Source organism: Gordonia asplenii (assembly GCF_012933505.1).
In the GTDB taxonomy this organism is placed as follows: Bacteria; Actinomycetota; Actinomycetes; order Mycobacteriales; family Mycobacteriaceae; genus Gordonia; species Gordonia asplenii.
On record NZ_JABBNB010000015.1, the window covers coordinates 57,672 to 115,342 of the forward strand.

Below are 57,671 nucleotides of genomic sequence, written 5' to 3' on the forward strand. Positions count from 1 at the left end.
CTCGTGCAAGGTACGGCCGGTACGCCCGAGGAGGCGATCCGGTACGGCTGGAACTATGCCCGCCTCATCGCCGAAGGGCCCAGCGAGGCCGCGCTGGTCTCCTCGCCGATCATGACCGCGATGCGTGAGGGCAAGATCGCCCGGCTCGAGGAGCTGACCCGCATTCCGTCCGACGTCCAGGACGCCCTCATCACCGTGCTGTCCGAGAAGACCCTGCCGATTCCCGAATTGGGCACCGAAATCCAGGCGACCCGCGGATTCAATCTCATCGCGACCGCCAACGACCGGGACCGCGGCGTCAACGATCTCTCGTCGGCGTTGCGCAGGCGTTTCAACACGGTGGTGCTTCCGCTCCCGGCGTCGGCCGACGAAGAGGTGGCGATCGTGACCCAGCGGGTCGCCGACCTCGGCGCGGCACTCGAACTTCCCGAACTGCCGTCGCCCGCCGACGAGATCCGGCGGGTGGTCACCGTGTTCCGCGAGCTGCGCTCCGGTCTCACCGAGGACGGCCGCACCAAGGTGAAACAGCCCAGTGGCACACTGTCGACCGCTGAGGCGATTTCCGTTGTGACGCAGGGGATTGCGATGTCCGCGCATTTCGGTGACGGCGTGCTGCGGCCCGCCGACGTCGCCGCGGGTATCCATGGTGCGGTGATCAAGGACCCGTCGTCGGACGCGGTCATCTGGACCGAGTATCTGGAGTCGGTGGTCCGCGACCGCGACGACTGGGCCGACTTCTATCGAGCCGCCCGCGGCGCGCTGAGCTGAGCTCGTGGTGTCCGGCTCCGACGTCGTGACGACGCACATCCTCGGGATCCGCCACCACGGTCCCGGGTCGGCGCGCGCCGTTCGTGCCGAACTCGACCGACTCGCCCCCGACGCCGTGCTCATCGAGGGGCCGGCCGACGCGTCGGCGCACATTCCGATGAGCGTCGCCGACGGGATGGCGCCGCCGGTCGCACTGCTCGGCTACGTCGCGGCCGATCCCCGCCGCGCGGCGTTCTGGCCGTTCGGAGTCTTCTCCCCGGAATGGCAGGCCATGACGTGGGCGGTGAAACATGGTGTGCACGTGGAATTCTGCGATCTCCCGACCACGATGAGCCTCGCACCGGAACCGGCCGAGGAAACCGTCGGCGCCGACGATGACGCACCTGACACCGATCCCAGCGGCCCGGGCGACTATCTCCGCCGCGACCCCATCGCCTTGCTGGCCCGCGCCGCCGACTACGACGATCCCGAACGCTGGTGGGACGACGTCGTCGAAACACGTTCCGGCGGTGGGGGATTCGATGCGATCACGGAGGCCATGACGATGCTGCGCGAGCGGGTCGGCGACACCATCGGTGACGCCGCCCGAGACGAGCGGCGAGAAGCCTATATGCGCCAGTGTCTGCGTAAGGCGATGAAACGGGAAGGCGTACAACGTATTGCGGTCGTGTGCGGAGCCTGGCACGCGCCGGCACTCGTCGGCAGACTGGGGCCGGCGGCCGCCGATGCGCGGCTGCTGACCGGAACGCCGAAGGTCAAGACCAGCGTCGCATGGGTCCCCTGGACGCATTCGCGTCTGGCCGTGTCATCCGGTTATGGTGCGGGCGTCGTCTCCCCGGGCTGGTATCACCATCTCTTCGTCACCACCGACGACGTCGTGATCCGGTGGCTCACCGATGTAGCAAATCTATTGCGCGCCAACGATATCTCGGTATCGTCGGCGCACATCATCGAAACGGCACGCCTCGCGTCGACACTCGCGGTGCTGCGCCGCCGTCCGTTGGCCGGACTCGAGGAGATCCGTGAGGCAACGCTCGCGGTGCTGTGCGACGGCCGCCCGGAGCTGCTCGCACTCGTCGAACGCGACGCGGTGGTGGGGGAGAAGCTCGGCAGCGTCCCCGACGACGCGCCGATCGTGCCGCTGCAAGCGGACCTCACCGCCACCGCGCGCAGTGTGCGACTGAAGTTCGACCCGGCGTCGAAGGAATTGGTACTCGACCTGCGCCGCCCCGCCGACATCGGCAAGTCGCACCTCCTGCATCGGCTCCGCGTACTGGGAATCGACTGGGGCACAACGCAAGCGGTCCGCGGGACCGGAACGTTCAAAGAAGGCTGGGTGATTTCCTGGCAGCCCGACTTCGCCGTCGACGTCGTCCTCGCATCGGTGTGGGGCACCACCGTAGAACAGGCCACCGTGGCCAAGCTCGTCGACGCGGCGGCCACGGCGTCGACGCTGGCCGACATCACCACCGCTCTGGAGAGGGCGCTGCTGGCGGCCGCGTCGGGAGCGGTGAACGACATCATCTCCGCCCTGCACGACCGAGCAGCGCTCGACCGTGACGTCGCACATCTCATGGAAGCCTTGCCCGCGCTCGGTCGGGCCCGGCGCTACGGCGATGTCCGTGGCACCGACACCGCCGCCCTGGCCACCGTCGCGAGTGGCCTGCTGGTACGTGTCTGCGTCGGATTGCCTTCTGCGGTAACGAGTCTCGACGAGACCGCGGCGAGTGAGCTGAAACTCCTCGTCGACGGCGTGCAGGACACGGTCGGGTTGCTCGACGCCGAAGATCGCGATCGCTGGTACGCGGCGCTGTCGTCGGTGTCGCGGCGCAGCGACGTGAACGGCATCCTCCTCGGCCGGATCGTGCGACTGCTGCTCGATGCCGGCGTGATCACCAGCGACGACGCGGCGCTGCGTCTGACGCGGGCACTGTCCGCAGGGGCGACACCCATGGAGAAGGCCCGCTGGGTCGAGGGCTTTCTCGGCGACAGCGGGATTCTCCTCGTCCACGACCGGGCGCTGCTGGGCGTCGTCGACGAGTGGCTGAGCGGATTGCGGGAACAAGACTTCACCGACGTTCTGCCGTTGCTGCGCAGAACATTCGGCTTGTTCGACGCCGGGGTGCGGCGCAACATCGCCGATCGACTGCGCTCCGGTGCCGAAGGCCGCGCACCGCAGCGAACATCGATGTTCGACGCCGAGCTGGTCGCCCCGGCGTTGGCCACGATGGCCCGGATCCTGGAGTTGCCCCATGTCGGATGACATCGAACGCAATCGACGTTGGCGGCTGGTCCTGGGTGACGCGGCCGACGACCGGCTCGGTGCGGTGTCGGTCGGTGGCGCGGGCCTGAGCGGCGCCGATCTCGGCATGGACGGTGCGCTGAGCAAGTTGTACAACGCCGAGAATCGAGATCGTCGGGGCGGACTCGGATCGTCGGCACCGTCGGTCGCCCGATGGCTCGGCGACATCCGCAAGTACTTCCCGTCGACCGTCGTGCAGGTGATGCAGCACGACGCCGTCGAGCGCCTCAACCTGCACAGTCTGCTCGCCGAACCGGAGCTCATCGACTCGGTAGAACCGAACATCGACATGGTCACGACGCTGATCGCGCTCGGGAAGGCGATTCCGGAGACGTCGAAGTCGTCGGCCCGGATTCTGGTGCGGCGAGTCGTCGACGAGGTGGAAAAGCGAATCGCGCAGCGCACCCGCGCCGCGGTGACCGGAGCCTTGAACAGAGCTACCCGGGTACACCGCCCGCGGCCGGGCGACATCGACTGGAACGCGACCATCGGCCACAATCTTGCGAACTACCTGCCGGAACAGAAGACGATCGTCCCGCAACGGCTCGTCGGATACGGCCGGCGAAAGTCCGCGGTGGGCAAGCACGTGGTGCTCGCGATCGATCAATCAGGATCGATGGCCGAGTCGATCGTGTACTCGTCGATCTTCGGTGCGGTGCTCGCGTCGATGCGCTCGATTCGGACGTCGCTGGTGGTCTTCGATACCGACGTGGTGGACCTCTCCGACCAACTCGACGATCCGGTGGACGTGCTGTTCGGAACCACCCTCGGCGGCGGCACCGATATCAATCGGGCCATTGCCTATTGCCAGGGATTGATAACTCGTCCGAACGACTCGATTTTCGTTCTGATATCCGATCTTTACGAAGGCGGAGTTCGCGAGGAAATGCTCAAGCGTGTCGTTGCGATGGCGGCCGCCGGAATACAGGTGCTGGTTTTGCTGGCGCTGTCCGACGAAGGTGCCCCGGCGTTCGATCGCGAGATCGCAACCGCGTTGTCGGGCATGGGAATTCCGGCATTCGCGTGCACCCCCGATGCGTTTCCAGAGTTGCTGGCGGTGGCCATCGAGCGCGGTGACATCGTCGGCTGGGCCGATCGGAATGAGTTGGCGAAGCGCGGAATGGCCGACGAGAGTTAGACGGTAGTTAGCCTGCATAAATGCTGTGCGATGACAACCCTGAGAACTTCCCCCAAATCAACCCGGACTTTGATGGCGGATATCCGGGTGCGGCGTGTGATCAGATAGTCTTGGGCACATGTTTGTCGCTCGGCGCCACAACGATGGCCGCCGCCGGTCAGTCGTGGCCGCCGAATGGTTGAGTGTCGCAATAGTAGCGACGGTGTCTGCTGCGCTGTGCCTGATCGCGGCACCGGTCGCTTCCGCGGCGCCGGTGAGCGCGACCAAGGAAATAGCGGTGGGTAATGCCCTGTGGCATTCCGAGCGCATTCCCAGTACCGGCGGGGTGACCCTCTACGCCGATGTCCTGCGTCCGCGGAATCTCCCGGCGGGCGCCCGGACGCCCGTCATCATGGCGATCGGACCCTACTTCAATCACTACGCGGCCAAGGGGCAGCAACCCGTCCTGCGTGACAGCATCGGGCAGGGGCTGGTTCCCGCCGGCCGATACGACGACCTGATCGACGGAGCCAGACTTCTCGAACGCGGCTACACCATGGTGATGGTCGACCTGCGCGGATTCGGCGGCAGTTCCGGATGCCCCGATGCGAGCGGTCCCGGCGAACAGTCGGATGTGGCCGCGGCGGTGCGCTGGGCGGCCTCGCAGTCGTGGTCGACGGGCAAAGTCGGGCTGTACGGCAAGTCCTACGACGCGGTCACCGCGCTCATCGGTGCGGGTCAGCAGGTACGCGGATTGTCGGCGGTCGTCGCCCAGGAGCCGGTCTACGACTGGTATCGCTACCTCTACGGAAACGGCGTGCCGCGGGTCAATCGGCTCGGTACCCCGCTGTCGTTCATCTACCAGTCGTCGAACCCGGGATTCAAGCCGACGCCCGGCATGGATCCGGCTGCTTATGCCGACCGCACCTTCGCCAACGTCGTCAATCCGCTCTGCCAGGGATACAGCGTGCTCTCCCAGCTCAACGGGCAGAAATCCGATGCCTTCTGGCGTGCGCGCAACCTGATTCCCCGGCTGCAGGGCTCGCGGGTTCCGCTATTTCTCAGCCAGGGCTTCATCGATCAGAACACCTCGGCTGACGGACTTCAGCAAGTGCTGTCGGGAATGCGTGGTCCGGTCCACGCGTGGCTCGGCATGTGGGACCACGTGCGCGGCAACGACACCGACATGACGGCTCCGCTCAACTCCAACACACCCAAGCGCCTGTCCACGGGACGCGCCGGCTACCTGGACGAGGTCGGGCGGTTCTTCGACCAGTACCTCATGGGCAAGCCGCCCGCGGTCAAGGATCCGGCGATCGTGATCCAGGACAACACCGGCCGCTGGCGCGCACAGCCGGTCTGGCCGCAAGACATCGCCACCAGGCGCGTCGCCTTGCGCAGCGGGGCGTACACGTTCGACGGTCGGCAGACCGCGACGAAGATCTTCTATCAGGGTCAGTACTACGGAACGCAGATCGACTCGGTGGCGCCCGGCGGAACCAATTTCCAGGTCGCCAAGACCACGGATTCCGCGTCCAACGCCGTCTGGACGGTGCTGCCCGTCGAGAAGTCGGCGGTGCGGATCTCGGGAACGGTCGAGGTATCGCTGACATCGCGTGACCCCGATTCGACGCCGGTCGCGGTCGATGTCTACGACGTCGACGAGACGGGCATGGGAACCCTGATCACCCAGAACGCCGCACGACTGACCGCGGGTGTGACCACACTCGAACTGTTCAGCACCGACTGGCTGGTCGCGCAGGGGCATCGGATCGCCGTGCGGGTCACCGATTCCAACAACGGCCGTTGGGCGTATGACCATCCCACCGGCCGGCGGGTCGTCGTCGACGGCGGCACCGTCGTGTTGCCGATGGCGGCGGCCGACGCCGGGACGCCCACGTCCGGCGGTTCCAACTCGAATCTCGAGGGATATCTCGGGTCGTACCGATATCCGGTGCCCAAGCAGTCCTGACCCGGGGCGCCGGACCAGGTGCGGTTGGTCAGGCGATCATCAGGTAGACGATGATGCCGGTGATGGTGGCCGCGGCGTACAGGTAGCCGATCCACAGCGCGGCGCTCGCGTAGGCACCGCCCAGCTCCCCGGTGCGCGCGATCTTCGATCGCGCGATGTGCGCACAGATGATGCCGACGAGCCAGGTGATGCCCAGGAACGACAGCACCAGGGAAATGACCGCTAGGCGGTTTGTGGACGGCACCGATGTCTCCTGAGGCATGGGTCGGCTGGGTGAGGACGGCGTGGCTCGCGGCGCGGCCGGTGCCGGATTGTCGACCCGAGAGTAGGCAAGCGCCGCCGGGTTAGCCGAATTAGATTGTGGTGCAGTACTTTTCGCCGGAGAGGGAGCGACAGGTGTTGCGCCCGGGCGTGGTTGCGGGGCCGGCCGGACACCTGAGTTGCCGGGTCCCGGACCAGCGGCCGGACGCGGTGGCCCGTCGGGTCGAGCGTTGACGGGTGGGCGATTGCCGCCGATTCCGGGTTGCGGACCGCTGCGGGGGCCGGGAGCGAAACCGGGGCCGGTCACCTGACCGGGTCGCGGACCGGGTGCGTTCTGCGGCCGCGGAGCAGGACCCGACTGCGGCCCGGCCGGAGGCGGGCCGGGCGTCGGTGGTCCGCCCTGCGGTGGCCCGGGCGGCGTCGGAGCGGGGCCGCGGCGCGGAACCGCCTGGGGGCCGGTCACCGGGCGGCCGGTGGGCCCGCGTTGGCCCGCGGATTGGCTGGGGCGGTCCCACGGAGCAGGCGGGTTCGGTTGGGATCGCACGCCGGGCCCGTTCACGGCGTCAGCTGCCCCGTTGTCGGTTGTCATCGGTACTAAATTACCTTCTCGTCGACGTCGCGGGTGCCACGTCGTCGATGCGCGGCGGTGCCGGTGCGACCGGTGGGAGCTCGACCCGGCTGCGTCGGGTCAGGGAGAAGGCCGCGGCGCCGACGGCCAACAGGGCGGCGACGACAGCGGCGATGACGAATTTCGAGTGCATCCCTATAGCGTGCCAAAATGATCCCCCAGTCGCCATTTCGTGACCTGATCCCGGGTCCGACGAACGCGGGTCGCGCCAGGTGGTTGGATAGAGGACATGAGTGATAACCAAACTGCGACCATCCGTACCAACCGTGGTGACATCGTCGTCGAACTGTTCGGAAACCATGCACCCAAGACCGTTGCGAACTTCGTCGGTCTGGCCGACGGCACCAAGGAGTACTCCACCAAGAATGCCGCGGGCGGCGACTCGGGACCGTTCTACGACGGCTCGGTGTTCCACCGGGTGATCGACGGTTTCATGATCCAGGGCGGCGATCCGACGGGCACCGGCCGCGGCGGCCCGGGCTACCAGTTCGCCGACGAGTTCCACCCGGAGCTGCAGTTCAACAAGCCCTACCTGCTCGCCATGGCCAACGCCGGACCGGGCACCAACGGGTCGCAGTTCTTCATCACCGTCGGGCCCACCCCGCACCTGAACCGGCGCCACACCATCTTCGGTGAGGTCACCGACTCCGCGTCGCAGGCCGTCATCGACGCCATCGCCACCACCGCGACCGACCGTCAGGACCGCCCGCGCGACGCCGTCGTCATCGAAAAGATCGAGATCAGCTGACCGCGCCGATGGGCCGGGCATCGACCACCACGGTGGCCGGTGCCCGGCCGTTGGTCACCTACACACTCATCGCGATCAATGTCGCGATCTACGGGATCTGCGCGGTGCAGGCGAAGTCGACGGATATCGCCGCCACACTGCCACCCCTGTTCGACCGATGGGCGCTGTCGGGTCTCGACCTCGCCAACGGAGAGTATTGGCGCCTACTGACCTCCGGATTCTTACATCTCTCGCTGATCCACATCGGCGTCAACATGTTCTCGCTCTACGTGCTGGGCCGCTCACTCGAGCCGGCGCTGGGGTCGTCGCAGTTCACCATGGTCTATCTGACCGCATTGTTCGGTGGTAGCGCCGCCGTCGGGTTGTTCGCCTCGCCGCTGGTATTGACGGCGGGAGCGTCGGGCGCGATCTACGGCCTGATGGGTGCGTTGCTGGTCCTCGTCCTGCGTGCGCGCGCCTCAGTTGGGCCGGTGCTCGGGATCATCGCCGTCAACATCGTGCTGTCGATCACCCTGCCTGGAATCTCCATCCTGGCTCATCTCGGCGGCCTCGCGTTCGGGGTGGTCAGCGCCGCGGTGTTCGTCTTCGTTCCGGGGTTGATGCTGCGCGACCCGACGTCGAGGACCGTCGCGGGTGTCACGTCGGCGACACGCGTCGCCTGGGCGGTCGCCGGTGTGGTCTTGGTGATCGCCGTCGTCGCCGGAGTCTATGCGGGCCGTTTGCCGCTGATCGAGTCTCCGCTCACCTGATTTCGAATCGACGCAGCGGTCAACGTTCCACGTGAAACCCTGCGGCGTCGAGTGCATCGGCGACGTCGTGTACGTCGACGCCGAGCTCCCAGCGGCCCATGACGACGATCCGTGAGTCGTCGACGTCGGATTCCGACGCTTGCGTCTCCTGTGGATCGAACTCGAATTCGAGGTGCCCGATCTGACGGCCCATCCGGCGGAATTCGAGGATGCGAATCCGCTGAACGTCGGTCGCCGCGTAGGTCTGGGCGCCGAAAATGGTGCGTACGGTCACCGTCGGCGACGCCCCGGTCGATACCAGGCGGAGTCGGGGCCGGATGATCGCCGCCACGACTCCGAAGCTGAACATCAGGAACGCGGCGATGATCATCAACACCGCCCCCGCGATGTCGTCTCGAGTTATTCCAGCACCTATCAACAGGGCGAGGCCACCTATCACCAGTCCGAAGGCGAATGGTTTAGGGGATGACCAGGACTGTACATGCAGGTCAGACATACTTATCCAGAACTTATCCACAAACATTGTCCACAATGTGGATTACTTACACACATGTAATTTCCACAGTGTGGATAACTTGTCAACAAAACTGTGGGTATCTCGCTGCTCAGCGCCACCGCATGGTCATCAGCAGGCCAACCACCATCGCGGCGAACCCGATCAAGAAGTTCCATGAGCCCAGGTCAGCCATCCACTGCAGCCAGGAGACCACCGGGCTGCCGCCGTTGGCGCCGATCGTCAGGTAGTACACGACCAACCAGGCCAGGCCCACGATCATCAGACCGAACATGATCGCCAGATACCAGACCCCGGACGGACCGGCCTTGACCTTCACGGGTACCCGGCTGGCCGGATTGATGGTGTAATCAGTCTTCTTGCGGACTTTTGACTTCGGCATAACTTCCTCGGTTATCGGGACGCCAGGTGCTCTGGGCACGTCTGAGCGCAGGTAGGTCTTTGTCCCATGGTAGTCAGTCGACGACAGCGGACCGTCGCCACGTCGTGGATTGGCAGTATCGTTATGCGGGTGACCGCCACGCCCAAGATCCTCGTCATCGACAACTACGACAGCTTTGTCTACAACTTGGTCCAGTATTTGGGTCAGCTCGGTGTCGTGGCAGAAGTCTGGCGTAACGACGATGCGCGCTTGCCCGCCGATCCCGCCGAGCTGGCCGACGTGGTCGGCGGATTCGACGGCGTGCTGCTGAGCCCGGGTCCAGGAACACCGCAACGCGCGGGGGCGTCGATGCCGATCGTCGAGGCCGTGCGGACCACGCGCACACCGTTGTTGGGTGTCTGCCTGGGCCACCAGGCCATCGGCGCAGTGTTCGGCGGGACCGTCGACCGCGCTCCCGAACTGCTGCACGGTAAGACGTCGCTCGTCACCCACACCGACCAGGGCGTGCTCAAGGGGCTCCCCGATCCGTTCACCGCCACCCGCTACCACTCGCTGACGGTGCTCCCGGAGACGATCCCCGACGAACTGATCGTCACCGGCCGCACCCACAACGGCATCGTGATGGCGATGATGCACCGCGACCTGCCCATTCACGGCGTGCAGTTCCACCCGGAGAGCGTTCTCACCCAGGGCGGTCACCGCATGCTGGCGAACTGGCTCAACGCCTGCGGCGTCGACGTCGACGAGGCGCTGGTCGCCACCCTCGAGGCCGAAATGGCCGCGGTGATCTGAGGCCTGCTGCTGGTCTAGTCGAGCGCCACCTCGCTGGTTGAGTGGAGCGTTCCCTCTCGTTGGTTGAGTGGAGCGTTCCCTCTCGCTGGTTGAGCGAGCGCAGCGAGTCGAAACCCCGCGCGGTGGTTTCGACTCGGCCTCGGCTAGCGCCTCGCCCGGCTCAACCAGCGAAAGGCGACGCCACCCCTGCTGGTTGAGCGAACGCCACCCACCGCTGGTTGAGCGAGCGCCACCCCCGCTGGTTGAGCGAGCGCAGCGAGTCGAAACCCCCCCGCCGAACGGACCCTAGCCCGGAAGCAGGCTCATCTGGCCGACGCCGATCGTCATCGCGTCGTCCTTGTTCGCCCTGGCACCCGGTGCCGGACTCTGGGATACCACCTTGCCGCTGTCAGGGCTGCCGATCGGCACGCCGCGCGGTGTCTGCGTCAGAGTCGTGTTGTTCCACCCGGCCCGGGTCAACGCCGCCTGCGCCTGCGCAGGCGTCTTTCCGCGCAGGTCAGGCATGATGAACATGTTTCCGCGGGATACCACGACGGTCACCGTCGAGTCGCCGTCGACGGTGGTGCCGATCGCCGGCGTGGTCCGCACGATCTGCCCTTCGGGTAGCTCGGAATCGCCGTCGATGGTCGCCATCTTCAAGCCGGCCTGGGTCAGGATGGAACGGGCCTGATCGACGGTGTCGCCGGTGACGTCGGGAATGGTGACCTGCTTGGGGCCGTCGCCGATGTGAATCACCACCGCGGCGTTGACCGGCGTCGACGTTCCGACGGGCGGCGTCGTGTTGATCGCCTTGCCCTTCATGTCCACCGTCGAATCGACCTTGTCCGACTTCACGTTCGTGAAACCGAGTTTGGCCAAGACGTCCTTGGCCTCGGCCTCGGTCTTGCCCTTCAGATCAGGGATGCCGTAGCGCGGCGGACCGATCGAGATGTAGAGCGTGACCTCAGAACCCTCGTCGGCGCGGACGTTGCCGCCGGGCGCGGTTCGCGTGGCACTGCCCACGGCGACGTCGACACTGTTCTCGTCGAGCTGTTTGATCTGGAAACCGGCGTGCTGCAGCGCATCGCGTGCCTGCGTGGAGGTCATTCCGGTGACCGCGGGCACGGCGACCTGCTGGGCCGGCTCCGACGACCACGGATGGAACACCACGAGGGTGCCGAGCAGCAGGATCAACACGGCCGCGATGGCCATCACCGAACGGCGTCGATACCAGCGCGGACCCGACGGCGGCACCTCGTCGTCGTCGGTGTCCCGGCGTCGAACGCGCGGCGTCTTCGGGTCGGTGCGCGACAGTGCACGCGGACCCGTGTCGATCAATCCGGTGCGCTCGGCGTCGGACATGATCATCGGCGCCGACGGTTTGCCGCCGGTGAGGACCTTGATGCAGTCGCTGCGGAAATCGGCCGCCGACTGGTACCGGTTGGCCGGATTCTTGCTCATCGCCTTGAGGATCACCGAGTCGATCTCGGGTGACAGGTCGCCCCGCAGCGACGACGGCAGCGGCGGATCCTCGTGGACATGCTGGTGCGCGACGGCGACCGGCGAGTCGCCAGTGAAAGGCGGCTGGCCGGTGAGCAGCTCGAACAGCACGCAACCCATCGAGTAAATGTCGCTGCGCGGGTCGACCTTGATGCCCCGGGCCTGCTCGGGCGACAGATATTGGGCGGTGCCCATCACCGCGGACGTCTGCGTCATGGTCGACGTCGAGTCGTTCATCGCGCGGGCGATGCCGAAGTCCATCACCTTGACCGCGCCGGACTTGTCGATCATGACGTTCGCGGGTTTCATGTCGCGGTGCACGATGCCGTTGCGATGTGAGAAGTCCATCGCGGCCGCGACGTCGGCCATCCAGGTCAGTGCCTGCCGCGGAACCAGCGGACCGTCGGCGCGCAGAATGTCGCGCAGCGTGTCGCCGTCGACGTACTCCATCACGATGAACGGCAGCGGGCCGTCGTCGGTCTCGGCTTCGCCGGTGTCGAAGACCTGCACGATCGTCGGATGATTCAGCTTGGCCGCGTTCTGCGCTTCGCGGCGAAACCGCAGGTAGAACGATGGATCGCGGGCCAGATCAGCGCGCAACACCTTGATCGCGACGTCGCGGTGCAGCCGCAGATCGCGTGCGAAATGCACTTCGGACATGCCGCCGAAGCCGAGGGTCTCGCCGAGCTCGTATCGTCCGGACAGATGGTGTGGCGTCGACATCGCTCAGCCCACTCCGGGAACCGGAATGCCGGGGATGAGCGGCGGAATGGTCTTCGCGCCCGGATCGACCGGCAGATCTTCGGGATTGGTGCTCTTGGTCGTGGTGGTCGGCGACGGCGTCGTCGTGGTGGAGTCGTCGGTCGTCGTGTCGTCGGTGCTGGTGGTCGACGTCGAGGTACGCGTGTGCCGGGTCGTCGTCGACGTCGGGGTATCCGAGGTGGTCGTCATCGTCGTCGGGATCACCGAGGTGCCGATCGTGGTGGTGGTCGACGGCCCGGCCGGCGTGGACGAGTCCTGATTGGCGAGCCAATAGCCGATGAGGCCGAGTGCGGCGAGCAGCAGCAGCACCGCGACCGCGGCGAGAGCCTTCTGGCCGCCGGTCCAGCCGCTGTTGGGCGCCGGCGTCGGCTTCGACGGCGGACGCGGCGTCGTCGGCGGCCGAGTGGGAGGAGGTGTGGACGTCCCGGTCATCGCCCGCGTGGCCGACCGTGGGGCGACCGCAGCCGCGCCGGCCACGACGGCGGTGGTACCTGCGCCGCCGCCCGCTGTGACGGGACGTGGTGGGCGTCGACCGGCACGCACCGCTGCGACGGCGTTCGCGAACTCGCCGCCGTCGGCGTAGCGCTGCTTGGGCTCCTTGGCCAGGGTGATCTCGATGAGTTCACGCACCCCCGACGGCAGGTTCGCCGGCAGCGGCGGCGGTGTCTCCCGGATGTGCTTCATCGCGACGGTGATCGCGCCGTCGCCGAGGAACGGTCGACGACCCGTCAGCGCCTCGTACCCGACGACGCCGAGCGAGTACACGTCCGATGCCGCGGTGGCTTCGTCGCCGGAGGCCTGCTCGGGCGAGATGTACTGGGCGGTGCCCATCACCATGCCGGTCTGGGTGACCGGCGCGGCGTCGACCGCCTTGGCGATGCCGAAGTCGGTGATCTTGACCTGGCCGGTCGGGGTGATCAGGATGTTTCCGGGTTTGACGTCGCGGTGCACGTAGCCCTGCTCGTGTGCGGCCTGCAGGGCACGGCCGGTCTGCTCGAGCATGTCGAGGGTGTTGTTCAGCGACAGGCGGCCCATGCGGGAGATCACCGAGTTCAACGGCTCGCCGTCGACGAGTTCCATCACCAGGTAGGCCAGTGCGTCGCCGCCGCCGCGGTCGGGCGTTTCGCCGTAGTCGAAGACGCCCGCGATGCCCGGGTTGTTGAGGCTCGCGGTCGTCTGAGCCTCGGTTCGGAACCGCGCGGTGAACTCCGGGTCGTTGGAGTACTCGGCCTTGAGAACCTTCACCGCCACCCGGCGATTGAGCCGGGTGTCCAGCCCTTCCCACACCTGACCCATGCCGCCCGTTGCGATCAAGCGCATCAGTCGGTAGCGGTCGGCGATTATCGTGCCACTCTGAAGCGTCATCCGTTACCTCCTCCGACTAGTGCGTTTATGACTGCTCGCCCGATGGGCGCTGCGATGGCGCCGCCGGTCGAGGCGTTGCCGAGTTGCCCGTTCTCCACTATCACTGCCACCGCGATTTTCGCATTAGCCGACGGTCCGAATGCGATGTACCACGAATAGGGCGTCTGACCAGCGCACGACGCCGCCTCGCAGTGTTCGGCGGTGCCCGTCTTGGATGCGATCGGAATCGATCCGCCGGAGCCGGCCGTGTGCTGTTCGGAGTCGATCATCAACTGCGTCAGCGTGGCCGCCTCGGTGGACGTAATGGGTTCGTTGATGGTCGTCGGCTGTGTGGTGTAAAGCGTCCGCAAGTCCGGTGCCTGCAGTTTCTCCACCAGATAGGGCTGCATCCGCACGCCGCCGTTGGCGACGGTCGCGGCGATGATCGCATTCTGCAGAGGGCTCATCACCACGCTTGCCTGCCCGATCGACGCCTGACCGAGAGTCGCGAGTCCGGGGATGTCGCCGGTCTGCGACGTTGCGCGGACCGGAATCGGGATTCCCGGCTGCGACTGGTTCATGCCGAATTTGGTCGCCATGTCGATCAGCGCGGACGTCGCATTGCTCATCTTGTGGATCGTGAGATCCGCGAACGCCGTATTGCACGAATACTGGAACGCCTGAGTCAGCGAGACGGTTCCGCCCGACGAGTCGGGGCACGTCTCCCCGGCGTAGTTGGTCATCGGTTCGGGCGAGTCGGGCAGCTGCAGCGTCGGCGACGCGGTGAGCCGGATGTCGGTGTGGATGCCCGCACGCAGTGCTGCCGCCGTCGTCACCACCTTGAACGTCGAGCCCGGCGGATACCGCTGATCGATCGCCCGATTCAGCATCGGTTGGTCGTTGGAGTTGTTCCACCGGGTCCATGCGCTTTCGCGGACGTTCTGATCGTGGCTGGCGAGCATGTTCGGGTCGTAGCTCGGCGCCGACGCCAACGCCAAGATGCGGCCGGTCGACGGCTCGATCGCCACCACCGACCCGCGGCATCCGCCGTCGCAGCCGTTGCGCAACGCGTTGTAGGCGACTTGCTGCAACTTGGGGTTGATGGTGGTCACGACGTTTCCGCCGCGCGGATCGCGGCCGGAGAACATGTCGAGGAAGCGCTGGCCGAATAGTCGGTCATCGCTGCCGTTGAGGATCGGGTCCTGGTTCTTCTCAATGCGTTCGCTGGCGAACTGATACGAGAAATAGCCGGTGACCGGCGCGAATGCGGCTGCGCTGCGGTTGGGGTAGACCCGCAGGAACTTGAACCGGTCGTTGGTGGCGACGGAGTTGGCGATCACCATGCTGCCCGCCGTGATCAGGCCGCGCTGGCGAGAGTATTCGTCGATCAGCACGCGGCTGTTGCGGCTGTCGTTCTTGAGCGTGTCGGCCTTGAACACCTGAACGTAGGTCGCGTTGCCGATGAGGATGACCGCCATCACGACGACGACCATCGCGAGCCGTTGGATCTGCTTGTTCATCGGCCCCGCCTCGGCGCCTGGTTGACGACCCGGGTGGGCAGGTCGTCGACCGCTGGGGTGGGCTTGCGTTTGACCGGATCGGGTTCGCGGGCCGCATTCGATATCCGGACGAGCAGCGCGACGAGGATGTAGTTCGCCAACAGCGACGATCCGCCGTAGGACATGAACGGTGTGGTGATGCCGGTCAGCGGAATCAGCTTGGTGACGCCGCCGACGACGACGAAGACCTGCATCGCCATGCTGAAAGCGAGCCCGGTGGCGAGGAGCTTGCCGAAGCTGTCGCGAACGGTGAGTCCGACGCGCAGACTGCGCACCACGAAGACCAGGTACAGGCAGATCACGGCGGCCAAGCCGAACAGTCCGAGTTCCTCGCCGATCGACGCGACGATGAAGTCGGTGTTGGCGAACGGGACGAGATTGGGGCGCCCGGATCCCAGTCCGGTCCCGAACAGACCGCCGGTGGCCAGGCCGAAGAGACTCTGGGCCACCTGATAGCCGGTATTGGCGTAGTCGGCGAACGGGTCCTGCCACACGTGCACGCGCACCTGCAGGTGGGGGAACAACTGGTAGGCGGCGGTGGCGCCGACGACGAACAGCGTCAGGCCGATGATCACCCAGCCTATTCGGCCGGTCGCCGCGTACAGCAGCGCCAGGATGGTGCCGAAGATCAGCAGCGGTTCACCGAGGTCGTTCTGCACGGCGAAGATGGCCAGGGTGACACCCCAGGCGACCAGCAGCGGCCCCAGATCGCGTAGCCGCGGCAGGTCGACGCCCATGAAGTGTTTGCCCGCGGTAGTGAACAGATCGCGTTTCTTCACCAGCAGCGCGGCGGTGAAGATGACCAGCAGGATCTTTGCGAATTCACCGGGCTGGATATTGAAGAACGGGGTCCGGATCCAGTTCTTCGAGCCGTTGATCTCCGACATCGACGCCGGCAGCAGTGCCGGAATGGCGAGGAAGACCACACCGACGAGACCGAGGGTGTAGCCGTAGCGCGACAATGTCCGATGATCGCGGATGAAGATCAGGACCGCGGCGAATACGACGATGCCCAGGCCCGCCCACAGCAGCTGCTGGTCGGCGTTGTGGGTCGCCTCGCTCGCGGCGTCCATCGACTCGTCGGTACGTGCGGTACCGAGGTCGAGTCGGTGGACGATCACCAGACCCAGCCCGTTGAGCACCGCGATCAGCGGCAGCAACAGCGGATCCGCATACGGCGCATAGCGTCGAATCACGAAATGCGCGCACCCGAACAGCGCGACGTAACCGGCAACGTACTTCGCGAGATCCCAGGTGATGGTCTGTTCCTGGGCGGCTTCGACGATCAGCAATGCGACGGTGACCAGGCCGATCGCGAAACCCAGCAACACCAGTTCGGTACGACGTTCAGTGCGTTTGGGTTCGGTGCGGGGCGCTGCCGTCGGACCGGAGGTCGGGGCCGAGGGAGCTTGAGTCATGACGACGACTTTCGGCAGCCACGGTTCTCGCCGGTGGGCGACGTTTCCGGAGCGCGCGTCGGAGCGGCCGTGAGGGTCGACGTCGGGGCCGGCGCGGGTGCCGGGTTACCCGTCGGTGCCGGTCCGGGCGCGATCGTCTGCCCGGGCTGGGTCTGGCCGGGCGCGGGAACCGGAGCGGTCGTCGTCTGCTCGGCGCACAGTGGCAGCAGCGTCAGGTCGCGTACTTTCTGCTGGGCGTCGGGCAGCGAGAAGTTCTTGATGGCCCCGGATTGGATGGCGCCGCGACTGACCTCGTCGAGGACGCTCACCGGCAGTCCGGTGCACGGTCCTTCCGAGTTCACGTCGACGAACGACAGCTTGGGCGTGTCGTCGGTGAGGTCGCTGGCGCAGACGCGCTGGTAGGGCGAGCCGAGCGACACGAAGAGAATGCTGTCCGGAGTGCCCTGGAAGAGCACGACGTCGCCGTTCTGCTCGCCGACGTAGTAGTTGCTGTTGATCTTCGACCGGGTGATCAGCAGCGCGGCCACGATCACGGCGATCACCGCGACGACCGCGCCCACGATCAGCCAGATCCGCCACGGGGAACGCGTCGGAGTCTCCGGTTCGGGTTCGGTGATGGTCGGACGTTGCGGAGGCGCCGCCGGCGGGCGTAGCGCAGCGGCGCGCCCGGCCGCCGTCGACGGATTGGGGACGTAGCCTTCCTGATCGTCGCCGCCTGCGGCACCCCCGACGATGGGTCGGGAGTCGCCGAGCTCGTCGGCGACGACGTCGGCGACGACGACGGTGACGTTGTCGGGTCCACCGCCGCGCAGGGCCAGCTCGATGAGCCGGTCCGCGCAGGCGCGATGGTCGGAGATGGAGCCGATGGTCTCCGACAGCGTCTCTTCGCTGACGACGTCGGACAGTCCGTCGCTGCACAGCACGTATCGATCGCCGACGCGGGCCTCACGCATCGTCAGCGTCGGCTCGACTTCGGTGCCGGTCAGAGCGCGCATGATCAGCGATCGCTGGGGGTGGGTGTGCGCCTGCTCGGGGGTGATGCGGCCCTCGTCGACGAGGGTCTGCACAAAGGTGTCGTCGCGGGTGATCTGGGTGAGTTGACCATCTCGGTATAGGTAGCCGCGGGAGTCGCCGACGTGGCACAGGCCGATTCGCGGCCCGGCGAAGAGGATCGCGGTGAGGGTGGTGCCCATTCCGTCGAGCTCGGGTGAGCGCTCCACCTGAGCGGCGATCGCGGCGTTGCCTTCGGCGGTGGCGCGGGACAGCTTGTCGAGGAGGTTGCCGCCGGGTTCGTCGTCGTCGAGGGTGCGCAGCGCACCGATGACGAGCTGACTCGCGACTTCACCGGCGGCGTGACCGCCCATGCCGTCGGCGATGGCGAGCAGGCGGGCGCCCGCATACACCGAGTCTTCGTTGTTGGATCGCACCAAGCCGCGATCACTGCGCGCGATGTAGCGCAGAACGAGGGTCACGGGCGTAACTCAATCACGGTCTTGCCGATGCGGACCGGGGTATTGATCGGAACGCGTACAGCTGTGGTCACTTTGGCACGGTCGAGGTAGGTGCCGTTGGTGGAGCCGAGGTCTTCGACGTACCAGTCGTCGCCGCGGCGGGACAGCCGCGCATGACGCTCGGAGGCGTAGTCGTCGGTCAGAACCAGCGTCGAATCGTCGGCGCGGCCGAGAAGTACCGGTTGCTCGCCCAGGGTGATCCGCGTGTTTGCCAACGCACCGTGGGTCACCACGAGATAACGGGCCGAACCCTTCCCGGAGCTCTTGCGATCGCGACGTGCAGCGCTGGTCAGCCCGGACAGGCGGCCGCCCAGGCCGATGTCGGAGCGGACGGCGCGAATCACTGCGAACACGAACAGCCACAGGAGCACGAGGAACCCGATTCGGGTCAACTGCAGCACAATGCCCTGCATGACTGGCGTTCACCTCCCGCCGCTTATCGGCTAACTCAGCGTCGGACCCCTTCGGGGCGACGGTCACAGGAAAAGATGGAGGCCGCGGCAGCGCGGTCTCGAATGAATCCTATTGGGAAAGAATCTGATCCCATCGGAGCGCCATGTGACAGTTCGGTATCGACTTGCTGGGAGTCAGTCGAATCGCCGACGACGCATGGAGCCCTTGACTATCCGAAACGAACCGAAATGTCGGAGTGGCCGACGCGGATGCGGTCGCCGTCGTGCAGTTCCCAGCTGCTGACGGTCACATCGTTGACGGTGGTGCCGTTGGTGGAGTTGAGGTCGGTGAGCATCGCGGTGCTGCCGTCCCAGCGGATCTCGACGTGACGTCGAGAGACGCCGGTGTCGGGGAGGCGGAACTGCGCGTCCTGGCCTCGGCCGATCACATTGGAGCCCTCGTGGAGTGAGAAGGTGCGGTTGCTGCCGTCCTCGAGGAGCAGCGTGATCGACGACGGCGCGTAGCCCTGCTGGCCGTAACCGCCCTGGTAGCCGCCTTGCTGGCCATACCCCTGCTGGCCGTATCCGCCCTGCTGACCGTAGCCCTGCTGGTCGTACCCGCCCTGGTCATAGCCTTGCTGGTAACCCTGCTGGTCGTAGCCGCGTTGGTCGTAGCCTTGCTGGTAGCCCTGCTGGTCGTATCCGCGCTGATCGTAGTTCTGTTGGTCGTATCCGCGCTGGTCGTATCCGCCGCCCTGCTGATTACCGCCCTGCTGGTAGCCCGGCTGCTGGCCGTAACCCTGCTCGTAGTGAGCCTGGTCGTCGTAGCCGCCCTGCTGGTAGCCACCCTGGTCGTATCCGCCCTGCTGGTAGCCGGCATCCCCGCCGGGGCGACGGTCGTATGGGGGATTCTGGGACATGTGAGGGGCTCCTACCTGTGCGTTTTCGCCTTGTGGGTTCTGCGGTTGCGCCTGACGGATCGGACGCGGTCTGGCATCGGGATTGACAGTGCCACTGGCGTGGAACTTCCCGGTGTGCTGGTTCGCTTCTTCGAACTCTACGACTACGGCGCCATACGTCTGCCAACCATTGTCGCTTATGAAGTTTTCCAGATGTTTGGAGAAGGTCTTGCGATTCAGTTCATATTCTTCGGTGACGTGCTGAAAATCGGACGGACTCAACAGCAGGGTGTAGCTGTTCGCCGCGAGGATCGCGCCGTCACCGAGGTCTTCGAGGGAGTCCTCGGCCGCCTGACACAGCTTCTGCTCAATCTCCTGGGGCTCGACTTTCCCGCCGAACACCCGGGCGAAGCTGCCGTCGACGGCGTTCTCCAGCTTCCGTTCGAAGCGGCGTAGGCTCTTCACCGGGCACCTCCCTTCAGTGCGTAGATATTCTCGGCGTGTCGGTGCGACCCCGGATCGATGTTCGATGATACCGAAGAGCACCGCCGCAAGTCGGGTCGCGGGCGGTGCCGTCCAGCGGATTTACGTTTTGCGCGCGCACCGTGCTAACGTCTTCGAGTCCTTAGCGGACAGCTCACCGACTGCGGTGGCCACGGGCGAGTGGCGGAATGGCAGACGCGCTGGCTTCAGGTGCCAGTGTCCTTCGGGACGTGGGGGTTCAAGTCCCCCTTCGCCCACAGCGAGCAGTTCAGCTCAGAACATGAGGTCAGGTTGCGAAATGCGGCCTGACCTTTTGTTGTGGGTGACTCTTTCGGTTGACTTGGAAATATGCTTTGGGCATTGATTCCCTGCTCAAGTCGCATGTGGTGCGCTTTGCGGACAGCGCCGACCGAACGGGATTTTCTAGCCTGTTGCGGGCGAGGTCAACCCGGTCACCAGATAGTCAGCTAAGGGCGCCGCAAAGTCGATCTGGTGTCCGATCCGATTTGTCCGAATCACCGACGTACGCGTCATGTAGCACGATCCGACGCTCGACGATGTCGAGGGACTGGCGACTGGCTCGCGATCTCATCAAGGCCGGAGATTTACCGAGTGCGCTCGGTCAGCGCGACGTCCTCGTCGCGCACCAGCTTGCCGGGACCGGGGAAGGAGGCTGGCCCGACCGCTGCCGGCACCTTCGTGCCCGTAATATCCGGTTCTGTTCTTCGGTGTTTCGGAGGACTTTCAGCCTGCAAGTCAGACAGGCTCTCGGGAGACGGCGACCGCCGAGTCAGATACTTCTCGATCACTGCACCTGAACGCTTCCGGCCCGCAGGCACGGGGGTCGGGCACGCCAAGTAATTACGTGTCTCCCAACCACGTCGACGGGCACCTTCGTGGACGATTCGACCCATGCGCACGGAAACGTAAGCATGTGCTACGGCAGGTTCATCACTCGTGGTGGCGTCGTGGTGGCGATCGTCTGGTCCGACACGCTGTCGTATGTGATGAGGCAGGAACTCGATGCCAGAGCCATCCAGCACTTCTCGCTGGGCAACATCTCAACGAACCAGGCATAGGACATCGGCGGCAACTTCCAATGGAACCAGCGGAAGACCGAACTCGGGTCCGACTCATGGATCAGCGGCCCGGACACCGTAGAGATGAATCCCTTCGATGTCGGTGACGTCCAGATCGAGGCGTACTATCCGTCGCCGAGTGAGGGCACGTATCATCTCACGCACGATCATGTAACGGTACACATCGTGGAAGGACCAAGCCTGGGAGCCACGTTGACGGCGCATCCCAATTGCGGATGCCCGACTTTCAATGTCCGGCCATCAGTAGTGGTCAACGTCATTTCTAGTCACATCCGCATCTCGGGGGAGATAAAAGAAAGGCCGTACCATCGCTATCACACTGGAAGACACGTTGGCCGCCGTCAGTCTTCTACTCAACGCCGAATCGTGTTCACGCGTCTCCGGCACTGCCGAATACAAGTCTTGGGGCAAGAGTGAGCTGATCGGACCGCCGAAACGTGTCAACACCGTGGAGTTTGTTGTCGACAACCAACTTGGCAGTTGGTCCGAAGACGCCGTCGGGTACGGCGAAGGGCGTCGTTACTCGAAGGACACCGGGCAAGAGTACGTCGATAATGGCGGCGAAGTAATTGAGTACCTCGCCGGAATTTCGAATTGGCCACTCCTCATCAAGATGTTGAGGCCGAGCAGATTCGAAATCTGGGGACGGATCGGAGACAAGTGGCGACCTAAAGGTGCGGAGTCCGTTGATCACGGATATCTTCTGCACCTGAACCGTGACACATCGCCGGCAACCGCCGAATTGTTCATCGATACCACGTTTTCGTTACCTACTAGGTGGACCGAGATTCACCCTCCCGGTCCCACCGTCGGAGCGAAGAGGGAGGTCGAGATCAAAGGCTTGCATATCCCCCCTGAGTGGAAGCGACTCACGGGAATGGACATGTCCGAGAAAGGTGAAGACCTAATATCTTCTATGGTCAAAGACAAGAAAGACGACGGACTTGCCTTCTGAGTTAGTGTCGAATTCGGTCGGACGGTGCGCGACATAGAAGACATAGAAGACATAGAACGAAGACGGGATATGCCACGACGTTTTGGGGGTCTCGACGCGAATAGGAGCGGGAACCTGGCTATTGCGCCGCGCCCTGGTAGTAGTCGTTCAGCTGCCTCACCCGAAACGGGCTGGATGAGACGAAACGATGAGCAGCTGTCGGGACTCGGCGACCCGCGAGTGTCGTTGAGGACGACGAGATCGACACCGACCGTGTAATCGCGGCGGTTACCTGAGACTGCGGCACCGGGAGCGAGTAGGGACGGCGTGGCGGTCACGGTCGGCATGAGTGCTGATGGGCGCTTCCCCGATGATCCAGAACGGCATGCGGCTGAGTTGGTGTTCGGCGAATCGGGGCAATAACTCTCACTTCTCAGCGCCCAGTCTTCGAGTGGGAATCTCAGAACGTGTCGCCGCCGCGGGATCCGATCGGTGTTGTCGTCGACACGCTGATCGTCGGTCAGCTGGAATTGCTAGTTCGATCGGCGGGGCGAGTAGCAGATACTCGCGGCTTCGCCGGAAACTGGCGGTTCGCCGTCGCGAACGGATTGTGGGGGAGGCGCGCGCTGTCGGACGTCGAAGCTCGTTGGGGTGGAAGCGGCACGACGTATAGCAAGAACGTATACACGCGGGCGGCCGAGGCGTCCTGCGACGACATCAGTCGATCACCTCGTCGGGTCGTTGAGTATTTAGTGGCACCGCTTCTGCGGGGTCTCGATGCTCACGAACGCTGGTCCGACTACTTCGACTCGTGACCAGCGCCCGGTGCTGGTTCACCCTGTGGGAGGAAGTCTGAGATCGAGGTGGTGATGTTGTTGGCGATCCAGTCGCGAAGGCCGGTGAGTGTCGTTCCGACGGTATCGGAGTGATGTCCGTCGGGGGTGAATAGTCGTGGTTCGTCGATGCTGAGTTCGGCGAGCATATCGGTGGCCAATTGGTAGGTGGCTCGGGCGATGCTCGGGTAGTCGCGGGTGGCGCCGAGCGGGACGGTGACGGTTAATGGGGTGAGATGGCCGGCGGCCAGGGACTCGTCGTTTCCGTAGTAGCCATAGCCTGGGCCGGGATCGGTGTTGGGGACGCACATGCCCGCCGATGAGCGGGCGGGGTGAAGTTGGGCGATCACTTCGAGTTCGCCGGTGGCGTCGGTGTCGAGGGCGTGATCGACGAGTAGTGCCAGGCTGGTGAACATTGCCCATTCCATGCGGTCGGACGACACCCAGACCGTCGCAGCGCCACCCTGAGCGGAGACATTGGCTTCGGAGCGGACGGCTTGGCCGATGTAGCCGTTGCCGGTGTGGCCGAGTTCGATGTGTAGGTTGTCGCCTGCGGTCGCCGCGCCGCGCCAGCCGTGTGAGGTGAAGATGGTGCGGCGCACCGCGGTCGACGGCGTGTCGAGCAATGGGGATGACATCCTGGGTGCCAAGGCCGGTCGGTTGGCCTGCCATGTCTTGAGGAAGGTCTGTTCGGCGAGGCGGGCGTCCGGCCCGGGTGGCCGGGCGCCGGGTTGGGTGGGGGCGCAGGCGACGGTGAGCCACCAGTCGTCGGTTCTGCGTTGCCGGGCAACCCCTTCGGCGTGGACGGTGCGGGCGCGGGTGGCGACGTCGACGCGAGCTGCGAAGCGGTCGCGGTAGCGGGTGGCGAGTTCGGCTTCATGGAGCCAGCGGGTGGTGGTGGCGTCGCGGACGGGGAAGGCGGGCTGCTTCTCGGATCCCTGTTCGATGGCGTGGGGTGCGCTCGGGCTGCGGGGCACTACAATGGCCGCGAATCGGCGGCCGGTGTTGTTGTCGGGGATGTCGAGGACGCTGATGTGTAGGTAGGGGCGGATGCGGGCAGAGCAGGCGGTGCGGATCTGGCGGTGAAGGTCGTCGAAGTCGTCTGTAAACGGGATTGCGGCGCAGGCGCGGGCGGCATCGTCTTCGTCGACGCCGAGCACGATGATTCCGCCGAGGTGGTTGGCGAGGGCGGCGACGTCCTTGGCGATCTCGTCGCCTTTGCCGGAGGGGTAGGGGCTGCGTTTCCAGTCGAGTTGTTCGTCCTCGGTGATGCGGTTGTCGATCGCTCGGCGGATCGCCTCGGCGTCGAGTCGGGTGATGGGAGTTCCGAGGAGGTCTGAGAGGCGCGCGAAGGTCGGCATCTGACCAATTGTCACCGATCGTGGATCCGGCGAGAGTGTGGCTGGGCGGCGTCGCCTTGCAGTGGGCCGATGGTGCTGTACAGGAGCAGGCGCTCGGTGGCAGGAGCATGACTCGGCCAGAAATGCGGGCAGGGAACGTTTGGTGCCTCCGGCTATCGAGGGGACCTGCCACTCCTCCGCAGCTGCTCGATTTTCCGCGGTTACGTTCCCTCCGAGATGACGTAAATCTGATGGGAATCAACACCTACGCGCGCAACGATCACCTGCTTCCCACTTCCAACGAGGTCACCCGTACCTTTCCCGTCGTTGCGAATCACCATCAGCGGAGTTAATCCTGCACAGTGCAGACCCATCTTCGACACCAGCGCATATCTGGATAGTTCGCTACCGCAGTTTGTCTGCAGAACTGGCCCGAACTCACGACTGGAATTCATCTCAGCTAGCACACGCAAGTCCACTTTCCTCGGCTGATCATATCGGAGGTAATAGGCGAATCTCCCCGAGAATGGAGGTGCAACGGAATATCCTGCAGTAAACCGATATTGCTCAAGGAGAACAACCCTAATTGACAACAAAGCCTGATCAGCCTGGGGCGTTTCAATCACGCGCGCTGTACGATCTCGCTCAAATGAATCGCTACAACCGATCAACGAAAGTGACGACGCAATAGCCAAGATACACATTACGGGTGAAAGTCGAGATCGCTTCATCTATTCACAATACAACCGGCGACCACCGACTTCAGTCTGCATGTTCCCACCTGCCCACGCCAGCTAGCAAGCGCGATCGGCTATCGAATCCCGCCAGGCCGCTCGCAGCGACAGCATCAACGTCTGCCATGCACCGGCCGCCGCAGAGAAGCGGAGGCATTCGCCTACTTTGCAGCACCGATCTCGATGGGGCAACGGTCCGAAAATTCTGGAGGCCGCCCGGCGCCGACGGCGCCGACAGCGTCGCGCAGACTCAGTACCCGCCGATGTCCCCTCAGACACGAACCGGCTCGGACTAGGCTCAGCGCGCCGGCGTCTTTTCGCACGCGCACACGTGGCTACGCCGACGATCCGCTAGACTGAATGGTCTAGATGCACTGCTCGACAGGAGGTTCTGCCGTGACCACGGACGCTCGCGCCGAGATGTCGCACCGGGACCGGTTGCTGCGGTCGGGGGCCGCACTCTTCTACGAGGCTGGTTTTCATGGCACCGCGGTCGATGCCGTCTTGGCCGACGCGGGCGTCCCGAAGGGGTCCTTCTACCATCACTTCGGGTCCAAGGAGGCGTTCGGCTTCGCCGCGCTCGACCGCTACGACGAGTTTCAGCGGGGCATTCTGACCCGCTGGGCCGAACGCGACGACCTCACCGTGCCTGAACGGCTCCGCGCCTATCATGCGGAACTCGCTGAACGGTTCGTGTCGTCGGGCTGGAACCGGTCGTGCTTGGTCGGCAAACTCTCCAACGAACTCGCCTCGAGTTCCGAGTCCTACCGAGTGCGACTGGCGCAGAGCCTCGCCGAATGGCGCGAGTCGCTTCGAGAGTTGCTTGCCGCCGGGCAGGCGCGCGACGAGGTTCGCCAGGACATGCCCGCCGAGGAATTGGCAGACGCGGTATTGGCAATGGTTCAAGGGACGTTCGTGGCGGCGCTGGCGTTGCGCGACCAGTCGTTTCTCGACGCCTCCACACGTGAGATCGAACGAATACTGTTGCCGAAGAACGCCTCTCGCGAGTTTGCATACGATTCGACGCCGCTGTCTCCACCGTCGGAGCCCGAGCCGCCGGTCGCCAGCAGGCGTCGAACGCACCGAGACAGGTTGTTGGACAAAGGGATTGAGCTGCTCTTCGAACGCGGCTATCACGGCATGACGGTCGACGCGCTATTGGCCGCCGCCCAGGTCCCGAAGGGATCCTTCTACCACCATTTCGGGTCGAAAGAGGCGTTCACTCTCGCCGTGCTCGACAATTACGACGATTTTCATCGAAAGACCTTGGCCGCGTGGGTGTCTGGGCACGACGAGTTGCCCACAGCTCTGCGTCTGCGTGGCTACTATGATGAGTTGGTTGCGATCTTCGTTGCTTCCGGTTTCCGACGCAGTGACCTGGCCGGCAAGTTGGCGACCGAGGTCGCGACCACGTCGGAACCTCTCCGCAGTACCTTGGCGACATTGATCCGCCAATGGCGTAGCCAGTTGGAGGTCGTGCTCGCCGAAGGGCGCCTACGCGGTGATGTGCGCGCCGACGTCAGCGTCGAAGATCAAAGTGCCGCACTGCTTTCGCTCATCAATGGTGCGTTCGTCGTCAGCTCGTCGACGCGAGACACCGTCGCACTCGACTCCGTGGCGGACGCCATCGTCGCAGTGGTGACACCGTGACGACGGCATCGGCTGGGAAGGGCACGAGCAGGTTGAGCCTGGGTTCGCCGATCAACGCGGGGTGATCCGACTGTGCAGCTTGTTGAACGACGGTGGCTGGCCGGGGATCGTGTCGAACGCCGTGGATTGAGCGAGCGTGGCGAGTTGAAGTGGCGCCGGCTGGGGATCGTGTCGGTAATCCCGTGGATTGAGCAGGCGTAGCGAGTCGAAATCACGGTGGCGCAACGGATTTCGACAAGTTTGTGGTGGCGAGCAGTGCGCGCGCCGTCGGCTGAACTGTCGTATGTGCTCGGTGGATGCGCGACTGGAGGAGATCGCTGCGCTCAGCCTCTTCCGCTGGTTGAGCCGGGCCGGAGCGCAAGCGTAGGCCCGTGTCGAAACCTCGCAACCAAGATGCCCCGACGCAACCAAACAGGTTGAGACAGGCCAGAATTTGCCTCGCCAAGGGTTTCGACTCGCTGCGCTCGCTCAACCAGCGGGGAAGGTTCGCCGTTGTAAGTCGGCGGGGGGAAGTTCCGCCGTTGTAAGTCGGCGGGGGAAGGTTCGCCGTTGTAAGTCGGCGGGGGAAGGTTCGCCGTTGTAAGTCGGCGGGGGAAGGTTCGCCGTTGTAAGTCGGCGGGGGAAGGTTCGCCGTTGTAAGTCGGCGGGGGAAGGTCGCCGTTGGAAGTCGGCGGAGGAGGGCAGCGGCGTAACTCGTTGCCCTTGGCTGCTCCCTTCACTTCGACTGACGCTAGACTATTGAGTCTAGACCAAATAGTCAAAGACTCTTGACCTATCGGTCTAGACGATTTAGTCTAGCCTCAAGTCGCCGACGCGACGTCAGCGACGGTCCGCCAATTTTATTGTCCTACAGGTGATTTGGTCAGTCGTGCAGATGCGGGTAGTACGGGAAAGGTCGCCTGAATCATCAGCGATCGATCACCCACGTCGACCCGTGCTCCCTCGTGGCCCGTGACATCGCGTGGTCAGAAGAGGCCCTTAATTCCCAACCAGTTTCAACCGATGGAGGTAAGAAATGTCCACGATCGATCAGCTGCGGGTCGCAGTTGAGGAACGAGATCTGGAGGCACTCGACGCACTCTTCGCCGACGACGCGCGAGTGTTCAGCCCGATGAAATTCTCCCCGTTCACCGGCCGCCCGGTAATCAAAACCCTGTTCGGAGTGCTGTTGACGAAGGTCTTCGACGACTTCCGGTACGTCGGCGAGCTCGCGGGCACCTGCGAGATGGCCGACGGCGAGCGCGCGCCGACGCATGCGTTGGTGCTGAGGGCGTCGGTCGGGGAGCGTCAGATTCACGGCATCGACCTGGTGCAACTGAACGAGCAAGGCTTGATCGAAGAGTTCACCATCATGTTGCGGCCCAGAAGCGGGCTGGATGCGGTCGCCGAGCGAGTCAACGCTGGCCTGATCGAGTTGGGAGTGCTTGCCCCGCGGTAGCCGACCGGAAGCAAGTCCCAAGTCAAACAAGTCCCCAGTCAAGCAATCCCCAAGTCAAACAAATCACCACCACCACAACGGAATTGGAGAAGACAATGCCGAATATCGATGTGTTCATCCCGGAGGGCGCGCTGAGCCCGCAATCCGAACAGTCGCTGATCGCCGACCTGACCACCATCGTGCTGCGCCACGAAGGAGCCGACCCCGACAACGAATTCGTTCAGTCGATCGCCTGGGTGGCAGTCCATCGGCCGCAGGTGTACGTGGCCGGGCGGCCGGCCGACGCGCCCCGCTACCGGATCTACGCGGCAGCCCCGGAAGGGCAGTTCACGCCCGAACGACGACAGGCGTTGGTCGCCGACGTCACCACTGCGGTGCTCGACGCCGAGGGCGGCGCATACCCGCGCGACCCGCAACGCGTCTGGGTGTTCACGCCGTCGGTTCCCGAGGGCACGTGGGGTGCGGGAGGCACCGTCGTACATCTCGCCGACCTGCTGACGCTCACCGTCGGTGATCCGGTGGTGGGTCGCAAACTCGCGGACAAGGCGCTGGCGCGCAGTCGGGCGGAGCGGTGAGCGTTGCGGCGGTGTGACGACCCGGCGTCGGCTGACCCGATCGACTGACGATCCGTGCCAAGATCGTCGCGTACCGTGCCATCGGGTCGCGCGGCGTCGTAAATCGTGTGCTCGGCGAAATACGCTGCATTCCATGAGCCGAACAGTTGGTGGAATCGTGGGCCCGGGACAACCGGCGTCGGGCGGACAGGTGACGGGCGACGCCGGGACGAGCGGCGCCAACCCGCTCTCGTCGGTACGTGTGCGCGGGGCCCGCGAGCATAATCTGCGCGACGTCGACCTCGACATCCCGCGTGACGCGTTGGTCGCGTTCACCGGGGTGTCGGGATCGGGGAAGTCGAGTCTGGCGTTCGGCACCCTGTTCGCCGAATCGCAGCGCCGCTACCTGGAGTCGGTGGCCCCGTACGCGCGGCGGCTCATCGACCAGGTCGGGGTGCCCGACGTCGACTCGATCGAGGGGATGCCGCCCGCGGTGGCACTCCAGCAGCAGCGCGGCGGAACGAGCACGCGGTCGTCGGTCGGTAGTATCACCACGTTGTCGAGCCTGCTGCGCATGCTGTACTCCCGGGCGGGGACGTATCCGGCCGACCAGCCCATGTTGTTCGCCGAGGACTTCTCGCCCAACACGCCGCAGGGTGCGTGCCCGGCGTGCCACGGCATCGGCCGGGTATACGAGGTCACCGAAGCGCAGATGGTGCCCGACCCGACGCTGACGATCCGGGAGCGCGCCATCGCGTCGTGGCCGCCGGCCTGGTATGGCCAGAACCTTCGAGACATCCTGGTGTCGCTGGGCTACGACGTCGACACGCCGTGGCAGGACCTGCCCCGCGAAGACCGGGACTGGATTCTGTTCACCGAGGAACGACCGACCGTGCCGGTCTACGCCGGGTTCACCCCGGCACAGACGCGTCGGGCGATCCGCGACGACATGGAACCCAGCTACCAGGGCACCTTCGTCGGCGCGCGCAGGTACGTGCTCGACACTTTCGCCGGCACGAAGAGTGCGGGCGTCAAGAAGCGGGTGTCGCGATTCGTCGGCAGCGGACCGTGCACGGTGTGCCACGGCAAGCGGCTCAAGCCCGAGGCGCTGTCGGTGACCTTCGAGGGTTACGACATCGCCGACCTCACTCGGCTCACCCTCGATCAATTGGCCGACCTCTGCGCCGTCGTGCTGGCGCCCGACTGGTCGCCCGCGATGTCGGGTGGCGTCCTCGATCGTCGGGCTCGGCAGTCCGCGGTCGACGCGCGGGTCGCGGCCGGTGGCGCCGAGCACTCGGCCGCCCCCGACGTTCGGACGACGCCGAACATGTCGGCGGAGAAGCGTTCCGCTGCACAACGTCTGATCGCCGACCTCGCTGAGCGGCTGCAGCCATTGCGCGACCTCGGGCTCGGCTACCTGTCGCTCGCACGCAGTACGCCGACACTGTCCGGGGGCGAGTTGCAGCGCGTCCGGCTCGCGACACAGCTGTCGTCGCAACTGTTCGGCGTCGTGTACGTGCTCGACGAACCGTCCGCGGGCCTGCATCCGCGTGATCGCGATGCGTTGCGTGGCATCTTGGCGGGACTCAAGCGCAACGGCAACAGCGTGTTCGTCGTCGAACATTCGCTGGACGTGATCCGGTCTGCGGACTGGCTCGTCGACATCGGACCCGGCGCGGGCGAGAACGGCGGGCGAGTCCTCTACAGCGGTCCGCCGCAGGGGTTGGCCGACGTCGAGGAATCGGTGACCAGGCGCTATCTCCTTCGGGAGGGCGCCGGTGCCGCGCCGCGGGTGCCGCGGGATCGTGGCGACTGGCTGCAACTGACCGGTATTCACCGCAACAATCTGCATGATCTGTCAGTCTCGGTTCCGCTGCGTTGCCTGACCGCCGTCACCGGCGTGTCTGGATCGGGAAAGTCGAGTCTGGTCTCCCAAGCGTTGCCCGAGCTGGTCGGTGACTACCTCGGCCGACCCGTGCGCTTCGACGATGCCGACGACGACGATCTCCTCGCCGAGACCGTCACCGAGGTGGGCGGAACCGTCGTCGGCGACGTGGCGGGCATCCGTCGCGTGGTGTGCATCGACCAGAAGCCGATCGGTCGCACTCCGCGCTCGAATGTCGCGACGTACACCGGGATGTTCGACCACATCCGTCGGCATTTCGCGAATACTCCCGAGGCTCGTCGTCGGGGGTACAAGCCCGGCCGATTCTCGTTCAACGTCGCGGGCGGGCGGTGCCCGACGTGTGAGGGCGAGGGCTGGGTGATGGTCGAACTCCTCTTCTTGCCCAGTGTCTACAGCCCGTGTCCCGACTGTCATGGTGCGCGCTACAACGCCGAGACACTGGAGATCACGTGGCGAGGACGCAACATCGCCCAGGTGCTGGAGTTGAGCAATGCCGAAGCGCTCGAGTTCTTCGAGGGTGAGGCGGACGTGATCCGCCCGCTCGACGCCCTGCGCGACGTCGGGCTCGACTACCTGCGGCTCGGACAACCGGCGACCGAGCTGTCCGGCGGGGAGGCCCAACGCGTCAAACTCGCCGGCGAGCTGCAGCGCGCTCATCGGGGCGATACGCTCTACCTCCTCGACGAACCCACCGCCGGTCTCCACCCGGCCGACACCGATCGCCTGCTCGCGCACCTGCACCGACTCGTCGACGCCGGCAACACGGTCGTGGCCGCCGAACTGGACATGCGGGTCGTCGCACAGGCTGATCACGTCATCGACATGGGGCCCGGTGCAGGCGGTGCGGGCGGGCACGTCGTCGCCGCGGGTACTCCCGCCGACGTGGCGGCGTGCGATGCCAGTGCAACGGCCCGGTATCTGTCCGCTGAGCTGCCACGATGATCAGCGTGTCCAGTCAGTGCGATCGACTGCTTTTCGAATCGACGGAAGGACGAACATGCGGCAGCAGGTGCACGAAGCTCACGGGATGAAGGACCGGGTCGCGTTCTTTCTCCGACGAGAGTCGGGGTCGGCGGTAGTGCTCGCCGCCGCGACCGTGGTGGCGCTGGTGTGGGCAAATTCGCCGGCCTCGGCGGACTACTTCGCGTTATGGCAGCGCGAGGCCGGCTTCTACCTCGGATCGGTGGGCATGCACATGAGCCTGCATCACTGGATCAACGACGGGTTGATGGTGGTCTTCTTCTTTCTCGTCGGCCTGGAGGTACGTCAGGAATTCGCCCACGGTTCGCTGCGCGATCCGGCGCGAGCGAGCATCGCACTGGTCGCGGGAGTCGCGGGTGTGATTCTTCCGGCGCTGATCTACCTCCTCGTGGTCGGCGGCGATGGAGTCAAAGGCTGGGGCGCTGTCGTCGGCACCGACACCGCGTTCATGCTCGGCGCACTCGCCATCGTCGGCCCCCGACTCTCGGGTCAGCTGCGCGTGTTCCTGCTGACGCTGACGGTCGTCGACGACTTCCTCGCGGTATCGATCATCGGCGTGGTGTACAGCGAAGATATTCGCTTGGTACCGCTGCTGGTTTCCCTTGCCTGCTTGGTTGCCCTGTGGCTGCTGGGACGATCGCGACAATGGCGCGCCACTCCATATCTGTTGATCATCGTCGTGCTGTGGTTCAGCACCGTCGAGTCCGGTATCCATGCGTCGCTCGCCGGGATGGTCGCCGGATTGCTCGTCCCGGCCTATCCCACGCAACGACACAAGGTCGTGGAGGCCAAGCAACTGTTCCGGGACTTCTGGCAGTCGCCCAGCGCGGCGTCGGGCCGGGAAGTCGCTCGTGGCCTGGCGAAGGGAACCGCGGTCAATGAACGGCTCCACGAAGACCTGAGGTTGCCGACAGCTCTGCTGGTGGTGCCGCTCTTCGCGCTCGCCAACGCCGGCGTCGACCTGCGGGGCGGACTACTCTCCGACGCCGTCGGATCGAGTGTCACGTGGGGCGTTGTGCTGGGGCTCGTCCTGGGCAAGTTCCTCGGCATCGGCCTGGCAACCGTCGCCGCGGTGCGGTTCGGGGTGGGACGACTGCCGCAAGGCGTCGGCATGGGAAGCGTGTTCGGTGGCGCGGCGCTGTCGGGGATGGGCTTCACGGTGTCGCTGCTCATCATCGGGCTGGCCTTCGGCACGACGTCGGAGTTGGGCCGGCAGGCGACCGTCGGAGTTCTGGCGGCGATGGTCCTCGCCGCATTGCTCGGTTGGGCCATCTTCCGGGTTGCAGCGGCACGATGGGGCGAAGACACCGCCGATCTTCCGATGGTGCTGTCTCCGCCGGTCGACCCGGAGGTCGACCACATTCGCGGGCCGGAGGACGCCCAACTCACCCTGGTCGAGTTCGTCGACTTCGAATGTGCGTTCTGTGCCCACGCCACCGGCGGCTGGGAGGACCTGCATGCGCGGTTCGGCGACGACTTGCGCTATGTGGTGCGCCATCTGCCGCTCACCGATGAGCACCCGCACGCCCTGCTGGCGGCCAAGGCGGCCGAGGCCGCCGCGCGGCAGCAGATGTTCTGGCCGTGGCTCGATCTGGTGTTCACCCGACAGACCGATCTCGAACGCGCGGACCTGATCGCCTACGCGCGCGAGCTCGGCCTCGACGTCGCCCGATTCACCAAGGACCTCGACAGCGCCGAGGTCGAGGCACGCGTCGAGCGCGATGTGCTGAGCGCCGGGTCCAGCGGCGCCCGGGCAACCCCGACCTTCTTCATCGACGGCTGTCGTAACGTCGGGGCGTACGACGCCCGCGCGCTGTCCGCCGGACTCGAACACAGCCGCCGGGGTACGCGCACGCAGGATCCGGTCTAGCTGGTCCATTCCGGTGGTTGAGCCGCATACCACGGTGGTTGAGCCGCATACTCCGCTGGTTGAGCCGCAACTCCGCTGGTTGAGCGCCACCCCGCCGGTTGAGCCGCATACCCCGCTGGTTGAGCCGGGCCGAAGCGCCGACGCAGGCCCGTACCCCGCTGGTTGATCCGCACACCCCGCTGGTTGAGCGCCATACCGCTGGTTGAGCGCCACCCCGCCGGTTGAGCCGGGCCGAAGCGCTAGCGAAGGCCCGTGTCGAAACCACGTACGCCGACGATGTCAGCGCACCCCGCGCAGCACTCAACCTCACTCAACCTGGATCCACCGCACACGGACTCATTTCGCCGATTGAGCGTGCGCAGCGAGTCGAAATCAGAGTGAGTACCACCGGTGTTCGCGTGGCATCCGCCGTCGAGTTCCAAACCGTGGTGATCCCCTCGGGGTGTGCAACCAGCAGGCGCATTTGCGGTCGGTCGGTCTCGGCTTCCGCCCAGCATTGACTCACCGAAATCGGTTGTGTCACAGTGGTTTCGACACGTTAGTCACTTCGACTCGGCTAGCGCCTCGCTCAGTACGGCGCGCTAACACTCCTCACGGCTCAACCAGCGGGGATAGGCGGCTCAACCGCCGGGGTGGAGCCGCTGTCGGTCGATCAAGGCTGCGACCCGCGTCGGAGCCGGCCCCGCTCGCGGCTGAGCAGACACCTCGCTTGAGCCCTGCGGCGCGTAGGATGCCAACGGCGACCCAAAGCGAGCCGAGGAGGCAACCGTGCGCGTGGGAGAGGATGCGTCTGCGCCGCCCAATGTCGCCCGAACCTGGTCGACCGACGACGTCGCCCCAGAGTCTGCCGTAGATTACTGGCGCTCGGTCCGCCGCCACGTCTACGCCGACGTGTCCACCGAGCCGCATACCGGTGAGTTCACCGGATCGATCAGCAGCGCTTGCTACGGGGAGTACTCGGTGTCGACTAAACGCGCCAGCGGCGAGCGCGTGCTTCGGAGCGGTCGACTGATCGGACGCAGCACCGACGATCCCGACTATGTCTTTGCGGTATTACCCACGCGCGGAACGGGTTTCATCGAGCAGGCGGGCAACTCCGCCCGGTTCGGCCCGGGAGAGATGATCTGCTACGACAGCAGCCTTCCCTTCGAAATGAACTACGACGGCGGCTTTGAGCAAGTCGTCGTCCACCTGCCCGCGGACCAGGCATTCGCGACGTCGGGTGTGCGGCGCGGCGCGGAGTTGCTGGCCACACCGATAGCGCTCGACGGAGCGCTGTCGTCGGTGGCGTCGTTCTTCTTGAGTCTCGCTCACACGCAGTTGGACGACCCGGTCGGCGCCGCGATCCTGGCGCCCCAGGTCACCGGTCTCGCCGGTTCGTTGCTCGCCTACGCCTCTTCGACGATGGGCGAACAGGATCTACCACTGCTCCTGCGCCGCGAGCAGGTCGTCGAGTACATGCGCCGACATCTGAGCGACCCCGACCTCGACATCCAATCCATTGCGGTCGGATGTCATGTGTCTCGTCGGAGCCTGTATCGCATTTTTGAGGGAAGTGGCCAGAGCGTGGCCGGTCGACTTCGACTGCTCCGCGTCGAGGCGGCGCAGAAGCTGTTGGCCGCTCAGGGAAACGTTTCGATCGGGTCGGTGGCCCGCCACGTCGGATTCTCCAGCGAGGCGCAGTTCTACCGCACCTTTCGATCGATCACCGGCGCGACCCCCGGTGAATACCGGCAGCTCAGGAGCGGGGCGGCGGTGTTCGGCCGAGACGGTCGGCCGATCGGATCACCATCGCTCGACGGTCGGCGAGCGGTGGGATAAACCGGATCGGCTGACTCCGGGCAGCGGGTAGGGTCGAGTCGGGCCTGCTGAAACCCATTTGAACGAAGCCTCAATTGCCCGTACGTACGGTTAGGCGTAGCCTTGAAGTCAACCCGACGTCCCCGGCATTCGATGAGGAAACCATGACGGCAGTACAGCCTGCCCGCGCCGCCCGGAAGCGTGCCGGAGCCAGCGCGCGGCCCAGCAGCCGCGATGAGATTCGCGACGCCTTCACTCGCCGCGTTGCCGAATCCGGTTACGACGGAACCAATTTCGGTGCCATCGCCGAAGAGCTAGGCATCAGCAAGGGGACCATCGTCCATCATTTCGGGACCAAGGAGCTGCTCTTCGCCGACGCGCACGAGCGGTACATGGAGAATCGCCTCGCCGAGGCGAAAGACATCGTCGCGCGCCTCGATTCACCCGTCACCCGACTCGCCGGTCTCGTGTGGGCATTCGCGATGTATCAGACCTACGGGCGCACCGAGACGGTCGCATTTCAGCGCGAGATCATCCGATTCAACGACGCACCGTCGATGCAACGCTCCCGCGAACTGCGCGACGAATACCTCGATTTGCTCAAGAACGTCCTCGTCGAAGGCATCGACGCAGGCTTCTTCCACGACGGCAACGTGTCGATCTGGGCACTGCAGATCTTCGGCGGCACCCAGTGGATGTGGACGTGGTTCAATCCCTCGGGAAGCGTGTCCAACGACGACGTCGCACAGTCCTACGTCACGCTCATCCTGCGTGGTTTGTTGCTCGACGCAGGCGTCGTCGACGCGCTGATCGCCCCCGCCGGAACCGTGCGGATCGCTGTCTACGAGGTGCTCGACGCCGCAGCGCAGGCGCTCTGACACAAACTCACAAGTAAACCAGAGTAGACCGAAGTCATTGCGCTGCAATGGCTTCGGGCCGCATTGCGTTCACGTGTACGGCAGGCCCCTAGGGTGTGTCCCCCCATTCCCTTTGCGGTCCTCGGCGGCCCGCTGACCGCCTGGCTGCGTTGTCGCCGGTCACGATAGCTGCCGCTATCGCTCCCTCCTCCGCCTTGCCAGATCGGCCACCGACGAAATGCCCCGTCGCTGCGCTCGCCCCGGCGATGCCTTGCAGAAGAATTGGGAGACACACCCAAGCAACGCGGACTGGAAATTCACTATTGACCGTACAGGCGGTCAATGAGATAGTCGTCACAGCGCGCATGCATCTCACACCGCACCGACTCGTGGTTGGACGGAAAAGTTCCGTTCGGCGACATCAATCACAGACTCGTCGACTTCGGGCCGATACTCCGATCAACCCGCGTCGACCACTGATCGAGACCCGATCGAAGGAAACCCAATGAGCAGAACCGAATTCATCACCGATTTCTTCGGGCACGTCGACGCCACCGATTTTGACTGGTGCCAGGACTATCTGGCGCCCGACTGTCGTATCGAGGCTCCCGGATTCTCCCAGCAGGGCGGCGAGGTGGTGATCTTGTGGATGGCAGGCTTCTTCGCGGCCTTTCCCGACCTCAAGCATCGCCCGTACCAGGTTGCGTCAGAAGGAGATTCATCGGCATTCCTCGTCGAAGTCACCGGCACTCACACCGAGGACCTCGCCCTCCCGGACGGTGGCGTCGTGCCGCCCACCGGCAGGCAGTTACGGATGATCCTCGGCGAATTCTGGACCTTCGACGCCGAGAAGGTCACCGAGTACCGCGTCATCTACGACCAGGCCGAATTCATGACACAGCTCGGCCTGATGTAGCGAGCGCGCTCGGCCGAACGAGCGACACCGTTGGCTTCAGCCCGGACTCACCGATGGCCGCCCCATCGCTGCTGGTTGAGCGAGGCGCAGCCGAGTCGAAACTGCGCGACGTAAACTTCACGCCTCGGAATCCGTTGTGTTGCTGTGGTTTCGACTCGTTCTCCGCTAGCGCTCCGAGCGGCTCAACCAGCGGTTGGCCGACCCGGTCACCACGGCTCAACCATCCCTGCTGGTTGAGCGAGGCGTAGCCGAGTCGAAACCTCCCGTGGGTGTCTCCACGGCTCAACCGTCCTGCTGGCTGAGCGAGGCGAAGCCGAGTCGAAACCCCACAACACTGACTTGCTCCGCACGCCCAACAAATACTCCCAAGCTCTTGAAACTGACCGCACGTACGGTTAGTGTGAGTGCCATCACCCGCAACACCCCAAGGAGAATCCAATGTCACAAGCGCCCCGCTACACGATGTACATCGATGGCCGGTGGGTGGATTCGGCGGAATCCACCGAGGTTCGTGCGCCCGCCGACGGTTCGCTGGTCGCGACCGTTGCCCGGGGCAATCTCGACACCGTCAACCAGGCGGTCGCCGCCGCGAAGGCCGCCCACGAGTCGGGCGTATGGCGCGACAAGTCGCCGAATGAGCGCGCCGATCTCATGGACGCCATCGCCGACAATCTCGCCGCCCGCCTCGAGGAGCTGACTGTTCTGCAGGTGCGGGAGAACGGTGCGACAGTGCGCGGCGCAGGAACCTTCCTGATCGGCTACGCGATTGCGAACCTGCGCTACTTCGCCTCGCTGGCAAGGACATTCGCCTTCGAAAAGCAGGGCGAGCTGATCGAAGTTCCGACGCTGGCGTCGGGTCTCATCCGCTACGAGCCGGTCGGCGTGTGCGGCGCCATCGTCCCGTGGAACTTCCCGCTGCTGCTGGCGGTATGGAAGCTGGGCCCGGCACTGGCGGCCGGCAACACCATCGTGCTCAAGCCCGACGAGCAGACACCGCTCACTCTCCTTGAATTGGCAAGGGCCGCAGACGAAGTAGGGCTGCCGGCGGGCGTGCTCAACGTTGTCACCGGACCGGGCAGCGTCGTCGGAGCGCGACTGTCGGAGCACCCTGACGTCCGCAAGGTCGCCTTCACCGGCTCGACCGACGTGGGCAAGACCGTCATGCGCGCGGCCGCCGACAACGTCAAGAAGGTCACCCTGGAACTCGGCGGCAAGGGCGCCAATGTGGTGCTCGACGACGCAGACATCGACCTCGCCGTCGACGGCTCGCTGTTCGCATTCCTGCTGATGAGCGGCCAGGCCTGTGAGTCGGGCACCCGCCTGGTGCTCGCCGATTCCATCTACGACGAGTTCATGAGCAAGCTCATCGAGCGCATCTCCACCATCACCCTCGGCGACCCGTTGTCGCTGACGACCGACATCGGCCCGCTCGTCTCGGCGAAGCAGAAGGACCGCGTCGAGAAGTACATCGCACTCGGCCAGGAGGAAGGGGGCAAGGTCGCCTTCCAGGGGGCGATCCCCACCGATCCCGCTCTGGCGCAAGGACATTGGGTCGCACCGGTCATCCTCACCGACATCACCAACGACATGCGCATCGCCCGCGAAGAGATCTTCGGCCCGGTCCTCGTCGTCATCCGCCACACGGGCGACGACGATGCCGTGGCCATCGCCAATGACAGTGAATACGGCCTGTCGGCCGGTGTGTGGAGCCGCGACAACCAGCGCGCACTCGCCGTCGCGCGCCGCCTCGAGGCGGGCACCGTCTGGGTCAACGACTGGCACATGGTCAACGCCCTGTACCCGTTCGGCGGCTACAAGCAGTCGGGCATCGGCCGGGAACTCGGCCCCGATGCGCTCAAGGAGTACGTCGAGGCGAAGTTCATTCACGTCGACCTCACCAACGACGTCAACAAGCGCGCCTATCCCGTCGTCGTGTCGGCGCCGCGCTCGTGACCCGCACAGGAGCAACGACAATGACCATCGCACCGATCACTTCTCACCTCGACCGCTGGGCCGACGCCAAGCCCGACGCCCGCGCGGTCAGCTACGGCGACATCGACTATTCGTGGAGTCGGTTCCGTGCTCGCGTCCATGCCAACGCGGCCGCACAGTGCGCCACCGGCATCGAGCCGGGCGACCGAATTGCGTTCCTGGACAAGAACAATCTCACCTGCCTGGAGACGACGCTGGGCGCCGCGCTGACCGGAGCGGCCAATGCCGTCATCAACTTCCGGCTCTCGGCCGCCGAGATCGGCTACATCATCAACGACGCCCAGGCGAAGATCGTGATCGTCGGGCCGGAGTTCGCCGAACTCGTCGACGGCCTGCGCGCGAGCCTTCCGACCGTGCAGCGCGTCATCGTCACCGGCGGCGACGACGATGAATATGAAGCATGGCTGGCCGCCGGCTCGGAGGCGTTCGAGCCCGTGGCGTTCGACCCGGACACCTGTTTCCTGCAGCTCTACACGTCGGGAACCACCGGTCATCCTAAGGGCGCGATGCTGACTCATCGCAGCCTCGACGCGCACAACGCGGCAGCTGTCGCAGGCTTCAACTTCACTGCCGATTCGGTGAACATGGTCGCCATGCCACTGTTCCATGTCGGCGGGTCGTCGTGGTCGCTGGCCGGTATCTCGGTGGGCGCGCAGACCGTGGTCGTACGCGAGGTGGTTCCGACCGCTGTGCTCGACGAGATCGAAGCCCGCGGTGTGACGCACGCGTTCTTCGTGCCCGCCGTCTACGGATTCTTCCTGGCCGAGCCGCGCGTCGCCGACCGTGACTACTCACGGGTCCGCTGCCTGGGCTACGGCGGCTCGCCGATGCCGCTGCCGACCATGCGTGCGTGCCTTCAGACCTGGCCGCGCGCCGACTTCTACCAGGTGTACGGCATGACCGAGATGTCTGGTGTCTTCAGCGTCCTCGGGCCCGACGATCACCGCGACGCAGCCCACCCCGAGCGACTCGTGTCGGCGGGACGTCCGCTGCCGGGAACCACGGTGAAGGTGGTGGACTCCGACGGCAACACGCTGCCGGTAGGTGAGGTCGGCGAGTTCTGGACGCAGTCACAGCAGCACATGCTCGGCTACTGGGGTCGGCCCGAAGCCACGGCGGAGGCACTCGTCGGCGACGACTGGCTGCGCACCGGCGACGCCGGACGAATGGACGACGGCGGTTACCTGTTCATCTCCGACCGGGTGAAGGACATGATCATCTCCGGTGGTGAGAACGTGTACCCCGCCGAAGTGGAACGCGTCGTCATCGAGCACGCCGCGGTCGCCGACGTCGCGGTGATCGGTGTGCCCGACGATAAATGGGGAGAGACCGTCAAGGCCGTCGTCGTACTGGTCGACGGTGCGTCGGTCACCGAAGCCGAGCTGATCGTCCACTGTCGTGCGCAGTTGGCGGGGTACAAGACACCGAAGTCGGTCGACTTCCTGTCTGAGCTGCCGCGCAACCCGACGGGCAAGGTCCTCAAGCGCGAGATCCGCAAGAAATACTGGGAGGGACGCACACTGCACACGTAGGACGTGCGGGTAAGTCGGGGGTGGCGGATCTGTTCACGTGCGTGGCGTGATTATTCACGCGCGCCACGGCCGTAACGGGTCATAATCGTCACCGAAGGCGTGAGCTGGGATGCTCAGGAGAATTGAGGCGACGAGATGCCGGCTGCAAACGACTCGTTCCGGGTCGACGCGACAGGCGCCGATGGCCGGCATGAACAGTGGCAGTCGATGCTGTCGTCGACTCACCTCCCCTGGGCGACCCGGTTGAGCCCAGCCGACGCGCCGTTCGAGGCGTCGGTCAAACGCTGGTGGATCGATGATCTGGCATTGGTGGACTGCGACTGTGGCCCGTCGTCGGGCACAAGGCAGCGTCGTCAGATCGCGATGACCGACGGAGACTTCTTCATCGTCCTGATGAAGAAGTCTGGCAACGAATCGGTCACCCAGAACGATGTGACGGTGGATCTGTCGCCGGGTGACGCAATCGGCTGGGACAGCACCCGGCCCGCGCGATTCACTGTGTGGCAGCAGCTTTCGAAACGGAGTCTGATCATCCCACGGTCGGCGATCGAGGAAGTCGGCGGCGCACCGTGGGCCCGATCCGGGGTCAGGCTCGAATCCACCTGTCCCGCAACACAGTTGCTGACTATGTATCTAGATTCGCTGAGTACCAGCCTGCCGATGCTCAGCCAGTCAGCCCTGTCCGCCGCCCGCAATGCGACTCTGGAACTCCTCATCGGCGCCCTGCGCCCAGATACGGTCGGCGTGAGTTCGTGGGCCCGCCCAGCGATCCGTGATGCGATCGACCGCTACATCGAGCAGCATCTGCTCGATCGTGAGCTGTCGCCCGGATCAATCGCGCAAGCGCACGGCGTCTCGGTCCGCACGGTCAATCGAGTCTTCAACGCGACCGGCCAAACGGTCAGCGACGTCGTACGTGTCCGTCGGCTGGCCCGCGCTCGCACGGATCTCGCCGAGACGTCGAGTTCGGTTGCGGCGATCGCCAACAAATGGGGGTTCTCCGACGCGAGCCACCTGAGTCGGACGTTCAAGGCGCACTATGGTGCCTCGCCTCGTGACTTCCGCTCGGCGCAAGCAGCGGCCGCGAATTGACTTGAGCCGTCGGGTTCCTCGGCGTCGAGTCCGCGACAAGCCTGAACAGGCAAAGTGGCGCACGGATCCATCACCGTGGCGCATGTGTTCATTGAACCGCACCTCTTTCCCGATGAGACTGAGATCACAGCGCGAGATCGCACCGGCCTCGTCCGGCGATCGGCTGAAATCATCTATCCCAGAAGGAGATTCGACTATGACACGACGCGACATCGAGTTCGGCGCCGAGGGAGTCACCCTGCGCGGCTGGTTCTACCCGAGCGAGGCCGCGGGCGAATCGCACCCGACTATCGTTATGGCGCACGGATTTTCGGCGGTCAAAGAGCAGTACCTCGACCGGTATGCCGAGGTGTTCGCGGATGCGGGGCTGAACGCGTTGGTGTTCGACAACCGGAACTTCGGCGACAGCGACGGCGAGCCCCGCCAAGAGATCGACCCGTGGCAGCAGATCCGCGACTACCGTCACGCGATCACCTACGCGACGACCCTCGGGGAAGTCAATGACGATCGGATCGGTGTGTGGGGCTCGAGCTACTCCGGCGGCCACGTTCTGGTCGTGTCGGCGATCGACCGACGCGTGAAAGCGGTTGTCAGCCAAGGCGCGATGGTCGACGGTTACCGAAACCTGCGGCGATTGGTACGCCCGGATTTCCTCGGCGGCTTCCGTGCGCAGTTCGATGCCGACCGGTTGGCCCGGTTCAACGGCGACGCTCCGGCGACCGTTCCGGTCGTCGACGAGAACCCACTTGCTCCGTCGGCGTTGCCGACCGCCGACTCCTATCAATGGTTCACGCACAGCGGCAGCACCATCGCCCCGAACTGGCGCAACGAAGTGACTCTGCGCAGCGTCGAGATGTTCGGCGAGTATGTGCCCGCCGACTTCGTCGAATACATCAGCCCCACCCCACTGCTGATGCTTCCCGCCGTCGATGACGTACTCACACCGACCGATTTGGCGATTGAAACCTACGAACGTGCCCGCGCGCCGAAGCGCATCGAGATCCTGCCCGGCGGCCATTTCGACATCTACACCGACGGGTTCGCTCAATCGAGCGCACTGGCCTGCGACTGGTTCGTAAAGTATCTCGTCGGCTGACGCTTACCGAGGTTCCACCGGCGGTGCTGACGAAGCGGCTCGACCCGCGGCGGGAGCACCATCTCCGCTAGTGAGCCGTCCCATTTCCGCTGGTTGAGCCGTGAGGAGCGTTAGCGACGAGCGTGTCGAAACCACGGTGAGACAGCAGATTTCGGTGAGTCGAGGCTGACCGGGGACGGCGACATCAGTGCATCCGTCGAATGCACCTGCTGGGTGCATTCGACTGGAGAAGATCACACGATCGGAGCGCGAGATGAACGGTCGCACGAAACCTGTTGAGTCATCGGGGTTTCGACTCGGCTTCGCCTCGCTCAACCAGCGGAAGGGATGGCCCACTCGTGACGATCGGTGAATCCAGGTTGAGCCGCCTCATCTCCGCTGGTGAGCCGTCCCATTTCCGCTGGTTGAGCCGTGAGGAGCGTTAGCGACGAGCGTGTCGAAACCACGGTGAGACAGCAGATTTCGGTGAGTCGAGGCTGACCGGGGACGGCGACATCAGTGCATCCGTCGAATGCACCTGCTGGGTGCATTCGACTGGAGAAGATCACACGATCGGAGCGCGAGATGAACGGTCGCACGAAACCTGTTGAGTCATCGGGGTTTCGACTCGGCTTCGCCTCGCTCAACCAGCGGAAGGGATGGCCCACCCGTAGCGATCGGTGAATCCAGGCTGAGGCGCCCCATCCCTGGTGGGTGAGCCGCCCCATCCCTGCTGGCTGAGCCGGACCGACCGGTCCACGCGATCGGTGCAGGAGAATCCGCGAAATCGTTGACTAACCGTACGTGCGGTCAGTACGATGAGTCTCGTGACCCAGACCACTTCGAAACACCGCACTTCCATGGATCCGCGCGGCCGCACGCTGTCGGCGTGGCTCGACATGGTTCATTGGCCGACCATCGCCGATCGCACGCCTGAGCAGGCCCGCAGCGACTATCAGGTGCTGGTGTCGACCACGACGCGACGGACCGTCGGCGGGTGGCGTCGTTCGACGCGCGCCATCGTCGACGACGGTGTGCAGGTTCCGGTTCGCGTCTACTGGCCGCGGCGGTTCGACGTTCGACGCTCCGCTCGGGACGACCGACCGATCGTCGTGTGGTTGCATGGCGGTGGATTCGTGGTGGGGGACCTGTTCACCGCGGATCAGATGTGCCGCAAGATCGCCAACTACTCCGGCGCCGTCGTCGTCTCGGCGGACTACCGTCGTACGCCGGAGAGTCCGCTGGCCGCCGCACATGAGGATGCGCGGACCGTCGTGCGGTGGGCCTACGACCACGCCCGTGTACTTGGCGCCGACCCGCGGCGGCTCATCGTCGCCGGCGACTCGGCGGGCGGAAACCTCGCGGCTGCCCTCACCCAGCACTTCCGTGACGATGCCACCGCGCGCATCGCCGGACAGGTATTGGTCTATCCCGCAACCGATTTGACTCTCTCGCACATGGACGACCACGCCGCGAACGGCTTCTTCGACGTCAACGCCATCGACTGGTTCGGCACGCATTCGCTCGCCGGCGTCGATCGCACCGACCCGGCGATCTCGCCGCTGCTCGCGGCGTCGCACGCGAATCTGCCGCCCGCGCACATCGTCGTCGGCGGCGCCGATCCGTTCTGTCCCGACGGCCGTGCATACGCGGAGGCGTTGGAGAAGGCGGGCAATGAGGTTGTGTGCGAGGAGTATCCGCGTCAGATCCACGGCTTCGTCGACATGGATGCGATGTTCCCCGCCGGTCACGCCGCGCTGGCGAGTATGGCCCGCACCATCTCGATGATCGCCCCCGTCGCCGAGGCTCCGGTCCCCGCCGAGGCGTCGAGCCCGATTCGCTGGTCGTCGTCGCTCATCGAGGCGGGTACACGGCTCGACGAAGCGTGGCTGCGCACCCCGATGGTCAACACCGGGCGCATCATGTCGACGCTGGCCGCCGAGTACTGGCGCCGGCCACCGGTCTCGGCGGCAGGAGCGCTCACCAGCGTCGCCCGCAGCGTCCGGCTCGGCTCCCGGCCCAAGCGCACCGAAACCCCGCGCATCGAGACCTGCGGCGTCGAAACCCGCGCCGTCGAGACCCGCAGTACCGCAGCATCTTCTGATTCCGCCCCCAACTCGAACACCCCCGCAGGAAAGCAGGACTAGTCATGGCAACGATTCCCGATTTCTTGGATCCCGGCCTCTACACCGACGGAGTGCCCTACCAACTCCTCGACGAACTGCGCGAGCAGGCACCCGTGCAGTGGGTCGACGAGCCGGCGTCGGGATCGTTCGACGGCGGCCCCGGCTACTGGCTGGTGCTGTCGCATGAGTTGGTCTCCCAGGTGTCGCGCACCCCGGCCGACTTCTCATCGAGCCGAGGCACGGCCTTCCTGCGCGAGCAGCGACCCAGCGACATCGCCGTGCTGCGCCGAATGATGCTGCACATGGATCCGCCCGATCACACCAAGCTGCGCAAGATCGTCAACAAGGCGTTCACTCCGATGGCGATCCGCAAGACCCTCTTCGACTCGATCACCCACCATGCTCGTGAGGTCGTGAACACGGTGTGCGAGAAGGGATCTGCCGATCTGCTCGGTGAGATCGCCGCGGAGATGCCGCTGTTGATCCTGGCCGAACTACTCGGGGTCCCCGCCGAAGACCGGCACTTGCTGTACTCGTGGACCAACGCACTCGTCGGCATCGACGACCCGGAGTACGGCGGCGACCCGCAGGTCTTCCTCGATGCCTTCGCGCAGATGTTCGCTTACGCCCGGGCGAAGACCGCCGAGAAGCGGGCCAATCCCACCAACGACGTGTGGAGCACCGTCGTCAACGCGGAGGTGGACGGCGAGCGGCTCTCCGACGGTGACCTCGATCGCTTTTTCCAGCTGCTGATGATCGCCGGTAACGAGACCACCCGCAACCTGATCGCCGGGGGCATGAACATGCTGTTCACCCACCCCGACCAGTTCGATCGGCTGCGCGCCGACATCTCCCTGCTGCCCACCGCCATCGAAGAGATGTTGCGGTTCAATCCGTCGGTGATTCAGTTCCGCCGCACCGTGACCCGTGATCTGGAGTTCGGCGGTGTGCAAATGAAGGAGAACGACCGCGTCGTCATCAATTACGCTGCGGCTAACCGTGATCCGGCTGTCTTCGCCGATCCGCACACGTTCGACATCGGCCGCGACCCCAATCCGCACAACTCCTTCGGTGACGGCACCCACTTCTGCCTCGGCTCCAACCTCGCGCGACTGCAGGTCCGCGCCCTGCTCACCGAACTGCTCACCCGACTGCCCGACATCGCCCCCGGCGGCGACCCCGAGCGGATGCGCTCCAACTTCATCAACGGCATCAAGCGGATGCCGGTGGTGTTCACGCCGTCGGCGAGGGTTGTCGGGGTCGACGTCGAAGAGGCAGCCGCGCAACAGGATTCAGCAGATGTCGCTCCGGCGGCGTCGACGCCGGAAGCCGCCCCCACGCACCAGACGCCGCTGCACATCTTCTTCGGGTCGAACTTCGGTACCGCCGAGGAGACTGCACAGATCATCGCCGACGAAGCGAAGCGTCGTGGTTTCGCCCCGGATCTGGCCGATCTCGACGACGCCGCGAACGGATTGTCGAGCGACGGTGCCGTCATCGTCGTCACCGCGACCTACAACGGCACCCCGCCCGACAACGCGGGAGTCTTCGCGCAGGCCATCGAATCGAGCAGCTTCTCCGCGACGGGAATCCGCTACGCGGTATTCGGTTGTGGAAACTCCGAGTGGGACAAGACATTCCAGCATTTCCCGCGTGTGGTCGACGCTGGGCTCGCAGCGGCCGGCGGCACTCGCATCGGCGAGCGCGGTGAGGGCGACGCCGACGGCGACTTCGATGAAAGCTTCGAGACGTGGCTGGAGAGCCTGTGGCCCGCACTGGCCGCCGCGGTGGGGCTGTCGGCCGACGACCTGAGCGCGACGTCGCGCACCGACCGCTTCCGCATCGAAGTGGTGTCGCCGACCCGGCCGGGGCCGTTCGTCGAATCACGCGGGGCGGTGCCGATGCGCCTGACCGACGCTCGCGGGCTCACGCGCCAAGTCGGTGATCTGAACATCAAGACGGTGCGCCACATCGAGTTCGAGCTGCCCGCGGGCACCACCTACGCCGCGGGCGATCACCTCGGTGTGATCCCGCACAACGGTCCCGACCTCGTCGCTCGCGTCGTCGATCGATTCAATCTCGATCCTGCCGCGGTGATCGTGATCCGCGCCGACGACGCCGAATCGACCTTCCTGCCGGTCGGTGAGCGGATCAGTCTGGGCGATCTGTTGCGCGACTACGTCGAACTGCAGGGGATCGCGTCGCGCCGCAACGTCGAGGCGATGCTGGAGCACACCCGCTACCCGTGGACGCGCGACGCGTTGTCGGGATTGTTGGAGTCACCGGAAGCTTTCCGCGTCAATGTGATTGACCGGCGTAAGTCGGTGCTGGACCTGCTGGAGGAACATCCCGCATGCGAGCTGCCGTTCGAGTCGTATCTGGAATCGCTTGGACCGCTGGCGCCGCGCTACTACTCGATCTCGTCGTCGCCGCGCAGCGGGCCGGGGGTGTGCTCGATCACCGTGGGTGTGCTCGCCGAGGACGCGCGGTCGGGGTCGGGTCTGACCTACCGCGGGGTGTGCTCCAACTTCCTCGACGGCAAACGGGCAGGCGACGACGTATACGCCTTCGTCAGAGACACGTCGACGACGTTCCGGTTACCCGCCGACCACTCGGTGCCGGTGATCATGATCGGCTCCGGAACGGGGCTGGCGCCGTTTCGCGGATTCCTCGCCGAGCGGGCCGGACTGGCCGCCGACGGCGCGCAACTCGGCGAGGCCTTGGTGATCGCCGGCGCGCGTCATCCGCAGGCCGACCTGCTCTATGCGGACGAGTTCCGCGAGTACGGCCGCAGGGGAATCGCGCGCATCGAGCACGCCTTCTCCCGCGTCCCCAACACGCCGAAAGTCTATGTGCAGGACCGTGTTTCCGAACTCGCCGAGGAGATCTTGAGCAAGGTCGACGCCGGGGCGCACGTCTACCTGTGCGGTGCCAGCGCCATGGCCGACGGCGTCGGCGACGCACTGATCGCCGCCTTCGCCAACCGGGGTGGCGTCGACGTGGACATCGCCGAGAAGTGGTTTGCCGAGCTGTCGGCGTCGCCGCGGTACCACGTAGATGTGTGGGCGGCGGGTTAGGAACGGCCTCGCACTGCTGCGCGAAGGCGCTTCGCCCGCTCCCCGGGTGTCGCACTGCTGCGCGAAGGCGCTTCGCCGTTGCGCGGAGGCGTTCCACCCGCTCCCCGAGTGCTTCGCCGCTCCCCGGGCGCTCCACCCGCTCCCCGAGTGCCGAAGCGAGCTTGCGAGCTTCGGTGTAACGAGGGGTCGGCGACCCGAACCGCCCAACGTACCTACCGCACGTCGTCGAAATGCCCAGGCATACAAAGTATTCGGGGCCCAGCTGAATGCGTCGTCGCAGCGCCCCAACTCACCCCGAAGTTCGCGTCTCACTTCGGTACTCGGGGAGCGAAGGGGCGCGGCGGGCACTGTCAACAACCAAAGGAACCACCAAATGAAACTTCCACTCGAATGGGTCGGCGACCCGAAACTCGCCTATTTCGCGCTCGAACGCAAGGTCTCGCCCGGCCTGGAAGAGTTCGTACGCACCGACGCCTTCCTTGACGCGATGACCGCCGCGACGTCGATTCAGCGATTGGTCGGGCACGCCGTCCGCGGCGCCCAGGCGGCGATCGCCGGATCGCTGGGATTTCCCACCGGGCGTCAGGTCGAACGGTTGACCCGCGCCGTCGAGCAACTCGGTGAGCAGCTGTCGCTGCCGCCGGCCGAGCGCGTGGTCACCTCACACGTAGTTCGCGAGATGGAGGACCGGTCATGAAAGCTCTCGGCGTCGAGATCCCCGAAGCGATCACCGGACGCCTCGACCGCACCCGGTTGCGCGCGGTCAACGGGCTGCGTCTGCTCGCGGGCCTGGACCGACCCGGCGTCGGCTGCACGCCGCACACCGTCGTGTGGTCCGACGGCCGTGCGACGATGCGGCGTTACCGCGCCGGTGTCGGAAACGGGTCACCGATTCTATTGGTGCCCAGTCTGGTCAACCGCAGCTACATCTGGGATCTGCGTCCCGGCGACAGCGTCGTCGAACTGCTGATCGCAGCGGGACACGATGTGTATCTTCTCGACTGGGGCGAGCCCGACGCACGCGACGCGTCGGCGTCGATGAGCCGCTACACCGATGATTACCTGCAGCAGGCGTTCGACCGGACCGTCGAGCTGTCCGGGGAGGTGCCTATCGTGATCGGGCACTGCTTCGGCGGTCTGATCGCATTGTTGTGGGCGGCGTCGAATCCGCCGCAACAGCCGCGCGCGCTGATAACCATTGCGGCGCCGACGAATTGGTCGGAGATGGGGCCGCTGTCGTGGCTGACCCAGCAGGGCCGGATCGAGCCGGAAGACATCCTCGACGACACCGGCAACGTACCGCCGGACGCGATGTTGCGGGCGTTTCAGATGATCCGGCCGCTGGGCGACGTTACCGGTTACGTCACGATGATCGACCGGTTGCACGATCGTCAAGCGACACAGGCGATTTGGGCGTTGACCCACTGGGCGCACGACCATGTGCCGTTCCCCGGTGGAGTGTTCGTGGAGATGATCCGCGTGCTCAACCGGGACAACGCGCTGGTGACCGGCAAGGTGATGCTGGGCGGCAAGCTTCGTTCGCTCGACTCGATCACCACGCCGTTCCTAAACATCTACGGCACCACCGATCACGTGACACCGCCTGCGTCGGTGGCGCCGTTGACGGCGCTCGTCGGCACCGGCGGCGACGAACGGGTGCTCAAGGCCGGTCACGTCGGCCTCCTCGTCGGTGGATCAGCCAGGAAGAAGACGGTGCCTGCGATCGTGGAATGGTTGGCCGAGAAGGGAACGTAGGACGGCTTCAGGACTGAAAACTGTCATTTCACCGCCGCCCAGGGACATCTTCTCTGGGCGGCCATGAGAGTGCCGAGTGCAATCTGCCTCGGCACGGTTCTTATCTCAGCATATTGACCGTACGTGCGGTCAGCACTTACAGTGATCTGCATCGCATCATCGCGCCGCGCGGCGCGTCGGTCCCACCCTCGACAGGAGCATCACATGACGACCGCATCCGTTCCCGGCGGCATCGCCGATTGGATCGTCCGACGCGCACAGCGCTCGCCCGACCGTATCGCCGTCGTCGACGCCGACGGCGGTTCCGAATGGACCTACGCTCAGCTCGCCGACCGAATGCACGGCACCGCAACGGGTTTGCGTGATCTCGGGGTCCGCAGCGGTGACCGGGTGCTGATCGTGTTGGACAACTGCCCCGAGTTCATCGAGTACGTCTTCGCCGTCGCGTCGGTCGGCGCGATCGCGGTTCCGGTCAATTTCCGGCTGTCGGCGGGTGAGATCGCCTATCTGATCAGCGACGCACAGCCGGTCGTCGTCGTGCACAACGAACGATTCGCCGGACTGACGAAAGACGCACTCGACGGTGCCGCGCTGTCACCGCGCGTCGTCGACGTGGACACGGCACCCGCGTATGTCCCCGGGCACTCGCGCACGGTGGCGGCCGTCGATGACGACGACGTGTGCATGATCATGTACACCTCGGGAACTACCGGACGCCCCAAGGGCGCGATGATCACCCACGGCCATCTGCGGTGGAACACTTTCAACATCCTCACCGTCGACGGCGGCGTAAGCAGCTCCGACGTCACCCTCAGCGTCGCGCCGCTGTTTCACATCGGCGCATTCGGACTGCTGACGCTGCCGCTGCTCTACGTCGGCGGAACCGTCGTATTGCAGCGGGCCTTCAGTCCGCGTGAGACGCTCGCCGCGTTCGAAAGGCACTCTGTCACAATATGTTTCCTGGTTCCGGCGATGTGGGCGGCACTGGCACAGGTTGCGGACTTCGACAGCTTCGACGTCGCCGCCATGCGGTTCGTGCTCAGTGGCGGCGCGCCCTGCCCGCTCCCGGTCATCCGCTTCTTCCAGGGCAAGGGCTGGGCCTTTCTGGAGGGCTTCGGCATGACCGAGTTCGGGCCGTCGACGCTGCTGCTCGACGACGCCCACGTCGTCTCGCACGCCGGGACCGTCGGCCGGCCGTTCCTGCACACCGATGTCGCCATCGTCGACGAGTTCGACCGCCCGGTCCGCGACGGCGACGTAGGAGAGCTCATCCTCCGCGGCCCGACGACCTTCGCCGGATACTGGGGACTGCCGGACGCGACGTCAGAAGCGTTGCGCGGCGGCTGGTTTCATTCCGGCGACCTCGCGCGCAGCGATGCCGAGGGCTTCGTCACCATCGTCGACCGCAAGAAGGACATGGTGATCACCGGCGGTGAGAACGTCTATCCGGCCGAGGTGGAGCACATGCTGCGTGAGCATCCCGAGGTCGCCGACGTCGCGGTCATCGGTGTGCCCGACGAGCGGTGGGGTGAGGCGGTGACCGCGACGTCGTGCCCACCGACGGTTCGGCGGTGACGGCGGCCGATCTGATCGCGTTCGGCCGAGCCGACATCGCACACTTCAAGGCACCCAAATCCGTTGTGCTGCAAAGCGAATTACCGCGCAGCGCAACCGGAAAGCTTCTCAAGCGAACACTTCGCGAACAACTGACCGGCAACGCAGAGGCGGTAACACGATGAGCACGCAACAATGGACTACTCCCGAACGGATCGCATTGCGCGAGATGGTGGACGCCTTCACCCGTAAGGAGATCGTCCCGAACATCGCCGGCTGGGAACGCGACGGCGCGCTGCCGAAAGAGTTGCACCGCAAGGCAGCCGAACTCGGGCTGCTCGAACTCGGCGTCGCGGAGGCGGCGGGCGGCATGGGCGACTACATCGACTTCTTCATCGCCAACGAGCAGATCATCCTGTCCGGCGGAAGCAGCGGGCTGTGCTCGGCGCTGATGACGCATTCGATCGCGACGCCGCACATCGTTGCCAGCGGCGACACGCACCTCATCGACAAGTACGTGCGCCCGACGATCGCGGGAGAGATGATCGGATCACTCGGCGTCACCGAGCCGGGTACCGGGTCCGACGTCGGGGCCATCGCGACCCGAGCGGTGCGCACCGGCGATCACTACGTGGTCAACGGCGCCAAGACGTTCATCACGTCGGGAACCCGCGCGGACTTCGTGACCACCGCGGTGCGGACCGGCGGACCGGGCCACCGTGGGGTGTCGTTGCTGGTCATCGACACCGACAGCCCCGGCTTCTCGGTGACGTCGAAGCTGGACAAGATGGGCTGGCTGTGTTCGGACACCGCCGAGTTGTCGTTCGACGACGTGGCGGTGCCCGCCGAGAATCTCGTCGGGCCGGAAGGGACTGGCTTCCTGCAACTGATGCGACGCTTCGAATCCGAGCGGCTGCTGATGGCCGTGCAGGCCGTCGCCACGGCGCAACGATGCCTGGATCTGACCGTCGACTGGGCGCACAATCGCGTCACATTCGGTGAACCGCTGGCCGCGCGGCAGGTGATTCGGCATCGGCTCGCTGAGATGGGCCGACAGGTCTGCGCGGCACGGGCCTATGTGCGCGACGTCGTATCACGTTGGGCCGCAGGCGATGACGTGAACACCGAAGTCGCCATGGCGAAGAATACCGCGGTCTACGCATGCGACTTCGTCACGAATGAGGCGGTGCAGATTCACGGTGGGATGGGATTCATGCGGGAGTCCGAAGTGGAGCGGCACTACCGCGACGAGCGTGTCCTCGGCATCGGCGGCGGCACCAACGAGATGATGAACGAGATCATCGCCAAGGACGTCGTGGACCGGGCGAAGGGCGCGATCTGAGTCACTCAGTCGCCGACGCAGGTCGAAGTCAGCAGAACTGTGTTGGGATTCCAGCCGGCGAATTCGAATGCCTGCGCCCGGGCAGCGGTGCGGGTGGGTGCGTAGGCCCACCAGAAGGCGTTGGTGGAGGTGTTGCGGACGAGTGCGCCGCAGTTGTCGTTCAAGGTCATCACCTGGCAGTCGGACTGGCCGCACTTGTCTTTTGCGACGTAACGCGCGTCGCCGGCCGATGAGAAATTGATGGCGGTGCCCCATGCGTGGGTGCTGGGGGAGTAGGAGATAGCGCCCCAATGGTTGCTCGCCGCGGAGGCTTGGGCGGGAACCAGCATGGCACCGCTTGCGGCCATCGCGAGGAGTCCGCCGGTCAGTGCGCGCTTGATGTTGAGGTTCATCGTGTTGTCCTTCTCGTGGGTGGAGCGCCGGAAGAGTCTGTAACGGCGACAACACAATTCAAAGCGAAGATCTACTCGATGCCAATGGGGAGTACTACCCACCGGCAGGGGAGTACTCCCCTACGGTTCAGCGCTTGACCGTACGGACGGTCAAACATATGGTGGAAGAGAAAGGAGCTGTCATGCACATCAATGCTGCTGTACTTCGTGATCTGGAGTCTCCGCTCGCAATCGAGACACTCGACCTTCGGGACCCCGGTTCGGGTGAGGTTCTCGTCGAGATCGCCGCGACCGGACTGTGCCACACCGACCTGCTGCCCCGGCGTCGTGGATTCATGGCGGCGCCACCGATCGTGCTCGGCCACGAGGGCGCCGGGGTCGTCCGGGCGATCGGCGCCGGCGTCGACGCACTCCAGGTCGGCGACCACGTCCTGATCTCCTATGCGTCCTGCGGGAACTGCCGCAACTGTGAGGCCGGCGAACCGTTTAACTGCTACCGGTTCTTCGCCCTCAACATGACTGGGCGACAGGGTGATTCGTCGGGACCCATGCTCGACGCCGACGGTGACCCGGTGGCGTCGAGCTGGTTCGGGCAGTCATCGCTGGCAACCCACACGGTGGTCGCGGCGTCGCACGTCGTCGCGGTCGACCGCGACCTTCCGTTGGAACTGCTCGCACCGCTCGGGTGTGGCTTTCAGACCGGTGCCGGCGCGATACTGCGTGCGCTGCGGATGCCCGCGGGGTCGACAGTCGCCGTCGTCGGAGTGGGGGCCGTCGGGCTCGCCGCGGTGATGGCCGCCCGCGCCGCCGACTGTGCCGAGATCATCGCCGTCGATCGCAACCCAGCCCGGCTATCGGTCGCGGAAAAGGTCGGTGCCACAAGGTCATTCGATTCGACCGTCGAGAACATCGAGCGCGCTGTCCGATCCGCGGTCCGCGGCGGCGTCGACGCCGTGGTCGACACCACGGGCAGCGCCGACGTCGTCGAAGCCGCAATCGGCGCGGTTCGCCCCGGTGGTCGGGTAGCGATGATCGGGACGGCGGATCGTGCGCTGTCGATCGCACCCGGTGCGCTCGCCGCGGGCAAGTCGCTCATCGGCGTCATCGAGGGTGGCGCCGTCCCGGGCGAGTTCCTCCCGGAACTGATAAAGCTCTGGCGCGCAGGCAAATTCCCCATCGACGACCTCGTCTCGGTGTACCCCCTCGACGACATCGCGCAGGCCGAGGCGGACCTTCGCTCCGGCGCGGTCGTGAAGCCCGTCGTCGTACCTTCGAGAAACTGACTGGAGTCACCATGCCTACGACCACCGCATCCGCCCTCGACCCCGCGTTGACCCACCGCGACCTCCTCTACCTGGATGGACGGTGGGTGCCCGGCTCGGGTGGGACCTCTGTCCTGACCTCGCCGGCCACCGGCGCGACGATCGGGCAGACGCCGGTCGGTTCCGTCGTCGACGTCGACGCCGCGGTATCCGCCGCCCGCTCGGCATTCCCCGATTGGGCTGGTCGGACGCCGGTGCAGCGGTCGGTTGCCCTGCATCGGCTTGCCGATGAAATCCAAGCGCGCGCAACCGATGTCGCCGCCCTGGTGACGCTGCAGAACGGCATGCCGATCACGTTGTCGACGCCGGCCGAGGGACACGGCCCAGCCGCGATGCTGCGCTACTACGCCGACCTGATCGTGACCGAGGAACTCGAGACGACGCGCCCGGCCGTCGGCCGGCCAGGTAGCACCGTTGTGCGGTCGACGCCGGTCGGAGTGGTAGGCGCAATCGTGCCGTGGAATTTCCCGCAGTCGCTGGCGATGTTCAAACTCGCGCCCGCGCTCGCCGCCGGGTGCACCGTCGTGATGAAGCCCGCGCCCGAAACCCCTTTGGACGCTTTGGCTCTCGCCGATGCCGCGCACGCCGCCGGGCTGCCTTCCGGGGTGCTCAATGTTGTGCCGGGCGACGTGGAGGTGGGCCGGGCGCTGGTCGCACACCCCGGCGTCGACAAGGTCGGATTCACCGGTTCCACGGCCGCGGGTCGCGAAATCGGAGAGGTATGCGGGCGGTTGCTGCGCCCGGTGACCCTGGAACTCGGCGGCAAGAGTGCCGCGATCGTCCTCGACGACGCCGACTTGCCCGCGATGGCGAAGGGACTGGCGTCGGCCAGCCTGCTCAATACCGGGCAGACGTGCTACTCCTCGACACGAATCCTGGTGCCGCGCAACCGATACGACGACGCGGTGGATGCGATCGCCGAGATGGCGCGGTCGTTGCCGATCGGCGATCCCTTCGATCCGACAACGCGTGTCGGACCGCTGATCTCTCGCCGCCAGCGTGACCGAGTGCTCGAGTCGATCGGCTGGGCGGTCGCAGCCGGTGCGGAGATAGCCTGCGGAGGTGTTGTGCCAGAGGGATTCTCAGCGGGAAACTATCTGGCTCCGACGGTGTTGACTCAGCTCGACAACAGCTTCGCCATAGCGCGCGACGAGCTGTTCGCCCCCGTGCTGTGCGTGATCGCCTACGACACCGTCGACGACGCCGTCGCAATCGCGAACGATTCCGACTACGGGCTGGGTGGAACCATCTGGACCAGCGATGAGCAGCGTGCCCTCGACATCGCACCGCGAATCCAGACCGGCGCGGTCGGAATCAACTTCTTCAGCCTCGACATCGGGGCGCCCTTCGGCGGCGTGAAGGGCTCGGGTCTCGGTCGAGAGCTAGGTCCGGAAGGCCTGGGGGCCTACCGTCGGACGCAGTCGATCTACCTGCGGCCGCCCCGGAAGTGAGTCTCCCACCAACCCCGATTCTGCACGCCGCACGACGAAGTGAGGGATGAGATTCGGTATTACCAGCTCCCCGCACGCCGAAGCGAGCAACGAGCCTCGCCACCGGCTCCCCGAGTGCCGAAGCGCCCCTCTGCTGGTTGAGCCGGGCCGAGGCGCTAGCCGAGGTCCGTGTCGAAACCCCTGTACCACAACGACTTTCGACGGTCCGCGCCAATGTCGCGATGTCACCCGGCAAGTGTCTCGTGTGCACCCTTCGGATGCACACGCCTCAATGTTCGACTCCATCACAGTTCGCCAAGTGCGCTACCATCAAATGCATTGTGGTAAAGGGGTTTCGACACGCTCGTCACTTCGACTCGGCTAGCGCCTCGCTCAGTACGGCGCGCTTGCGCTCCTCGCGGCTCAACCAGCAGATGCAGTGCCCCGACCGGTGAAACCAGGCTCGGGGAGCGGGGTGACACCGACGCTCGTGCCTCGCATCGGCACTCGGGGAGTGGACGGCTGCGTCGCGAAGACTCGCGCTTCGTGATGTTTCCCCGCGCCGATCCCTACCGCTACACCTCGATGGTTCCGTCTTCGTGCCACGACCTCAGTTGGCGTTTGTCCATCTTGCCGACCGTCGTCTTGGGAATCTCCGGCAGAAATGCCCATCGCTCGGGTAGCCACCAGCGGGCCACGCGTTCGGACAGGAACGCGACGAGCTCGTTCTGATCAAGCACCGCACCGGGTTTCGCGACGACGCAGGCGAGCGGGCGTTCCTCCCATTTCGGGTCGGCTACTCCGAAGACGGCGACCTCGGCGACGTCGGGATGCTCCGACAGTGCCGCTTCGAGCTCGACCGTCGAGATCCATTCGCCACCGCTCTTGATGCCGTCCTTGAGGCGGTCCTTGATGGCGATCCACCCGCCGCGGGCGATCACCCCCAGGTCACCGGTGCGCAGCCAGCCATCGTCGAACGCATCCGCACCGTCGCTCCCGACGTACCCGCCGGTGATAGTCGCACCGCGCAGCTGAATCTCGCCGACCGACTCACCGTCCCAAGGCAATTCGGCTCCGTCGTCGCCGACGACGCGCGCCCGTACTCCGGGCACGATATGACCGGTCATCGCCTGCCTGGTAACGGCGTCTTCTGGCGATGTTCCCGGTTCCGACCGCGAAAAGGTCAGCAGCGGACTGGTTTCCGTCATTCCCCACCCCTGGGTGAGCGTCACGCCGTGGTCGGCGAGCTTGCGCACCAACGACGCCGACAGCGGCGATCCGCCCGACACCGCCAGCCGCAGACTGGAGTAGTCGACGACGTTCTCGCGCGCATACGTGTCCAAACCGGTCCACAGGGTCGGCACGGCCGCCGTCGCCGTCGGTCGCAACTCGGTGATCACCCGCGCGAGATGGTCGACGCGGAGGTGACGATCGCCCAGCACGATGTCGGAGCCGGCGACCCACGCGGCATGCGGCCAGCCCCACGCATTGGCATGGAACATCGGCACGATGGGGAACACCCGGTCGGCGTCGGAGAAGCCGAATGCGCTGCCGGTCGAGATCTGCAGTGTGTGCAGGTACATCGAACGATGGCTGTACGCAACGCCTTTCGGATTTCCGGTGGTGCCGCTCGTGTAACAGAGTGCGGCCGCGGTGGTCTCGTCGACGACCGGCCACTCGATCTCCGCACTCGCCGCGTCGAGCAGATCCGCGTACCGGTGCACCCGGATGGCAGCGGGCAGCCGAGGCGTCGCGGTGCCGACGACGATCACGTGCTCGACGCCGGACAGCCTGCCCAGTTCGCCGACCGCAGCCAGCGTGTCGACCAGCGTCGAGTCGACGATGATCACTCGGTCGCCTGCGTGTTCGACGATGTAGCCCAACTGATCTCGGTGCAGTCGTAGATTCAGGGTGTGCAGCACAGCACCGATCGACGGCACCGCGAAGTACGCGGCGAGATGCGCCGGTGTGTTCCAGCACAGCGTCGCG

General features: G+C 65.4%; 42 protein-coding genes, 1 tRNA gene and 1 pseudogene (2 of these 44 cut by a window edge). 30 read left to right on the top strand and 14 right to left on the bottom strand.

Annotated elements, in window-relative coordinates; all coding sequences use genetic code 11:
* From HH308_RS15470 to HH308_RS15485, 4 genes are all read left to right on the top strand, one after another.
* Positions 1-768, top strand: partial view of an ATP-binding protein gene (locus tag HH308_RS15470; RefSeq protein ID WP_170195117.1) — the 3' portion only. 318 nt of this gene lie to the left of the window's left edge; the window shows 768 of its 1,086 coding nt (coding positions 319-1,086); its start codon lies beyond the left edge, outside the window; it ends in the stop codon at positions 766-768.
* Positions 769-775: 7 nt separating this feature from the next.
* Positions 776-3,031: a DUF5682 family protein gene (locus HH308_RS15475; protein WP_312870616.1), complete on the top strand. Its 2,256-nt coding sequence runs from the start codon at positions 776-778 to the stop codon at positions 3,029-3,031.
* Positions 3,021-4,208 (top strand): VWA domain-containing protein, encoded by a 1,188-nt coding sequence (locus HH308_RS15480; RefSeq protein ID WP_170195119.1) that lies wholly within the window; start codon positions 3,021-3,023, stop codon positions 4,206-4,208. The genes HH308_RS15475 and HH308_RS15480 overlap by 11 nt, the downstream gene beginning before the upstream one ends.
* Positions 4,209-4,410: 202 nt before the next feature.
* Positions 4,411-6,159, top strand: a complete 1,749-nt coding sequence (locus HH308_RS15485) for a CocE/NonD family hydrolase (RefSeq protein ID WP_312870617.1) — start codon at positions 4,411-4,413, stop codon at positions 6,157-6,159.
* A gap of 28 nt (positions 6,160-6,187) precedes the next feature.
* Here the strand turns inward: HH308_RS15485 and HH308_RS15490 are convergent, their stop codons facing one another.
* Entirely contained in the window at positions 6,188-6,403 is a 216-nt protein-coding gene (locus HH308_RS15490; RefSeq protein ID WP_170195121.1) for a DUF4190 domain-containing protein, read from the bottom strand.
* A 616-nt stretch (positions 6,404-7,019) separates the two neighbouring features.
* A complete protein-coding gene (locus HH308_RS15495; RefSeq protein ID WP_170195122.1) occupies positions 7,020-7,181 on the bottom strand; it encodes a cell wall synthesis protein CwsA in 162 nt (53 codons plus the stop codon).
* A gap of 96 nt (positions 7,182-7,277) precedes the next feature.
* On the opposite strand from HH308_RS15495, the gene HH308_RS15500 reads away from it, so the two are divergent.
* Positions 7,278-7,796, top strand: coding sequence for a peptidylprolyl isomerase (locus HH308_RS15500; protein WP_170195123.1), 519 nt, complete (start codon positions 7,278-7,280; stop codon positions 7,794-7,796).
* A gap of 8 nt (positions 7,797-7,804) precedes the next feature.
* Positions 7,805-8,545, top strand: coding sequence for a rhomboid family intramembrane serine protease (locus HH308_RS15505; protein WP_170195124.1), 741 nt, complete (start codon positions 7,805-7,807; stop codon positions 8,543-8,545).
* Positions 8,546-8,564: 19 nt separating this feature from the next.
* Here HH308_RS15505 and HH308_RS15510 read toward each other — a convergent pair whose 3' ends face one another.
* Complete coding sequence (locus tag HH308_RS15510) at positions 8,565-8,915, bottom strand: PH domain-containing protein (protein WP_170195125.1); 351 nt, start codon at positions 8,913-8,915, stop codon at positions 8,565-8,567.
* 235 nt (positions 8,916-9,150) lie between these two features.
* Positions 9,151-9,441 (bottom strand): cell division protein CrgA, encoded by a 291-nt coding sequence (gene crgA / locus HH308_RS15515; protein WP_170195126.1) that lies wholly within the window; start codon positions 9,439-9,441, stop codon positions 9,151-9,153.
* Between the two features lie 129 nt (positions 9,442-9,570).
* Between crgA and HH308_RS15520 the strand changes: the two genes are divergently transcribed.
* Entirely contained in the window at positions 9,571-10,233 is a 663-nt protein-coding gene (locus tag HH308_RS15520) for an aminodeoxychorismate/anthranilate synthase component II (protein ID WP_312870618.1), read from the top strand.
* A gap of 285 nt (positions 10,234-10,518) precedes the next feature.
* Here HH308_RS15520 and pknB read toward each other — a convergent pair whose 3' ends face one another.
* The 7 genes from pknB to HH308_RS15555 form a co-directional block, all read right to left on the bottom strand.
* Positions 10,519-12,435 (bottom strand): Stk1 family PASTA domain-containing Ser/Thr kinase, encoded by a 1,917-nt coding sequence (pknB, locus tag HH308_RS15525; RefSeq protein ID WP_170195128.1) that lies wholly within the window; start codon positions 12,433-12,435, stop codon positions 10,519-10,521.
* Positions 12,436-12,438: 3 nt separating this feature from the next.
* Positions 12,439-13,839 (bottom strand): serine/threonine-protein kinase, encoded by a 1,401-nt coding sequence (locus HH308_RS15530; protein WP_170195129.1) that lies wholly within the window; start codon positions 13,837-13,839, stop codon positions 12,439-12,441.
* The gene (locus HH308_RS15535) at positions 13,836-15,338 is read right to left on the bottom strand and encodes a penicillin-binding transpeptidase domain-containing protein (protein WP_170195130.1); all 1,503 of its coding nucleotides are present in this window, start codon (positions 15,336-15,338) and stop codon (positions 13,836-13,838) included. The genes HH308_RS15530 and HH308_RS15535 overlap by 4 nt, the downstream gene beginning before the upstream one ends.
* Complete coding sequence (locus tag HH308_RS15540) at positions 15,335-16,795, bottom strand: FtsW/RodA/SpoVE family cell cycle protein (protein WP_170195131.1); 1,461 nt, start codon at positions 16,793-16,795, stop codon at positions 15,335-15,337. Before HH308_RS15540 ends, HH308_RS15535 begins: the two co-directional genes overlap by 4 nt.
* A complete protein-coding gene (locus tag HH308_RS15545; protein WP_170195132.1) occupies positions 16,792-18,267 on the bottom strand; it encodes a protein phosphatase 2C domain-containing protein in 1,476 nt (491 codons plus the stop codon). Before HH308_RS15545 ends, HH308_RS15540 begins: the two co-directional genes overlap by 4 nt.
* Positions 18,264-18,719: an FHA domain-containing protein FhaB/FipA gene (locus HH308_RS15550; protein ID WP_170195133.1), complete on the bottom strand. Its 456-nt coding sequence runs from the start codon at positions 18,717-18,719 to the stop codon at positions 18,264-18,266. The genes HH308_RS15545 and HH308_RS15550 overlap by 4 nt, the downstream gene beginning before the upstream one ends.
* Positions 18,720-18,928: 209 nt before the next feature.
* The gene (locus HH308_RS15555) at positions 18,929-20,062 is read right to left on the bottom strand and encodes an FHA domain-containing protein (RefSeq protein WP_170195134.1); all 1,134 of its coding nucleotides are present in this window, start codon (positions 20,060-20,062) and stop codon (positions 18,929-18,931) included.
* Between the two features lie 192 nt (positions 20,063-20,254).
* Between HH308_RS15555 and HH308_RS15560 the strand changes: the two genes are divergently transcribed.
* The 3 genes from HH308_RS15560 to HH308_RS15570 all read left to right on the top strand — a co-directional run bounded on the left by HH308_RS15560 (position 20,255) and on the right by HH308_RS15570 (position 22,135).
* Positions 20,255-20,337: transfer RNA gene (locus HH308_RS15560), tRNA-Leu, on the top strand.
* A 675-nt stretch (positions 20,338-21,012) separates the two neighbouring features.
* Positions 21,013-21,159 carry a hypothetical protein gene (locus HH308_RS29560; protein WP_211188532.1) on the top strand — a complete coding sequence of 49 codons (147 nt, stop codon included), beginning with the start codon at positions 21,013-21,015 and terminating at the stop codon, positions 21,157-21,159.
* A 352-nt stretch (positions 21,160-21,511) separates the two neighbouring features.
* Positions 21,512-22,135 carry a hypothetical protein gene (locus tag HH308_RS15570; RefSeq protein ID WP_170195136.1) on the top strand — a complete coding sequence of 208 codons (624 nt, stop codon included), beginning with the start codon at positions 21,512-21,514 and terminating at the stop codon, positions 22,133-22,135.
* A 778-nt stretch (positions 22,136-22,913) separates the two neighbouring features.
* On the opposite strand, the gene HH308_RS15575 is transcribed toward HH308_RS15570, so the two are convergent.
* The gene (locus HH308_RS15575; RefSeq protein WP_170195137.1) at positions 22,914-24,308 is read right to left on the bottom strand and encodes an AlbA family DNA-binding domain-containing protein; all 1,395 of its coding nucleotides are present in this window, start codon (positions 24,306-24,308) and stop codon (positions 22,914-22,916) included.
* Positions 24,309-25,417: 1,109 nt separating this feature from the next.
* On the opposite strand from HH308_RS15575, the gene HH308_RS29820 reads away from it, so the two are divergent.
* The 18 genes and pseudogenes from HH308_RS29820 to HH308_RS15665 all read left to right on the top strand — a co-directional run bounded on the left by HH308_RS29820 (position 25,418) and on the right by HH308_RS15665 (position 52,538).
* Entirely contained in the window at positions 25,418-26,671 is a 1,254-nt protein-coding gene (locus HH308_RS29820) for a TetR/AcrR family transcriptional regulator (protein WP_312870620.1), read from the top strand.
* A 1,015-nt stretch (positions 26,672-27,686) separates the two neighbouring features.
* Positions 27,687-28,109, top strand: coding sequence for a nuclear transport factor 2 family protein (locus HH308_RS15585; RefSeq protein WP_170195138.1), 423 nt, complete (start codon positions 27,687-27,689; stop codon positions 28,107-28,109).
* A 95-nt stretch (positions 28,110-28,204) separates the two neighbouring features.
* Positions 28,205-28,684, top strand: a complete 480-nt coding sequence (locus HH308_RS15590; protein WP_170195139.1) for a tautomerase family protein — start codon at positions 28,205-28,207, stop codon at positions 28,682-28,684.
* A gap of 133 nt (positions 28,685-28,817) precedes the next feature.
* Entirely contained in the window at positions 28,818-31,511 is a 2,694-nt protein-coding gene (locus HH308_RS15595) for an excinuclease ABC subunit UvrA (RefSeq protein WP_170195140.1), read from the top strand.
* A 55-nt stretch (positions 31,512-31,566) separates the two neighbouring features.
* Complete coding sequence (gene nhaA, locus HH308_RS15600; RefSeq protein ID WP_170195141.1) at positions 31,567-33,420, top strand: Na+/H+ antiporter NhaA; 1,854 nt, start codon at positions 31,567-31,569, stop codon at positions 33,418-33,420.
* A gap of 768 nt (positions 33,421-34,188) precedes the next feature.
* Positions 34,189-35,241, top strand: a complete 1,053-nt coding sequence (locus HH308_RS30450) for a helix-turn-helix domain-containing protein (RefSeq protein ID WP_170195142.1) — start codon at positions 34,189-34,191, stop codon at positions 35,239-35,241.
* Between the two features lie 143 nt (positions 35,242-35,384).
* Complete coding sequence (locus tag HH308_RS15610) at positions 35,385-36,098, top strand: TetR/AcrR family transcriptional regulator (RefSeq protein WP_170195143.1); 714 nt, start codon at positions 35,385-35,387, stop codon at positions 36,096-36,098.
* A gap of 484 nt (positions 36,099-36,582) precedes the next feature.
* Positions 36,583-36,993: an ester cyclase gene (locus tag HH308_RS15615; RefSeq protein WP_170195144.1), complete on the top strand. Its 411-nt coding sequence runs from the start codon at positions 36,583-36,585 to the stop codon at positions 36,991-36,993.
* Between the two features lie 438 nt (positions 36,994-37,431).
* On the top strand, positions 37,432-38,946 hold the full coding sequence (locus tag HH308_RS15620) for an aldehyde dehydrogenase family protein (RefSeq protein ID WP_170195145.1): 1,515 nt from the start codon (positions 37,432-37,434) through the stop codon (positions 38,944-38,946).
* A 20-nt stretch (positions 38,947-38,966) separates the two neighbouring features.
* Complete coding sequence (locus HH308_RS15625) at positions 38,967-40,517, top strand: long-chain-fatty-acid--CoA ligase (RefSeq protein ID WP_170195146.1); 1,551 nt, start codon at positions 38,967-38,969, stop codon at positions 40,515-40,517.
* A 135-nt stretch (positions 40,518-40,652) separates the two neighbouring features.
* On the top strand, positions 40,653-41,609 hold the full coding sequence (locus tag HH308_RS15630; RefSeq protein WP_170195147.1) for a helix-turn-helix domain-containing protein: 957 nt from the start codon (positions 40,653-40,655) through the stop codon (positions 41,607-41,609).
* A 196-nt stretch (positions 41,610-41,805) separates the two neighbouring features.
* Entirely contained in the window at positions 41,806-42,705 is a 900-nt protein-coding gene (locus HH308_RS15635) for an alpha/beta hydrolase (RefSeq protein WP_170195148.1), read from the top strand.
* A gap of 806 nt (positions 42,706-43,511) precedes the next feature.
* Entirely contained in the window at positions 43,512-44,831 is a 1,320-nt protein-coding gene (locus tag HH308_RS15640; protein WP_170195149.1) for an alpha/beta hydrolase, read from the top strand.
* Positions 44,832-44,833: 2 nt separating this feature from the next.
* Positions 44,834-47,887, top strand: coding sequence for a cytochrome P450 (locus HH308_RS15645; protein ID WP_170195150.1), 3,054 nt, complete (start codon positions 44,834-44,836; stop codon positions 47,885-47,887).
* 373 nt (positions 47,888-48,260) lie between these two features.
* Positions 48,261-48,584, top strand: coding sequence for a hypothetical protein (locus HH308_RS15650; RefSeq protein WP_170195151.1), 324 nt, complete (start codon positions 48,261-48,263; stop codon positions 48,582-48,584).
* On the top strand, positions 48,581-49,642 hold the full coding sequence (locus tag HH308_RS15655; RefSeq protein WP_170195152.1) for an alpha/beta fold hydrolase: 1,062 nt from the start codon (positions 48,581-48,583) through the stop codon (positions 49,640-49,642). Before HH308_RS15650 ends, HH308_RS15655 begins: the two co-directional genes overlap by 4 nt.
* 204 nt (positions 49,643-49,846) lie before the next feature.
* Positions 49,847-51,381 (top strand): annotated as a pseudogene (locus HH308_RS15660) (acyl-CoA synthetase).
* Positions 51,378-52,538, top strand: coding sequence for an acyl-CoA dehydrogenase family protein (locus HH308_RS15665; protein WP_170195153.1), 1,161 nt, complete (start codon positions 51,378-51,380; stop codon positions 52,536-52,538). The pseudogene HH308_RS15660 and the gene HH308_RS15665 overlap by 4 nt, the downstream one beginning before the upstream one ends.
* Before the next feature lie 5 nt (positions 52,539-52,543).
* On the opposite strand, the gene HH308_RS15670 is transcribed toward HH308_RS15665, so the two are convergent.
* Positions 52,544-52,930 carry a DUF4189 domain-containing protein gene (locus HH308_RS15670; protein ID WP_170195154.1) on the bottom strand — a complete coding sequence of 129 codons (387 nt, stop codon included), beginning with the start codon at positions 52,928-52,930 and terminating at the stop codon, positions 52,544-52,546.
* 182 nt (positions 52,931-53,112) lie between these two features.
* Here HH308_RS15670 and HH308_RS15675 point away from each other — a divergent pair, with 182 nt between their 5' ends.
* Both HH308_RS15675 and HH308_RS15680 read left to right on the top strand, forming a co-directional pair.
* Positions 53,113-54,213 (top strand): NAD(P)-dependent alcohol dehydrogenase, encoded by a 1,101-nt coding sequence (locus HH308_RS15675; protein ID WP_170195155.1) that lies wholly within the window; start codon positions 53,113-53,115, stop codon positions 54,211-54,213.
* Between the two features lie 11 nt (positions 54,214-54,224).
* Complete coding sequence (locus tag HH308_RS15680; protein WP_170195156.1) at positions 54,225-55,703, top strand: aldehyde dehydrogenase; 1,479 nt, start codon at positions 54,225-54,227, stop codon at positions 55,701-55,703.
* Between the two features lie 554 nt (positions 55,704-56,257).
* Here HH308_RS15680 and HH308_RS15685 read toward each other — a convergent pair.
* Positions 56,258-57,671, bottom strand: partial view of a fatty acid--CoA ligase gene (locus HH308_RS15685; RefSeq protein ID WP_170195157.1) — the 3' portion only. Its footprint extends 197 nt past the window's final position; only the last 1,414 of its 1,611 coding nucleotides appear in the window; its start codon lies beyond the right edge, outside the window — the gene reads right to left on this strand; the stop codon is at positions 56,258-56,260.

Coding starts and splice junctions, on each gene's coding strand:
- HH308_RS15540 (WP_170195131.1), bottom strand. CDS start 16,795: ATGACTCAAGCTCCCTCGGCCCCGACCTCCGGTCCGACGGCAGCGCCC.
- HH308_RS15630 (WP_170195147.1), top strand. CDS start 40,653: ATGCCGGCTGCAAACGACTCGTTCCGGGTCGACGCGACAGGCGCCGAT.
- HH308_RS15615 (WP_170195144.1), top strand. CDS start 36,583: ATGAGCAGAACCGAATTCATCACCGATTTCTTCGGGCACGTCGACGCC.
- HH308_RS15665 (WP_170195153.1), top strand. CDS start 51,378: ATGAGCACGCAACAATGGACTACTCCCGAACGGATCGCATTGCGCGAG.
- HH308_RS15500 (WP_170195123.1), top strand. CDS start 7,278: ATGAGTGATAACCAAACTGCGACCATCCGTACCAACCGTGGTGACATC.
- HH308_RS15625 (WP_170195146.1), top strand. CDS start 38,967: ATGACCATCGCACCGATCACTTCTCACCTCGACCGCTGGGCCGACGCC.
- HH308_RS15530 (WP_170195129.1), bottom strand. CDS start 13,839: ATGACGCTTCAGAGTGGCACGATAATCGCCGACCGCTACCGACTGATG.
- nhaA (WP_170195141.1), top strand. CDS start 31,567: ATGCGGCAGCAGGTGCACGAAGCTCACGGGATGAAGGACCGGGTCGCG.
- HH308_RS15635 (WP_170195148.1), top strand. CDS start 41,806: ATGACACGACGCGACATCGAGTTCGGCGCCGAGGGAGTCACCCTGCGC.
- HH308_RS15505 (WP_170195124.1), top strand. CDS start 7,805: ATGGGCCGGGCATCGACCACCACGGTGGCCGGTGCCCGGCCGTTGGTC.
- HH308_RS15585 (WP_170195138.1), top strand. CDS start 27,687: ATGTCCACGATCGATCAGCTGCGGGTCGCAGTTGAGGAACGAGATCTG.
- HH308_RS15650 (WP_170195151.1), top strand. CDS start 48,261: ATGAAACTTCCACTCGAATGGGTCGGCGACCCGAAACTCGCCTATTTC.
- HH308_RS15670 (WP_170195154.1), bottom strand. CDS start 52,930: ATGAACCTCAACATCAAGCGCGCACTGACCGGCGGACTCCTCGCGATG.
- crgA (WP_170195126.1), bottom strand. CDS start 9,441: ATGCCGAAGTCAAAAGTCCGCAAGAAGACTGATTACACCATCAATCCG.
- HH308_RS15480 (WP_170195119.1), top strand. CDS start 3,021: ATGTCGGATGACATCGAACGCAATCGACGTTGGCGGCTGGTCCTGGGT.
- HH308_RS15510 (WP_170195125.1), bottom strand. CDS start 8,915: ATGATCATCGCCGCGTTCCTGATGTTCAGCTTCGGAGTCGTGGCGGCG.
- HH308_RS15590 (WP_170195139.1), top strand. CDS start 28,205: ATGCCGAATATCGATGTGTTCATCCCGGAGGGCGCGCTGAGCCCGCAA.
- HH308_RS15655 (WP_170195152.1), top strand. CDS start 48,581: ATGAAAGCTCTCGGCGTCGAGATCCCCGAAGCGATCACCGGACGCCTC.
- HH308_RS15550 (WP_170195133.1), bottom strand. CDS start 18,719: ATGCAGGGCATTGTGCTGCAGTTGACCCGAATCGGGTTCCTCGTGCTC.
- HH308_RS15610 (WP_170195143.1), top strand. CDS start 35,385: ATGACGGCAGTACAGCCTGCCCGCGCCGCCCGGAAGCGTGCCGGAGCC.
- HH308_RS15645 (WP_170195150.1), top strand. CDS start 44,834: ATGGCAACGATTCCCGATTTCTTGGATCCCGGCCTCTACACCGACGGA.
- HH308_RS15535 (WP_170195130.1), bottom strand. CDS start 15,338: ATGAACAAGCAGATCCAACGGCTCGCGATGGTCGTCGTCGTGATGGCG.
- pknB (WP_170195128.1), bottom strand. CDS start 12,435: ATGTCGACGCCACACCATCTGTCCGGACGATACGAGCTCGGCGAGACC.
- HH308_RS15495 (WP_170195122.1), bottom strand. CDS start 7,181: ATGCACTCGAAATTCGTCATCGCCGCTGTCGTCGCCGCCCTGTTGGCC.
- HH308_RS29560 (WP_211188532.1), top strand. CDS start 21,013: ATGTGCTACGGCAGGTTCATCACTCGTGGTGGCGTCGTGGTGGCGATC.
- HH308_RS15675 (WP_170195155.1), top strand. CDS start 53,113: ATGCACATCAATGCTGCTGTACTTCGTGATCTGGAGTCTCCGCTCGCA.
- HH308_RS15595 (WP_170195140.1), top strand. CDS start 28,818: ATGAGCCGAACAGTTGGTGGAATCGTGGGCCCGGGACAACCGGCGTCG.
- HH308_RS15620 (WP_170195145.1), top strand. CDS start 37,432: ATGTCACAAGCGCCCCGCTACACGATGTACATCGATGGCCGGTGGGTG.
- HH308_RS15680 (WP_170195156.1), top strand. CDS start 54,225: ATGCCTACGACCACCGCATCCGCCCTCGACCCCGCGTTGACCCACCGC.
- HH308_RS15575 (WP_170195137.1), bottom strand. CDS start 24,308: ATGCCGACCTTCGCGCGCCTCTCAGACCTCCTCGGAACTCCCATCACC.